Raw genomic sequence first — 41,759 nt, 5'->3', positions numbered from 1 at the left:
CCTCAGCGTCCACAGCCCCGAAGACCTCGAACACGTCGCCCAGGAACTCAACGGCCGTCCACGCAAGACGCTCGGCTGGAACACTCCAGCCGAGCGTCTACGTGATCTACTCACCACCTGAGAACCAAACGGTGTTGCAACGACCACTGGAACCCAAGGATCCGGTGCGGGGCCCTCTCGCGTGCGCGGCCGGGAGCCGGGGTCGGCTACTTGGCGGTCTTCATGGTGTCGCGGATCGCCCGGGTCTTCTCGGCGGCCTGGGCGGGGGTGAGGGCCGAGCCGCCGACGCCGGCCGCCGTGACACTGACCTTGGTGAAGGTCACCCGGGCGTAGGTCGACTTGTCCGCCCAGATGCAGACCGTGGACTGGGTCTTGCCGCCCAGCAGCGAGTAGACGCCGCAGGAGAGCCGGCCCGAGGAGGCGTGGTCGTCCTTGGCCGGGAAGTCGGCCAGCGGGGTGGTCCAGGTGACGCCGCCGCCGCCCTTCCCGGACTCCTCGACGATCTGGCCGGGGTCGTTGATGGTCCCGTAGAAGCCGGTCACCGAGAGGCTGTCCGTCGGGTCGCCGCCCTTGGCGTAACTGGCGATCACGACGGTGAGGCCGCTGCCGTACTTCTCGGCGTCCTTCGACTCGGGCTTGGTCGGGTCGACGGCCTCCTCCTTGGCCGACTTCTGGGTGTAGCCGTCCGGGAGGGTCTGCGGGGTGGAGATCCGGTAGCTGCCGCCCGAGTCGCTGCCGCCGAGGAACTTCCAGGCGGCGAAGCCGCCGCCGCCCAGCACCAGCGCGCCGATCACCAGCCCGATCACCAGGCCGCCCTTGCCCCTGGGCCGCGGAGGGGGCGGGTAGCCCGGCTGGCCGTACGGCGCCTGCGGCGGCGCGCCGTACGGCTGCTGGGGCGCGCCGTAGGGCTGCTGCGGCGGCTGGCCGTACTGGGGCTGACCTTGCTGGGGCTGGCCGTACTGGGGTTGCCCGTACTGCGGCTGGGGCGCCCCGTAGGGCTGCTGGGGTTGGCCGTACTGCGGCGGCGGGCCCCCGTGGGGCTGCTGCGGCTGTCCCTGCGGATACTGCTGTCCCTGGCCGTACATCTGCGTCCGTGCTCCCCCGCCGCACCCGCGGCCTGTGGTGTGTCGAGTCGTTCCGTGCCCGTCCGGTCCGCCGGACGAGTGCCCGGGCACGCTACCGCACGGTGCCCGGTGCGGGCCCGGCCGGGCGTGGCGGCGCCGCGGGCCGAAAGCCGTTCGTGACCCGGTCCTCCGGTTACGTAAACTGTGCGTCGTGACCGACACGACGAACCAGCGCCCCGTGAGCACCTTTGCCGGGGACGAAGCAGCAACCCTCCCGACGACCTACACCCCCGCGGACGTAGAGGGCGAGCTGTACGAGCGCTGGGTGGACCGTGGCTACTTCACGGCGGACGCGAAGAGCGACAAGCCCGCCTACACCATCGTCATCCCGCCGCCGAACGTCACCGGCGCCCTGCACCTGGGCCACGCCTTCCAGCACACGCTGATGGACGCGCTGACCCGCCGCAAGCGCATGCAGGGCTACGAGACGCTCTGGCTGCCGGGCATGGACCACGCCGGCATCGCCACCCAGAACAAGGTCGAGCAGCAGCTCGCCGAGTCCGGCCTGTCCCGGCACGACCTGGGCCGGGAGGCCTTCGTCGAGAAGGTCTGGGAGTGGAAGAAGAGCTACGGCGGCCGCATCCTCGGCCAGATGCGCCGCCTCGGCGACGGCGTGGACTGGTCCCGCGAGCGCTTCACCATGGACGAGGGCCTCTCCCAGTCCGTCCAGACCATCTTCAAGCGGCTCTTCGACGACGGCCTGATCTACCGCGCCGAGCGCATCATCAACTGGTGCCCGCGCTGCCTCACCGCGCTGTCCGACATCGAGGTGGAGCACGAGGAGACGCCGGGCGAGCTGGTCTCGATCCGTTACGGCGAGGGCGACGACTCGATCATCGTCGCCACCACCCGGGCCGAGACGATGCTGGGCGACACCGCGGTGGCCGTCCACCCGGAGGACGAGCGCTACCGCCACCTGGTCGGCCGCACCATCAAGCTGCCGCTGACCGACCGCGAGATCCCGGTCGTCGCGGACGAGCACGTCGACCCGGAGTTCGGCACCGGCGCCGTCAAGGTGACGCCCGCGCACGACCCGAACGACTTCGCCATCGGCCAGCGCCACGACCTGCCCAACCTGACCGTGATGGACGATCGCGGTGCGATCACCGTGCACGGCCCCTTCCTCGGCCTGGACCGGCTGGAGGCCCGCTCGGCCGTCGTCGGCGCGCTGCGCGAGCAGGGCCGGATCGTCGCCGAGAAGCGCCCGTACATGCACGCCGTGGGCCACTGCTCGCGCTGCCACACCGTGGTCGAGCCGCGGCTGTCGCTCCAGTGGTGGGTCAAGGTCGAGCCGCTGGCCAAGGCCGCCGGCGACGCCGTCCGCGACGGCAAGGTGGAGATCCACCCGAAGGAGCTGGAGCGCCGCTACTTCGACTGGGTCGACAACATGTACGACTGGTGCATCTCGCGCCAGCTCTGGTGGGGCCACCGGATCCCGGTCTGGTACGGCCCGGAGGGCGAGGTCGTCTGCGTCGGACCGGACGAGCAGCCGCCGACCGGCGAGGGCTGGGTCCAGGACCCGGACGTCCTGGACACCTGGTTCTCCTCCGGCCTGTGGCCGTTCTCCACGCTCGGCTGGCCGGAGAAGACCGCCGACCTGGAGAAGTTCTACCCGACCGACGTCCTGGTGACCGGCCACGACATCATCTTCTTCTGGGTCGCCCGGATGATGATGTTCGGCCTGTACGCGATGGACGGCGAGGCGCCGTTCAAGACCGTCGCCCTGACCGGTCTGGTGCGCGACGAGTTCGGCAAGAAGATGTCGAAGTCCTCCGGCACCGCGGTGGACCCGCTGGACTGGATGGACGCCTACGGCGCCGACGCCGTCCGCTTCACCCTGGCCGGCGGCGCCAACCCGGGCGCGGACGTGCCGATCGGCGAGGACTGGGTCAAGGGCTCGCGCAACTTCTGCAACAAGATCTGGAACGCGACCCGCTTCGCGCTGATGAACGGCGCCACCGCCGCGGGCCCGCTGCCCGCGCCGGAGGACATGACCGCGGTCGACCGCTGGATCCTGTCGCGGCTGAACGCCACCGTCGCCAAGGTGGACGCGCTGTACGACGACTTCCAGTTCGCCAAGGCCACGGACGCGCTCTACCACTTCGCCTGGGACGAGGTGTTCGACTGGTACGTCGAGCTCTCCAAGACCACCCTGGCCAAGGGCGGCCCGCAGGCGGACGCCTCGCGCCGGGTGCTCGGCGAGGTCCTGGACGTCACGCTGCGCCTGCTGCACCCGGTCGTCCCGTTCGTCACCGAGGCGCTGTGGACCACGCTCACCGGCGCCGAGTCGCTGGTCGTGGCCGAGTGGCCGAAGGACAGCGGCTACCGTGACGCGGCCGCCGAGTCGGAGATCGCCACGCTCCAGCAGGTGGTCACCGAGGTCCGCCGGTTCCGTTCGGACCAGGGCCTCCAGCCCGCGCAGCGCGTCCCGGCCCGGCTGGAGCTGGCCGGCACCGTGCTCGCCGTCCACGAGGACGCGATCCGGTCGCTGCTGCGGCTGACCACCCCGGAGGAGGGCTTCGCGGCCACCGCCTCGCTGCCGGTCGCCGGTGCCACCGTCTCGCTGGACCTCTCCGGCACCATCGACGTCGCGGCCGAGCGCAAGCGCCTGGCCAAGGACCTCGCGGCCGCCGAGAAGGAGAAGACCCAGACCACCGCCAAGCTCGGCAACGAGGCGTTCCTCGCCAAGGCGCCGGACGAGGTGGTCGCCAAGATCCGCGGCCGCCAGGAGGCCGCCGAGGCCGACATCGCCCGGATCACCGCCCAGCTCGCGGCGCTGCCGCAGGGCTGATCCGCCGGACCGACCTGAGGGGCCGTACGCCGCGACGCGCGGGGTGCGGCCCCTCGGCGTTTTCCGGCATCGCTTCCGGGCGCCGCTTCCGGGGGGCGCTTTCGCTACGCCTAATAGCCCAGCGACATTGCTCCCTTCCGGCGAATTATCATCCTGCGACCGGGTGAGGCCCTATTCCGAGCGAATTGATTCAGGTCTTGCCCGCGCGCGTTCGCGGAAGTTTTCAGGTCCGATGTGTACCGTGTGCACGGAGTTTCCGAATGGGCGTTTCCGCTGAGCGTTCCTGCTGAGCGACGGACGGGAGGGCATGGCGTGGTGGTGACCCAGGAGTTGGCCGACGAACTGCCTGCCGAGGCGGTCGGGGAGGCCAAGGCCAGGGCGGCGACCCTGCTGCTCGCCTTCCGGCACGGGAACCAGCTCGCGTTCGACCAGGAGCTGGACCTGCTGCTCACCGAGCACGCCGAGCGCGAGGTGACCACCCTGCTCACCTGGATCGCCGCCGAGGCCGTCCGCAAGGCGTACGCCCCCGACGTCGGCGACAAGGTGCTGCGGGCGATGGCCAGGCGGGCGCCGGACGACACCGGCGCGGTCGACGTGGACGAGGAGACCTCGAACGCCGCCCAGCTGATCGAGGCGGTCGCGGACGGCCGGGTGGCCGAGGTCCGCGGCCTGGTGGCGGCGACGCCGGACACCACCTTCCTGCTCGGCGGCCTGCTGCAGGGCGTCGCGATGATGCTGCCGCTGCTGCCCGAGGGCGAACTGGCCGAGATCACCGCCGAGTTGCGCCGTCGGCACGGCGGCGCCGCGCACGTGCCGGAGGCCCGGGCCGGGGTCTGAACCCGGCCCGGGCCTCCGACAGGCTGCCGGTGCCGGTTACGGCATGGCGTGCAGGTGCGAGCCGATGGTGTTGGCGACCGGACCGCCCGCCTGGGCGTCCCAGTTGGTCGACCAGGTCATCGCGCCGCCGATGCCGGGCCACTTGGTGTCCGGCTTGTAGCTGCCGCAGTTGGTGCCGGAGGCCAGGCAGTCCAGCGCGTTGTTGACGGTGGCGGCGGCGACGTACCCGCCGCCCGCGGCGCTGGTGGAGGCCGGCACCCCGAGGCCCACCTGGTCGGGCCGCAGCCCGCCCTTGAGCTGGATGCAGGCCAGCGCGGTGAGGAAGTTCTCGGTGCCCTGCGAGTAGACGTTCCCGTCGCAGCCGTTCATCGCGCCGGAGTTGTAGTACTGCATGTTGACGATGGTGAGGATGTCCTTCACGTTCAGCGCCAGCTTGAAGTACTCCATGCCGGTCGACTGCATGTCGATCGTCTGCGGCGCCATGGTGAGGATGAATCCGCTCCCCGCCTTGGCGGCGAGGGCGTGCAGCGCCTGCCCCATGTAGGTGGAGCTGATGCCGTTCTCCAGGTCGATGTCGATCCCGTCGAAGCCGTAGCTCTGCATCAGTGCCCAGGCGGTGCTGGTGAAGTTCGAGGCGGAGGAGGAGTCGCCCACCCAGACCGTGCCGTTCTGCCCGCCGATCGAGAGCACCACCCGCTTCCCGGCCGCCCGCTTGGCCGCGATGTCGGCCTTGAACTGGGCGTCGGTGTAGCCGCCGAGTCGGGAGGAGAGCTTGGGGTCGAGGGTGAAGCTCAGGCCGCCGCGGGTGGCGGTGGCGTCCGCGAAGGAGACCGCGATGATGTCGTAGGCGGCCGGGACGTCGCTGATCCGCTGGACGGTGGCGCCGTTGTCGAAGTTCTGCCAGTAGCCGGTGAGGATGTGCTTGGGCAGGCCGGGGGGCTTGGTCGGGGTCGCGGTCGGGGAGGAGCTGCCGGTGTCCGTGGCGGTGGCCGTCGGGCTCGGCGAGGCGGTGTCGGTGGGGGTGGGGGTCGGGCTCGGGGACGGCTGGCCGCCGGGCCCGAGCAGCGAGACGTCGTCGGCGGCGAAGGCCGGCTGCCCGTACCAGCCGTGCAGGTAGACGGTGACGCTGGTGGTGCCGGGGCCGGTGGTGAAGGTGGTGCTCAACTGGGACCAGGCGGTGCCGCCCGGGGTCCAGGTGCTCGGATCGGTGCCGCCGGTGCCGCGGGCGCCCAGGTAGACGTAGGAGCCCTGAACCCAGGCGCTCAGGGTGTACGAGGAGGAGGGCTTCACCGCGACGGTCTGGGTGCACTCGCCGGTGTCGCTCCCGGCCGGGGTGGACTGCAGGGCGCGGGTGCCGGAGTGGGTGGTGGTGCCCTGGACCGTGCCGTTCGAACAGGTCCAGCCGGACAGGGTCCCGGTCTCGAAGCCGCCGTTGGTGATCAGGTCGGTGTCGGCGGCGTGGGCGCCGGTGCCGCCGGCCAGGACGAGTCCGCCCAGGCCGATGACCAGGGCGCTCGCTCCGGCGAACAGCGAGTGGACGGCGCGCGGGCGCCGGTGTCGGGCAGGTGGCATGACGTCATCTCCAGTGGGGGGAGACCCGGCGGCGCCTCGTGGGGGAGGAACGCCGTCCGGGGTGTCGATGTGCACGTGCGGGAGCTACCGACAACTCAAGTCCCGGTCGGGAACGGAGACTTGCCTCACAAGGTGGAGTAGACCAATCCGACTGTCAAGAGCGCCTAGGCGGCCGGGGGCCCGGCCTGGGCCGACTCGGCGACGGCCGCGGTCAGCGCGGCGATCCGGGCCGAGGCCAGGCCGTCGCCGTACGGGCTCGGGGTGGCCGCCAGCCGGGCGAGCCGCTCGGGGGTGTCGGAGAGCCAGGCCGCGGCCAGGGCGCCCAGCTCCTCGCCGGGCCGCACCAGCGCGGCGAAGCCGGCCGCCACCGCCTCCGGGCGTTCGGTGGAGCGGCGCACCACCAGCAGCGGGCGGCCCAGCACGGTGCACTCCTCCTGCACGCCGCCGGAGTCGGAGACCAGCAGGGCGGCGTGGCCCGCCAGGCCCAGGAAGTCGCCGTAGCCGACCGGACCGGTGACGGCCAGGCGCTCCAGCAGGCCGTCCAGGCCGAAGCGCTCGACGGCGGCGCGGGTGCGCGGGTGCATCGGGAACAGCACCGGGGTGCCGGCCCGGGCGATCCGGTCCAGCTCCGCCAGCACCGCGCCGAGCGCCTCGGCGGTGTCGGTGTTCTCCGGGCGGTGCACGGTGGCCAGCACGTACCCGTCCGGGCGCAGCCCGTGCGCGGCGAGCAGCGCGGCGCGGGCGGCGCCGTCCGGCAGCTGACGGCGGACCACCTCGACGACGGTGTTGCCGGTGAGCTCGATCCGGGCCTCGGCCAGCGACTCGGCGCGCAGGTTGGCGACGTTGTCGCCGGTGGCGGCGCAGAGCAGATCGGAGACGTGGTCGACCATCACCCGGTTGTGCTCCTCGGGCATCGCCCGGTCGAAGCTGCGCAGCCCGGCCTCGACGTGGACCAGCGGGATCTCCCGGGCGTTGGCGGCCAGCGCCCCGGCCAGGGTGGCGTTGGTGTCGCCCTGGACGACCACGGCGACCGGGCGGTCCTCGGCGAAGGCGGCGTCCAGCTGGCCCAGCGACTGGGCGATCTGGCCGGCCCTGGGGCGGCCGCCGACGCCGGTGAGCAGCTCGGGCTCGGGCAGGTCGAGGTCGCGCAGGAAGCGGCCGGACATCGACTCGTCCCAGTGCTGCCCGGTGTGCACCAGCCGGGTGGCGTCGCCCAGTTCGTGGATCAGCGGGGCGAGCTTGACCAGTTCGGGGCGGGTGCCGAGGACGACGGCGACGCTGGACGGGGGCAGGCACATGCTCATGCGGGGGACTCCGTGGACCGGCGGGGGCGGAAGGGCGGGGAGGGAGGCGTGGGGGTGGGAGCGGTTCAGGACTCGAGCGCGGTGGGCGCGCCGATCGTGACCTTCTCGGCGTTGCGGCGGGTCTTGGCCCAGCCGTTGCGGCCGAGCAGCATCCGGACGGCGGCCCGGGTGGCGACCACGAACAGGTGGTAGGCGTAGAGCCAGACCAGGACGCCCCAGAGCAGGCCGGTCAGCCGGCTGCGGTCGGGGTGGACGAGGCTGCGGTAGGCGAAGCCCCAGAACACCATCGGCAGTGTGGCGAGCACGAGGACGAGCAGCATCCACGGGCCGAACCGGAGCTGGAACTCGGCGGTCTCCTCGGGGAAGAGCACCATCCCGGCGCCGGTGATCCCGAGCGAGAGCGGGAGGAGCAGCACCAGCAGCACGCAGACCACCGGCTGGAGGAAGGTGTACAGCACCTCGGCCTTGCCGGACGGCGGGTAGTGCGGCGAGCGCAGCACCCGGCCGGTGTAGCGCAGGCACTGCATGTTGCCCTGGGCCCAGCGGGTGCGCTGGGTGAGGAAGCGGCGCAGCGAGATCAGGCCCTCCTGGGAGACCTGGGCCTCGGTGACGTGGGTGAGCCGCCAGCCGGCCAGCCGCAGGTCGAGGCCGGACTCGTAGTCCTCCAGCAGGGCGCGCTCCGGCCACGGGCGGCCGGCCCGGCCCTCCTCGGCGGTCAGCGAGTCGAGGGCGGTGAGCCGGACGAACTGGCCGTTGCCGCCGAGGCCGACGCTGCCGGTGCGGCGGCGCAGCAGCTGCATGCCGGCGTTGTTGGCCTGGAACTCGACGTCCTGCATCCGCACCAGGGCGCGGGCCAGGGCGTTGGCGGCCCGGCCGCGGCCGGGCAGCGGCAGCTCGTCGTCGGCGTTGCGCATCCGGACGCCGATCTGGACGGCGCCGGTGTCGGGCCGGCCGAGTGCCTTGGCGTTGCAGACGTGGGCGAGGGTGCCGGGGTCGAGCTGGCCGTCGGCGTCGACCACGCCGATCACCACCAGGGAGCGGTCGGTGTCCTCGGGCAGCCAGGCGGAGATCTCCCGGTAGGCGGCGTTGAGGGCGGCACCCTTGCCGATCCGGGCGTGCGGGCGGCGGCGCTGGACCAGGTGGATCCGCGGGTCGCGGGCCGCGGCGGCGAGCACCAGCTCGCGGGTGGCGTCCTCGCTGTCGTCGTCGATGACCCACAGGTGGGCCTCGGGCGCGCTGGTCCGCAGGCCGTCCAGGGTCTGGGTGACCACGGACTCCTCGTCGCGGCAGGGGATCACCAGGTGCCACCGGAGCGCGGCGGGGTCGCCGGGCTCGGCGGGGCGGCTGTGCCGGAAGGCGTGGCGGGAGCCGGCCCAGTACACGAGGAAGCGTCCGAAGACCAGTGCCATGTAGGCGACGAGCGCCAGGGAGATCAGTCCGGCGATCCAGACGACGGCCTCCTGGCGCAGCACGATCCACTCGCGCAGGGCATCGGGCATGACGCAGCACTCCTCATGATCAAAGGCCGAAGGCTCCTATCGGTTGCGAATCGATGCTTCATTGCGGTTCAGATCGCTAAATCGATAGTAAAGGGAGGAAATCGGATGATCACGGCAAAGAAGACGCAAAGTGGTCGTTCTCACCCCGTGAGGAGGACCCGCCAGGGCTCCGTAGACTGTGGTCGTGAGCGACAAGGCCGACCCGAACCCGTACACCATCCGCCCCGCCGACGGCGGCACCGGCGACGCCCTGCGCGACGTCGAGGTGGAGCTCTCCAAGCGCTGGCCGGAGAACAAACTGGAGCCCTCGCTCGACCGGATCGAGGCGCTGATGGACATCCTGGGCCAGCCCCAGCGGTCCTTCCCCTCCATCCACATCACCGGCACCAACGGCAAGACCTCCACCGCCCGGATGATCGAGCAGCTGCTCAACGCCTTCGAGCTGCGCACCGGCCGCTACACCAGCCCGCACGTGGAGTCCGTCACCGAGCGGATCAGCCTGGACGGCGCCCCGATCACCCCGGAGCGCTTCGTCGAGGTCTACCGCGACATCGAGCCCTACGTGCAGATGGTCGACGCGGCGCAGCCGGTGCCGATGTCCTTCTTCGAGGTGCTGACCGGCATGGCCTACGCGGCCTTCGCCGACGCCCCGGTGGACGTCGCGGTGGTCGAGGTCGGCATGGGCGGCTCCTGGGACGCCACCAACGTCATCGACGCCCCCGTCGCCGTGATCACCCCGATCGGGCTGGACCACACCGACAAGCTCGGCGAGACCACCGGCGAGATCGCGGGCGAGAAGTCCGGGATCATCAAGTCCGGCTCCGTCGCGGTCGTCGCCCAGCAGCAGCTGGACGCCGCCCAGACCATCCTGCGGCGCGCCGTCGAGGTGGACGCCACGGTCGCCCGCGAGGGCATGGAGTTCGGCGTGATCCGCCGTGAACTCGCCGTCGGCGGCCAGCTGGTGACGCTGCGCGGACTCGGCGGCGAGGAGTACGAGGACGTCTTCATCCCGCTGCACGGCGAGTACCAGGCGCAGAACGCGGCCCTGGCGCTGGCCGCGGTCGAGGCCTTCTTCGGCGTCGGCGGCGCCCGCGGCGGGCAGCTCGACGTGGACAAGATCCGCCAGGCGTTCTCCGGCGTCTCCTCGCCGGGCCGCCTAGAGGTCGTCCGCCGCAGCCCCACGATCCTCCTGGACGCCGCGCACAACCCGCACGGCGCCCGCGCCACCGTCGCCGCCCTCACCGAGTCCTTCGGCTTCACCCGGCTCGTCGGCGTGATCGGCACCTCCGGGGACAAGGACGTGGCCGGGGTGCTGGAGGCCTTCGAGCCGATCCTGGCCGAGGTCGTCATCACCCAGAACTCCACCCACCGCGCGATGGACGTCGACGCGCTCGCCGCCCTGGCGGTCGAGGTCTTCGGTGAGGACCGCGTCCAGGTCGAGCCCCGGCTCGACGACGCCATCTCCGCCGCCGTCACCCTCGCCGAGGAGGAGGGCGACCTCAGCGGCGCCGGGGTGCTGGTCACCGGTTCGGTCATCACGGTGGGCGAGGCCCGCCTGCTGCTCGGGAGGAAGTGACATGAGGACGCTCTGCTCCTCGACGCTGATCGGCGAAGCGCTGCTGATCATGTTCGCGGCGCTGGTCGCGATGCGGCTCTCCGACGTCTCCAACGGGGAGATCTGGACGGTCAGCGGCATCGCGATGGCCCTGTGCATCCTGCTCTGCGGCATGATCAACCGCCCCGGCGCGGTGCAGGTCGGCTGGGCGCTGCAGATCGGCCTGATCGCCGCCGGCTTCGTCCTGCCGACCATGTTCGGCCTCGGCGTGGTCTTCGCCGGCCTGTGGTGGTGCTCCGTGCACTACGGCCGCAAGGTCGACGACTTCAAGGCCGCCAGGGCCGCCGCCGAGGCCGCCGCAGTACAGGTCTGAGGCCGGGACCGGCGCAACGACACGCCGTTTACGCAAGGTAACCTCTGCCTGGTCGGCACCGTCTGTCGACCCGACTGTCTGCCGAACCGAATCCCCAGGAGACGCACCGTGTCCCAGCGCACTCTCGTCCTGCTCAAGCCCGACGCCGTCCGCCGTGGCCTGGCCGGCGAGATCATCAGCCGCTTCGAGCGCAAGGCCGGCTGGCGGTTCGCCGCCATCGAGCTGCGCACCTTCGACCGGGCGACGCTGGAGCAGCACTACGCGGAGCACGTCGGCCGCCCGTTCTACGAGCCGCTGCTGGAGTTCATGACCTCCGGCCCGTCGATCGCGCTGATCGTCGAGGGCGAGGAGGTCGTGAAGGGCATCCGGATGCTGGCCGGCGCCACCAACCCGCTGGAGGCCGGGGCCGGCACCATCCGCGGCGACTACGCGACGATCACCCGCGAGAACCTGATCCACGCCTCCGACTCCCCGGAGTCCGCCGAGCGCGAGATCAAGATCTTCTTCCCGGCGCACGCCTGACCCCGACCGGGCGACACGCCCGGCGGGAACGGGGCGACACGCCCGGGGGACGTTCGTACCGCCCCGGTCGGGACCATTGGCCCGGCCGGGGCATTCTTATCGTGAAATAGGGAACTGGCGGCGCCGACACGGCGTCCCAATCCTCGGAGATGCGAGCACGCCCCGGACAATGGACGGTATGCCCCACGTCGACGTCCCCACCGCACGGCGTGACTACGATGGACGCGACTCAAGGGCCCGGTAAGGCAGCTCAGCTGGTCTCCGCCCAAGCGTGGGCGCGCATTCGTCCACCTCTCATGAAACTCCGAGCCCGGGAAGGCACCCACACCCCATGGCGAGCAACCTGTCGTTCATCGGCCGCGACTTGGCGATCGACCTCGGAACAGCCAATACGCTGGTGTACGTCAGGGGTAAGGGCATCGTCCTGAACGAGCCGTCCGTCGTCGCGGTGAACACCAACACCGGCGGCATCCTCGCGGTCGGCGCCGAGGCCAAGAAGATGATCGGCCGCACACCGGGCAACATCGTGGCCATCCGCCCGCTCAAGGACGGCGTGATCGCCGACTTCGAGATCACCGAGCGGATGCTGCGGTACTTCATCCTCAAGATCCACCGCCGCCGCTACCTGGCCCGCCCCCGCGTCGTGGTCTGCGTGCCCTCCGGCATCACCGGAGTCGAGCGCCGCGCCGTCATCGAGGCCTCCTCGCAGGCAGGCGCCCGCCAGGTGCACATCATCGAGGAGCCGATGGCCGCCGCGATCGGGGCCGGCCTGCCCGTCCACGAGGCGACCGGCAACATGGTCGTCGACATCGGCGGCGGCACCACCGAGGTCGCCGTGATCTCCCTCGGCGGCATCGTCACCGCCCAGTCCATCCGGGTGGCCGGCGACGAGCTGGACAACGCGATCGTCCAGCACATCAAGAAGGAGTACTCGCTGCTCCTGGGCGAGCGCAGCGCCGAGCAGATCAAGATGAGCATCGGCAGCGCCTTCGGCCTGGAGGGCGAGAAGGACGAGCACGCCGAGATCCGCGGCCGCGACCTGGTCAGCGGCCTGCCCAAGACCGTGGTCATCTCCGCCGCCGAGGTCCGCGAGGCGATCGACGAGCCGGTCAACTCGATCATCGACGCGGTCAAGACCACCCTCGACCAGTGCCCGCCCGAGCTGGCCGGCGACGTCATGGACCGGGGCATCGTGCTCACCGGCGGCGGCGCCCTGCTGCGCGGCCTGGACGAGCGGCTGCGCCGCGAGACCGGCATGCCGATCCACATCGCGGAGAACCCGCTCGACTCCGTCGCACTCGGCTCCGGCAAGTGCGTCGAGGAGTTCGAGGCGCTCCAGCAGGTACTCGACGCTTCGCCGCGTCGTTGACAGGCCGCCGCACCTCCGGCACCACGCGGCACATCCGACACTGACTGAACGGGCCGCCGCCCGGGCCCCACGGCCCCGGGCGGCGGCCAGGTACGAAGGGGCAGTACCAGCACCGTGAGGGACACACGAGAGAGCCGGCTGCTGCTGATCCTGCTGGTGGCCGTCGCCTTCGCGCTGATCACCGTGGACATCAAGGGCGGTGAGGACTCCCCGCTCGGCCCGGCCAGGCACGCCGCCGCCAGCGTCCTCGGACCGGTCGAGCGCGGCGCCGCCACCGTGGTGGACCCGGTCGCCGACACCGTCCGCGCCTTCCGGGACGCCGCCACCGACAGCGGCCGCACCGACCAGCTCGCCCGAGAGAACACCGAACTGCGGCAGAAGCTCGCCTCCTCCGACACGGCCACCGGGCGCACCAAACAGCTGGACGACCTGCTGCGCACCGCCGGCGCCGGCGGCTACACCGTCAAGGCCGCCCAGGTCATCGCGATCGGCCCGGCCCAGGGCTTCTCCTGGACCATCACCATCGACGCCGGCAGCGACGACGGCCTCACCCGCGACATGACCGTCGTCAACGGCCAGGGCCTGGTCGGCCGGATCACCACCGTCGCCCCGACCACCGCCACCGTGCTGCTCGCCTCCGACCCCGGCTTCTCGGCCGGCACCCGACTGGAGGGCACCGGCGAGATCGGCTTCGCCTCCGGCGGCGGCGACAGCCCGATGAAGGTCTCGCTGCTCAACGGCAAGGCCCAGGTCAAGGCCGGCGACCGGCTGGTCACCTTTGGCTCGCAGAGCGGCCGCCCGTTCGTCCCCGGCGTCCCCGTCGGCAAGGTGACCGAGGTCCAGGCCAACGCCGGGCAGCTGACCAAGACCGTCCTGGTCGAGCCCTTCGTCCAGTTCACCCGGCTGGACCTGGTCGGCGTGGTGGTCGTGCCGCCGCGCACCGACCCGCGCGACGCCGTGCTGCCGCCGGCCCCCGCCGCCGGCCAGCCGGCCGAGGCGCCCGCCCAGACCCCGGCCGCCGCGCCCGCCGCCCTGCCCGCCAAGCCCACTGGGGGGAACTGAGCCATGCGCCTCGCCCGCATCCCCGTCTCCGCCGGCCTCGTCCTGTTCGGCCTGATCCTCCAGGTCAGCGTCTTCGGCCGGCTCCAGCTCCCGGGAGCCACCCCGGACATACTGCTGCTCGTCGTGGTCGGCCTGGCCATGGTCTACGGGCCCACCGGCGGCTGCCTGGTCGGCTTCGGGGGCGGCCTGCTGGCCGACCTCGCGCCGCCCTCCGACCACGCCATCGGCCGCTATGCGCTGGTGCTCTGCCTGATGGGCTACGCCGCCGGGCTGCTGCGCCCGGACCACGGCCGCCAGCGCTCGGTCGCCGGCTCGCTGCTGGTGGTCGGCGTCGCGGCGATCGCCTCCACCCTGCTGTACGCGATGGTCGGCGCCCTGGTCGGCGACACCGCGGCCCGGCACGTCGGCCTCGGCGGCCTGGTGATCAGCGCCCTGCTCTACGACCTGCTGCTGGCACCCTTCGTGGTGCCGCTGGTGATGTACCTCGGCCGCCGCTTCGGGCGCGACCCGGTGGCCGCCGCCGACGACGACGAGGGCGGCTCCGGCCTGGGCACCCTCGCCCGCTACCGCACCACCCGCGAGGGCTCGATGGGTCCGTCGTACAAGAAGCGGCGCGTGCCCGGCTTCGCCCGCCGCCCGTAACCGGTCAGGCCCAGACCTCCCGACCTCCCCGCATCCTGGAGTGCACGAGACGTGAGCAACATCCCCGAGACCGGCCGCACCCGGCGGGTGACGATCCGTCTGGTGGTGTTGCAGATCCTGGTCCTGTCGCTGCTCGCCACCCTCGGCGGACGGCTGTGGTACCTGCAGATCCGCAACGCCAAGGAGTACACCGCCAAGGCGACCGGCAACCACATCCGCGAGGTGGTCGAGCCGGCCGTCCGCGGCGAGATCCTGGACGCCTCAGGGCGGGTGCTGGCCGGCAACGAGACCCGGCTGGTGGTGTCGGTCAGCCGCACCTCGCTGCTCCAGCAGAAGGACGGCGGCAAGGCGGTGCTGTCCCGGCTGGCCGAGGTGCTGGGGATCCCGGCCAAGGACGTGCAGGAGAAGGTGCGGCTCTGCGACGCCAAGACCTCGCAGCCCTGCTGGAACGGTTCGCCGTACCAGCCGATCCCGGTCACCAAGGAGGCGACCACCCAGCAGGCGATGCAGATAATGGAGCGCCGCGAGGACTTCCCCGGGGTCACCGCGCAGCCCACCGCCGTGCGCCGCTACACCGGCGCCGAGGGCGCCAACCTGGCCCAGGTGCTCGGCTACCTCTCGCCGGTCACCGACGAGGAGGTCGGCAAGACCGCCGACAAGACCGGCCTGGACCGCTACCTGCCGGCCGACCAGATCGGCCGGGCCGGCCTGGAGTCGGTGTACGACCGCGACCTGCGCGGCACCGCGGGCATCACCAAGCTGGAGGTGGACAACCTCGGCCGGGTGATCGGCACCGCTGGCACCGTCGCCCCGCAGACCGGCGCCAACCTGGTCACCAGCATCGACGCCCGGGTGCAGAAGGTGGTCGAGGACAACCTGGCGCAGGCCATGGCCGACGCCAGGAAGACGTACGACAAGGTCACCAGCCGCAACTACGAGGCCGACTCCGGCGCCGCCGTGGTGATGGACGTGCACACCGGGCGGATCGTCGCGATGGCGAGCGCCCCGACCTACGACCCGAACCTCTGGGTGGGCGGCATCAGCGGCAAGGACTACCAGTCGCTGACCAGCAAGGAGTCCAACTTCCCGCTGCTGAACCGGGCCATACAGGGTCAGTCCGCCCCCGGCTCGACCTTCAAGGTCATCTCCACCACCGCCGCCGTGCAGGCCGGCTACTCGCTGGACGGCCACTACGACTGCCCGAAGAGCATGACCATCGGCGGCCGCGAGTTCAAGAACTTCGAGAGCGAGAACTTCGGCCAGATCTCCCTGGAGAAGGCGCTGGAGGTCTCCTGCGACACCGTCTTCTACGGCCTCGCGTACGACCAGTGGCTGAAGGACGGCGGCATCAAGCCGAAGAAGGACCCGGGCGACTGGTTCACCAAGACCGCCCACCAGTTCGGCCTCGGCGCGAAGACCGGCATCGACCTGCCGTCCGAGGTGCCGGGACGGGTGCCGGACCGGCAGTGGAAGCAGAGCTTCTACGACAACAACAAGGACGCCTGGTGCGCGCAGGCGCAGAAGGGCGGCACCAGCTTCTCCGACCAGATCGCCAAGGAGAACTGCGTCGACGGCTACCAGATGCGCGCCGGTGACGCCGTCAACTTCGCGATCGGTCAGGGAGACACGCTCGTCACCCCGGTCCAGATGGCCCGGATCTACTCGGCGCTGGCCAACGGCGGCACCTTCTACCGGCCGACCGTCGCCAAGGCCGTGATAAGCCCGGGCGGGGACCTCGTCCACGAGATCGCCCCGCACGAGGACGCCAAGTTCCCCGGCGACGAGAAGCTGCTCAGCTACATCAACCAGGCCACCGAGGGCGTCGTCAAGACCGGTACCGCGGCCTGGAAGTTCAACGGCTGGCCGCAGGACAAGATCGCGCTGCACGCCAAGACCGGCACCGCCGAGGTCGAGGGCAAGCAGACCACCTCCTGGCTGACCACGTACAGCAAGGACTACGCGGTCGTCATGACGATCAGCCAGGGCGGCACCGGCTCCGGCGGTTCCGGTGACGCCATCCGCCGGATCTACCAGGCGCTGTACGGCGTGGACGACAAGGGCACCATCGACAACGGCAAGGCGCTGCTGCCCGCCCCGCAGACCGAGCTGCCGAAGTTCAACCCGGACGGCACCGCGATCATCAAGCCGGTCTCGTACGGCGCCGGCCAGGCGGCGGGCACCCAGGGCGCGGCCGTCGCGCCGGCCCCGGTGCCGCTCACCATGGCCCCGGCCCAGGCGGCCCCCGCGGCGGCGGCCTTCCTCGACCGGATGCCGCCGGCCGACCAGCCGGCGTCGCACACCGCGGCCGACGCCGCGCTCGAACCGACGCGCGGACCGGGAAGGGGACGGGCATGACCTCCTACGGCTCGTACCGGCAGCTGCGGCTGGCCCCGCAGCGCAACGGGGTCTCCAAGGCCCTGGCCAAGGACTCCCCGCTGTGGCGGCTGGACTGGATACTGCTGCTGGCCGCGCTGGCCCTCTCGACCGGCAGCTCGCTGCTGGTCTGGTCGGCCACCCGCGGGCGCGACTCGCTGACCCACGGGGACCCGCAGTACTTCCTGTACCGGCACCTGACCAACTTCGTGGTCGGGCTGGTGCTGTGCGCCGTGGTGATAGCGATAGGGAGCCGGCGCTTCCGCACCATCGTGCCGTTCCTGTACGTCGGCGTGATCGTGCTGCTGATGGCGACGCTCAGCCCGCTGGGCTCGACGATCAACGGCGCGCACTCGTGGATCCAGCTCGGCGGCGGCTTCTCGATCCAGCCGGCCGAGTTCGCGAAGCTCGCGATCGTGCTGGCGATGGCGGTCGTGCTGTCGGACCAGGTGGACGCGGGGGAGCGGGAGTTCCCCTCGCACCGGGCGGTGTTCCGGGGCCTGCTCTGGGCCGGGCTGCCGATGGCCATAGTGATGCTGATGCCGGACGCCGGCTCGGTGATGGTGATGGCCGCGATCGTGCTGGGCATCCTGCTCGGCTCGGGCGCGGCGAACCGCTGGGTGCTCGGCCTGCTGGTCGCGGGCACCGCCGGGTGCGTGGCGATCTGGAAGTTCGGGCTGCTGAGCCAGTACCAGATCGACCGCTTCGCGGCCTTCGCCAACCCGCAGCTGGACCCGAACGGCGTCGGCTACAACACCGCGCAGGCCCGGATCGCGATCGGTTCGGGCGGGCTGACCGGCAAGGGGCTGTTCCACGGCACCCAGACCGTCGGGCAGTTCGTGCCGGAACAGCAGACCGACTTCGTGTTCACCGTGGCGGGCGAGGAGCTCGGCTTCATCGGGGCGCTGGCGATCATCGCGCTGGTCGGCGTGATCCTGTGGCGGGCCTGCCGGATCGCCCGGCAGGCGACCGACCTGTACGGGACGATCGTGTCGGCCGGGATCATCGCCTGGCTGTCCTTCCAGGCCTTCGAGAACATAGGGATGTGCCTGGGCATCATGCCGGTCGCGGGCATCCCGCTGCCGTTCGTCTCGTACGGCGGCTCCTCGATGTTCGCGAACTGGCTGGCGATCGGGCTGCTCCAGGCGGTGCGGAGCCAGCGGCCGATAGCGGCCTGAGCGTGCGGTGCGGCGGGGCCGGTCCGGGACTTCCCGGGCCGGCCCCGCCGCCGTGTCCGGGGTGCCCCCGGCGGCCGTGGCGGGCGGGTCAGACCGTCCGGAAGCCGATCCTGGCGAGCACGCCCCAGCGGCCGGAGCGCCGGGTGAGCACGTACACCGAGTCGAAGGAGCCGGTGTGCTCCCCGGCCGCGTCGTACCGGGCGAAGCGGACCAGGGCGTGCACCTGGTCGGGGGAGGACTGGCTCAGCTCGACGCTCTCCCAGCCGCTGCGGGCCCAGCCGGAGCCGACCAGCTGCTCCAGTTCGGGGGCGGAGCGTTCGACGTAGCCGTCCCGGTCCTCCCAGACCGTCACCTCGCCCTCGTGCACCCGGACGTGGGGGTAGTGCAGGGTCTCGGCCCAGGCCGCGAGGTCGCGGCTGTTGAGGGCGTCGAGGAAGCCGTCGAGGGCGGCGCGGGCGGCGGTCTCGTGGGCACGGGTTTCGACGGGCACGGCGGCCTCCGGTACGGGCTGTGGGCGGCGGGGACGCCTCAGCCTGGGCCATCGGCGCGCGCGGTGGGGCCGGGCGGGGCCGATTCAGGTCCAAAGGCCGGGGCACAGACCGGTCGTACGGCCGAAGAGCGGCCCCGGGAGTGTCGGGAAGAATCAGTGGGCGTCGTCGGGCTCATGGGCCGCGGCGTGCAGCACGGCGTCCAGCAGGCCGGGGAAGCGCAGGTCGAGGTCGTCCCGGCGCAGCGACATCAGCCGCCGGGTGCCCTCGACCCGGGTGGTGGTGACGCCGGCCTCGCGCAGCACCTTGAGGTGGTGCGAGAGGGTCGACTTGGAGAGGGGGACGTCCAGGTCGCTGCAACACCGCTCCTCGACCTCGGACAGGCCGGCCACGATGGAGAGGCGGGCCGGGTCGCTGAGGGCGTGGAAGACGCCGGTGAGCTGGATGGAGTCGGTGGCCGGGTGGCTCGGGGTCCGCATGGCGGCTCCTTGGTCGTCCTGGTCGCTGATGGATTGTTCGAACTTTTGCGTACTATCCAATCTTAGGCAATGGGGCCGGCCCGCACCGCCGTTCCCGCGGAAGGACACCCGATGAGCGAACGCCGCGAGCGAACCGCCGGGAGGTGCCCGTGGGCCGCTACGGCCTGACGCTCCCGCTGCGCGGGGTCCCGCTGCACCGGCACCGCGCACTGGTCGAGGAGCTGCCCGACCTGGGCTACACCGACGTGTGGACCGGCGAGGCCGCGGGCTACGACGGGTTCACCCCGCTCGCACTCGCCGCGGCCTGGGCACCGGCGCTGCGGCTGGGCACCGGCGTGGTGCCGGTGCAGACCCGGGGCCCCGCGCTGCTCGCCATGACGGTCGCCTCGCTGGCCGAGGCCGCGCCCGGCCGGGTGGTGGTGGGCGTCGGCTCCTCGGGGCCGCCGTTCGTCACCCGGATCAACGGCATCCCGTTCGAGCACCCGTACCGCCGGGTCCGCGACACCGTGCGGTTCCTGAAGCAGGCCCTGGCCGGACGGACGGTGCAGGGCGGGTTCGACTCCTTCGCCATCGAGCGGTACACCCCGGCGCTGCGGCCCGACCCGGTGCCGCCGGTGATGATGGGCGCGCTCGGCCCGCAGATGCTGCGGCTGGCCGGGCGGGAGGCGGACGGGCTGGTGACCAACTTCCTGGCGGCCGCGGACGTGCCGCGGGTGCGGGCCGCGATGGGGGAGGCGGGCCGCGCCAAGGAGGTGGTGGCCCGGCTGTTCGTCTGCCCGACCAGGGACCGCGACCACGCCCGCTGGCAGGGACGGCAGTTGCTCGGGCCGATCCTCAACGCCCGGACGTACGGCGGCTTCCACGACTGGCTGGGGCGCGGCGAGGAGCTGGCCGCCTCGCACGCCGCGTGGGCGGCGGGCGACTACCACGGCGCCTGCGCGGCGGTGCCCGGGCACCTGGTCGACGCGCTGCTGATCCACGGCTCCCCTGGGGAGTGCCGGGAGCGGGTGGCGGAGTTCGTCGCGGCGGGCGTGGACACGCCGCTGCTGGCGGTGATTCCGGTGCCGGAGTTCGGCGCCGGACCGGAGGGGATGCGCGACACGCTGCGGGCCCTGGCCCCGCAGACGTGACGCCGCGCCGGCGGCCGGCGGCTCAGCCGGCCGCCCGCTGCCCGGACCGGGCGTAGACCATCGCCTGGGCCCGGCTGCGCACGCGCAGCTTGCCGAGCACGTTGGAGACGTGGAACTTGACGGTCTTCTCGCTGAGGTGGAGTTCGGTGGCCATCTCGGCGTTGGACAGCCCGCCCGCGATCAGGGTGAGCACCTCCTGCTCGCGCGGGGTGAGCAGGCGCAGCAGCGGCGGGGTGTGCAGTGGCGGCCCCGGCAGCCGGCGGGCCATCTCGGTGACCACCTCGGCGGTGATCGGCGGGGAGATCAGCGCGTTCCCGGCGGCGACCGCCCGGACCGCGTGCACCATGTCGGACTCGGGGCCGTCCCGCAGGACCAGGCCGCGGGCGCCGGCTCTGAGGTAGTCGAGCATCCGGTCCGGGTCGCCGGGGCGGACCAGCAGGATGGTGCCCGGCTGCCCGGTCTCCCGGTCGGTGGTGAGCTTCTTGACCTCGCAGGCCTCCATGCCGGGCATGTCGGCGTCGATGACCACCACGTCCGGCCGTTTGGCGGCGCAGGCCTGGGCGATCCTCGCGGTGGTGGACAGTTCGGTCAGCGGTTGCAGCCCGGGTGAGCGTTGCAGGATGGTGCGCAGCCCGGTGCGCAGCAGGGGTGAGGCGGCGCAGATGAGCACCCGGACGGTGGGGCCGGCCGGGCTGGTGGGATCGGCGGACCGGTAGAGGGACAGGCTCATGTTCGTTCTCCTTGCCGTCGAGATTCCGGCACTCCGGGCAGCCGGGACCGGCGGGGTGCGTGGGGACACCGGCCGCGGGGCGGAACCGTGATGATGAGAGGAGATCCCGCTCCGGCGTCGGATCGGTGCGCGGAAGCGGGAGGAGGGTTCAGGGGCGACAGCGGCAGCGGTGCGTCGCGCAGTCGGAAGTCACCTCGGCGGCAAGGCCGTTGACTCGACGTTCCCGGAACATGGCAGCCATCCTAAAGATCGGCCTGATCGGTGGTCAAGGATCCTCCGGGGTCCGGAACCACCGGAGGGGTGTCCGTGCGGGGCCGGGGCCGGGGCCTACCAGGCGTCCCAGTGGGCGATCTGCTCGGTGCCGACCCGGGGGCCGGGGCGGAAGTCGGTGCCGATGGTGTGGGCCAGCGGGATCAGCGCGGCCTGGAGGACGGTCTCGTAGGGGATGCCGAGGATCTGGGCGGCCTCGCGCTCGTAGTGCAGGTGCGGGGTGGTCCAGGCGGTGCCGAGGCCGCGGGAGCGGGCGGCGAGCATGAACTGCCAGGTGGCCGGGATGATCGAGCCCCAGGTGTTGGCCTGGCCGACGAAGGAGTCGACCTCGTGCCGGCCCTCGATCCGGACGCACGGGATCACCAGCACCGGGACCTCGTGGAGGTGGTCGAAGAGGTGCTGGGCGCTCTCGGCCAGGCGAAGCCGGCGCAGCTGGTCGCCGGTGGTGCGGTCCACGCCGGTGCCGACCACCTGCTGGCGGGGGCGGACCAGGCCGAGCCGGTAGAGGTCGGCAATGGCGGCGCGCTTGGACGGGTCGGTGACGATCATGAAGTCCCAGCGCTGGCGGTTGCGGCCGGTGGGGGCCTGGGTGGCCAGGGCCAGGCACTCCTCGATCAGTTCGCGCTCCACCGGGCGGGTGAGGTCCAGTCGCTTGCGCACCGCCCGGGTGGTGGTGAGGAGTTCGTCGATGGAAAGCGCGAGGGGCGGCATGTGCTCCAGCTCCGGTCGGGTCGGAAGAGGGGGGCGAATCCTTCCGGATCCTATTTATGGTTCGAAACTTGCGCAACATTCGAAGTCCAGTGGGTGGACCTCACGGGATCTCAAGTTCCGCTCTTGTGTGCGGAGTTGATTGTTCCTATGCTTCCACTATCTTCGAACATTCGAAACATGACGAGATCGCTCGACCGCGAGAGGACGCCATGTCGCAGATCAAAGTCGACGTCGAACCGGCCGAGGCGGGCCTGGATCCCGCACGGCTGCGCCGGATCGACGAGTACCTCAGGGCCTACGTGGACGACGGCCGGCTGCCCGGCTGGCAGCTCGCCGTGACCCGTGGCGGCAGGGTCGCCCACCTCGCCGGGTACGGGCACCGCGACGTCGAGAAGGGCCTGCCGCAGACCCCGGACACCATCTACCGGTCCTGGTCGATGACCAAGCCCGTCACCTCGGTGGCCGCACTGGTGCTGCTGGAGGAGGGCGCGATCGGCCTCCAGGACCCGGTCTCCCGCTACCTGCCGGAGTTCGCCGACGTCCGGGTGTACCAGCGCGGGCCGGCCTCCAGGCCGGTCACCGTCCCGGCCGCCGAGCCGATCCGGATCGTGCACCTGCTCACCCACACCTCCGGCCTGACCTACGGCTTCCACCGGGCGCACCCGGTGGACGAGATCTACACCGCCAACGGCTTCGAGTGGACCACCGCGCCCGGCCTCGACCTCGCCGCGTGCGTGGCGAAGTGGGCCTCCTTCCCGCTGCTCTTCGAGCCCGGCACCGCGTGGAACTACGGCGCCTCCAGCGACGTGCTCGGGCGGGTGATCGAGGTCGCCTCCGGCCGGCGGCTCGACGAGTTCCTGGCCGAGCGGGTGCTCGGCCCGCTCGGCATGGCCGACACCGGCTTCCACGTCCCGGCCGACAAGGCCGACCGGCTGGCCGCCTTCTACGTCGTCGACCCGGCGAGCGGGAAGGCCGTGCGCAACGACGCCTTCGGCGGCGACGTGCTGCGCGAGCCGGACTGCCTGTCCGGCAGCTCCGGGCTGGTCACCACGCTCGCCGACTACCACCGGTTCAGCCAGATGCTGCTCGGCGAGGGCGAGTACCAGGGCGTACGGGTGCTCGGCCGGCACACGCTGCGGCACGCGCTGCGCAACCACCTGCCCGGCGGCGGGGACCTGAAGAGCGTCGGGCGGCCGGTGTTCTCCGAGATGCCCACCGCCGGGGTCGGCTTCGGGCTCGGCTTCGCGGTGGTGCAGGACCCGGCCGCCGCCGGGGTGCCGGCCAGCGCGGGGGAGTACGGCTGGCACAGTGCCGCGTCCACCATCTTCTGGGTGGACCCGGTGGAGCGGCTGACGGTGCTGTTCCTGACCCAGCTGATGCCCTCCAGCGCGCACCAACTGCACGGACGCCTGCGGCAGTTGGTCAACCAGGCGCTGGTCGGCTAAGCGGTTCACCCGCCCGGCTGGACGGTGAGGAGCTTGCGGGTCAGCCGGATCAGCGTCTCGCGCTCCTCGGCGGTGAGCGCGGCGAACACCCGGTCCATCATCGGGGCGATGCCCGCCTCCGCCTCGGCCAGGGCCCGCGACCCGGCCTCGGTCATGGTGACGGCGTAGGCGCGGCGGTCGCGGGGGTGGCGTTCACGGACCACCAGCCCCGAGCTCTCCAGGCCGTCGATGCAGCCGACCATGACGCTGCGGTCGATCCGCAGCTGCTCGCTCAACTCCTGCTGGGAGCAGGCCCCGACCGCGTCCAGCATCTTCAGCACCAGGTGCTGGGCCACCGTCAGCCGGGCGCCGGTCAGCTCCTCGTCGATCGCCCGGGCGACCACGGTGGTGGCCCGGCAGAGCGCGATGTCGGGGCGTTCCCGGGTGAGGGTCGCGAAGTACTGGCGGCGCTCGCCCCCGTCCTCCGTCCGGCTGGGCGAGGCGAGGCGGGGCGTCCGCGGGACGGTGGCCATCGGAACTCCTTCTGCGGGCGGGGCCACCAGCATAACGCGTTCAGGAGATTGTTTTTCCATAGATGTTCTCCAGGAAGGGGAATGCCATGTGCTCACCGGAGACGGTGGCGGGTGCCACCGGCCACGCCGCCACCGGTCCTGCCACCGGTCCCGCCGGCGCCGATCCCGCTGCCGCCGGGCCCGCCGAGGTCTCGGCGCCGCTGCGGGCCAGGGACCCGATCAGCCTGCCGCGCGGCGCCGTCCGGGACCTCACCCACGTGGTCGGCCCGGACTGGCCGGTCTTCGAGCTGTACGTCAGACCGATGGAGATCAAGCGGCTCGCCAACCTCGCCGAGCACGAGTACAACGCCTTCGAGCTCACCTACAACGAGCACATCGGCACCCACCTCGACGCGCCCTCGCACTTCGACGACGACGGCCTGGCCACCCACCAGATCCCGGCCGACACCCTGGTCGCGCCGCTGGCCGTGGTCCGGATCGGCGAGCGCGCCGCCCGTGACCACGTCACCGAACTGACCGTCGACGACCTGCTCGGGTGGGAGAGCCGGCACGGCCGCATCCCCGACGGCGCGCTGCTCGCCGTCGACAACGACTGGGCGCACCGGATCGACACCCCCGGCGCCTTCCTCAACCTCGACCCGGCCGAGGGGCTCTACCGCTTCCCCGGGATCTCGGTGGAGGCCGCGCAGTTCCTGGTCACCGAGCGTTCGGTGGTCGGCGTCGGCACCGACTCGATCAGCCTCGACCCGGGCACCCGCCCGGCCGACCCGGACACCCACCGGGTGCTGCTGCCGGCCGGCAAGTACGCCATCGAGTGCCTCGCCGGGCTCGACACCGTGCCCGACCTCGGCGCCGTCGCCGTGGTCGGCGCGCCCAAGCACCTCGGCGGGACCGGCGGCCCGGTCCGCGTCCTCGCCTTCGTCTGAAACCGACGGCCTCCGCCCGGCGGACAGCCGCCGTCCGGACCGACGGCCGCCGTCCGCACCGACCGACCCGCGAGCACAGGAGAAGCCCATGACCGTACAGACCGGCTCGGAATCCGTCTTCGCCGGGGCCACCGGCGAACGCTGGCAGTGGAACGAGGAGCGCTACCGCGACGGGGTGTTCAGCCACGCCGTCGGCACCGAACTGCACCGGCTGCGGCTGCTGGAGTCCGTCCTGGACGCGCACACCCGCGACCGCTTCCTGGCGCTCGGCCTGCACGCCGGGCACCGGGTGCTGGAGGTCGGCGGGGGCGGCGGCTCGGTCGCCCGCTGGCTGGCCGGCCAGGGCGCCGAGGTGACCGTCACCGACCTCGACACCACCTTCCTGGACGAACTCGCCGCCGACGGCGTGCGGGTGCTGCGCCACGACGTCTACACCGACGACTTCCCGCCCGGCTCCTTCGACTTCATCCACGCCCGGTACGTGGTGATCCACCTGCCCGACCCGGAGAAGGCGGTGGAGCGGCTCGTCGAGTGGCTGGCCCCGGGCGGGACGCTGGTGCTGGAGGAGCCCGCCTTCTTCCCGATCAAGGACTCGCCGCACCTCGGCTACCGGACCGTGCTGCGGGCCTTCCGCCGCCACCTGGAGACCGCGGTGGGCACCGACACCGAGTGGGCGCGCAGCCTGCCGGTGCCGCTGGAGGGCAAGGGGCTGAGCGGCCTCGGCCTCGACGCGCGCTTCCAGCCGGTCGCCGGCGGGGACGACGAGGCCGAGTGGTGGCGGCTCACCCTGGAGCAGACCCGCCCCGCCGTGCTGGCCGCCGGGCTCGCCACCGACGAGGACTTCGAGGCGGCCTACCGGGAGCTGGCCGACCCGGAGTTCAGGGACCTCTCCCTCGCGGTCTTCACCGCCTGGGGGAAGCGGGTCTGACGCCCCCGCACCCGCCGGCGGGCCGGTCACCCCTTCCGGGGCGGCCGGCCCGCCGGCGTTCTCCCGCGGTGCGGCCGGGGGAAACGGCGGCGCCGCCCGTACCCCGGTGGAACCAGGGGTACGGGCGGCGCCGCCGCGTGCGGTCGGAGGGTCAGAGCACCACGCGGACTCCGTACGTCCGCAGCCAGGCGTCCAGCAGCAGGGCGCGCGGCAGCCAGGGCGGCGGGGTGAAGGTGCCGGTGTGCCAGTCGCCGCCGTCCACCTGGGCGCGCAGCGCGTCGGCGTTCAGCAGCGGCAGCGCGGGCGAGTCCCGGTCGGCGAGCAGGGCGCGGGCGGCCTCGCGGACCGCCGCCAGGTACTCCGGGCTCTGCCCGAACGGGAAGCCGCTCTTCTGCCGCCGCACCACCTCGGCGGGCAGCAGGTCGGCGACCGCCTCGCGCAGCAGGCCCTTCTCCTGGCCGCCGACCCGTTTGAGCGCCCACGGGACGTTCCCCACGTACTCGACCAGTCGGTGGTCGGCGAACGGCAGCCGGACCAGCAGGCCGGCCGCGAAGCTCATCCGGTCCTTGCGGTCCAGCAGGAACGGCAGGAAGCGGGTCAGCTGGAGGTGGAAGGCCTCGCGCAGCCGGAGGTCCGCGCCCGACTCGCCCGCCAGCCGCGGGACCTCGGCGATCGCCTCGGCGTAGCGGGCGGCCACCGCGGCGTCCACGTCCAGGTGGCGGCGCAGGTCGGCGGAGAGCATCCCGCTGCGGTCGGAGATCCCGGCCGACCAGGGGAAGTTGGCGGTCGGGTTCGCGGCCTCGGCGGCGAACCAGGGGAAGCCGCCGAAGACGTCGTCCGCGCCCTCGCCGGAGAGCACCACCTCGGCGTGGCCGCGCACCTCGCGGAAGAGCAGGTGCAGCGAGACGTCGAGGTCGCCGACGCCGGGCAGGTCGCGGGCGCGCAGGGTGGCGCCCAGGTGGTCGAGCAGCGAAGGGGCGTCCAGCAGGAAATCGGTGTGCCTGGTGCCCACGTGGTCGACCACCGCGCGCACGTACGGGGCGTCCCGGCTGACGTGCAGGGCGTCCGCCTTGAAGTCGGTCTCGCTGCCGGCGAAGTCGACCGAGTAGGTGGAGACCTTGTCGCCGCCGGCCGCGGCCAGGGCGACGATGGCGCTGGAGTCCAGTCCGCCGGAGAGCAGGGCGCCGGGCTTGACGCCGGTGTCGGCGGACTGCCGGCGCACGGTGTCGGCGAGCAGCTCGCGCACCCGGCGGACGGTGGTCCGCTCGTCGTCGGTGTGCTCGGCGGCCTCCGGTGCCCAGTAGCGCCGGTGGCGCACGCCGTTCGGCCCCGCCACCAGCAGCCATCCGGGGCGGACCTCGTGCAGGCCGCGGTAGACGGCGTCACCGGGGCGCTTGAGCGCGACGGTGAGGACGTCCACCAGGCCGTCCGCGTCCACCTCGGCGGGCAGCCCGGCGGCCAGCAGGGCCTTCGGCTCGGAGCCGAACGCGAGGGAACCGTCCGGGAGTTCGGCCCAGTAGAGCGGTTCGACGCCGAGCCGGTCGCGGATCAGCACCAGCTCCTCGGTGCGGGTGTCCCAGATCGCCACCGCGTAGCCGCCGATCAGCCGCTCGGCGGCGTCGGCGCCCCACTCCAGGTAGGCGCGCAGGGCGAGTTCGGCGTCCGAGCCGTTGCGGATGCGGTGGCCGCGGGCGGTCAGCGCGGTGTGCAGCGGGCCCGGGTTGAGCAGTTCGCCGGAGAAGGCGATGACGGCCGGCGTTGGGTCCAGCTCGGGCGGGAACCAGGGCTGCGGCACGTCGTTGCGGGGCCCGGTGTGGAACCGGCGGTGGCCGAGGCCGACGTGCCCGGCCAGCCAGGTGTCGCCGCCGCGCGGGCCGCGGTGGGTCAGGGTGTCGGTCGACTCCCGTACGAGATCGGCCTGTTCGCGCACATCCCCGGTGCGCGACACCAGCCCGGCGAGACCGCTCATGCGCCCACCTCGCTACGCTCGGCGAGCGCTTCGCGGCACGCGCACCTCTCGATGACGAGCTCGCTCCGCGCGCTCATGCCTTCCCTCCCGTGGCTTCGGCGACCTGCGCCAGCGACTCGCGCACCAGCGAGGTGAGCGGGGCGGGCAGCCGGCCCCAGTTGGCCTCCTCGTTGAGGTCGAGGACCCGGGAGAGCTTCCAGCCCAGGTACTGGCCGAGCGAGGCCAGCGGGGGCAGCTTCTCCACCGGGTGGACGGTCACCGTGTACTCCTCGAACAGCGGGGCGAGGCGCTGTTCCAGCACCCGCGACCAGGAGCCGTCCGGGCTGCCGTCGGTGGTGACCAGGCAGACGAGGCTCCTGCCGCGCAGCACCAGCATGTAGTTGAACACCGAGGCGCCCGGCAGGGCCTCGGCCCACAGCGCCTCCTCCAGGTCGTCCTGGCGGATGTTGTTCTCGGCGAGCAGCAGGACGTCCTGGGCCCGGCCGAGGGTGCGCAGGACGGGCAGCCGGATGCCGCAGTCGCACGGGTCGGTCTCGATCCCGACCAGGTCGCCGGTGCGGTAGCGCAGCAGCGGCCGGGACGGGATGTCCAGGGTGGTGACGACCAGTTCGCCCTGCACCGGGTCGCCCTCCGGGTCGAGCACGGTGGTGCGCTCGCCGTCGTCGATCTCCAGCAGGTAGCTCTGCAACTGGAGGTGCAGTCTGCGGTGTTCGCAGGTGACGGCGAGGGTGCCGGTCTCCGAGGAGCCGTACGAGCCGACGTACGCGGTGCCGCCGGTGAGGCGTTCGAGGTGGCGCACGAAACTGGGGCCGGTCTGTTCGGCCATCAGCAGCAGCCGGTCGAAGCGGGGCAGCGGCAGGCCGTTGCGCTGGGAGAACTGGGCCAGCTCCAGCAGCCGGGAGGGCGGTCCGACGTAGACGTTGGCGCCGAGTTCGGAGATCAGCCGCAGCACCCGGGTGTAGTCGCCGGTGATGTTGTCCACCCAGGGGCGGAAGGACATCACCCCGAGGTACTCCAGCACCTTCTCGAACTGGTAGGCGGCGGGCGCGAACGGGGCGTTGATGAGGATCAGGGCGACGTCGGCGGGCCGCAGCAGCCGGCCCCACATCTCGCCGATGTTGAGGGTGTTGATCAGCAGGTCGTCCACCGCCTTGGGGGCGGGGGCCGGGTCACCGGTGGTGCCGGAGGACTCGTAGTAGTGCAGGAACTCGGACAGCGGGCGGGTGAAGGCGCCGGCGCCGTGGCCGCCGAGTTCCTTCTTGCCGAGGAAGGGCAGCGCGGCGAAGGCCTCCAGGGCCTCGCCGGCGGTCAGCGGGGTGTCCGAGCGCAGCCGCTCGCCGAGTTCGCCGTCGAGGGTGCCGGCGTACATCGGGGAGCGCACCGCGGCGGCCAGGGTGGCGGCGAGCTTGGCGCCGTAGCGGTCGGCCGGGTCCTGGCCCTGCCAGGTGCGGTGGATCAGGGCGGTGTGGGAGTCCAGGCGCTCGGCGGCGTCCTGGCGCAGTGCGCGGTCGCGCAGTAGCAACATCTTCGATTGCTCCTCGGGTTGTGGGGAGTCACGGTCGGGGACGTGCCGGTGCGGGGGGCTGGAAGCGGGACGGGATGCGGGGACGTGCGGGGGAGCAGGCCGGGGGACGGGGCTCAGCGTGCGGCGAAGGGCTCGGGGAGCCCGGCGGCGCGGCGCAGCGAGCCGTCCAGGACCAGGCCGGCCACGGCGGCGATGTCGCCGTCCATCCGCCGGTCGCGGTCGGTGAAGGGGGCGTGCTCGCGGATCAGGCCGTGCACCTTCTGGAGGGTGGGCGAGGCCTTGGGCAGGCCGCGCAGTTCGACCGCCTGGGCGACGGCGAGCAGGTGGATCGCGGTGACGTCGCGGGCGAGCTCGACGACCGTACGGGCGTCGCGGGCGGCGATCGTGCCCATGCTCACCTTGTCCTGGTTGTGCGCCTCGGTGGAGCGGGAGAACAGCGACGCGGGGGCGGCGGTCTTGAGCGCCTCCGCGGTGATCGCGGAGGCGGCGATCTGCATGCCCTTGAAGCCGTGGTGCAGCCCGGCGTGGGTGTCGGTGTCGGCGGCGGGAGCGGTCAGGTTGGGCGGCAGGCCGCGGCTGAACCTGGGGTCGACCACCAGGGCGAGCTGACGGTCGAGCAGGTCGGCGATGTTGGCGACGGCGGTCTTGAGGCTGTCCATGGCCTGGCCGACGTGGCCGGCGTAGAAGTTGCCGCCGTGGTGCAGCAGTCCCTCCTCGGTGTCGAACAGCGGGTTGTCGGTGGAGGAGTTGACCTCGGTCTCCAGCCAGGGCCGCACCCAGTCCAGGGTGTCCCGCAGCACGCCGGTGACGTGCGGGGCGCAGCGCAGCGAGTACGGGTCCTGGATGCGGTGCTCGTGGGTGAGGAAGCCGCGGTCGCCCAGGCGCTCCTGGCGGTCGAGGATGCCCTGGTAGTCGGTGGCGAGTTCGGAGCCGTCGAGCAGGGCGCGGATCGTGGCGGCGGAGGTGAGCTGGCCGGCGTGCGGCTTCTGGCGGTGCGGGAACGGGTGGAAGTGCGAGGCGTTGCCGTGCAGCGCCTCCACGGCGAGGGCGGTGGCGATGTCGGCGGCGGCGGCGAGTTCGGCCGCGTCGTGCGCGGCCAGGACGGCGAAGGCGGAGGTGAAGGCGGTGCCGTTGATCAGTGCCAGCCCCTCCTTGGCGGTGAGCACGACCGGCTCGATGCCCTCCTCGGCGAGTGCCTCGGCGGCCGGGCGGACGCGGCCGCGGTGCAGCACCTCGCCCTCGCCGAGCAGGGCGTGCGCCAGGTAGCAGAGCGGGACGAGGTCGCCGCTGGCGCCGAGCGAGCCGCGTTCGGGGATGAGCGGCAGGAGGTCGGCGGCCAGGTGGCGCAGCAGGGTGTCGACGACGGCGGGGCGGATCGCGGAGGGGCCGCGGCCCAGGCAGTTGGCGCGGATCAGCTGGGCGGCGCGGGCGACTTCGGGCGCGGCGGTCGGGCCGGTGCCGTTGAGGTGGTAGGTGACCAGGTTCCGCTGGAGCGCGGCGGCCCGGTCGGCGGAGATCTGGTGCGCGACCGAGTCGCCGAAGCCGGTGGTGATGCCGTAGAGCGGGATGCCGCGCGCCAGCCAGTCCTCCTTGAGGGCGACGGAGGCGGTCATCCGCCCGGTGGCGGCGGGGGCGAGGACCGGTCCGGGGGCGCCGGGGCGGGCCCGGGCGACGGAGACGATGTCGGTGAGGGTCAGGTCGTGGCCGGTCAGGGCCAGGGCGGGCGTGGCGGGCATGGGGTCCTCGTTCCTGGGCGGAGCGGGCGGTCCGGTCGGTCCGGTCGGTGCGGGACGGTGTACCGGCTGGCCCCAAGTCTCGGGATCGCACGGGTGTTCCGTCTTCGGGCCTCCGTACGGACCGGAGCCCGTCCCAACGGCCGGGCGGCGACCGGGGACCCGGCCCAACGGACGGGCCGCCGGGCCGGGTCGTGGGTGCCGGACGCGGTCACCACTCGACGGGCAGCGCCTTCGGACGCAGCGTCAGCAGACCGCCGAGCCACTCGACCTCGTCGGCCGGCACCGCGAGCCGCAGCGAGGGCAGCCGGCGGGCCAGGGTGCCGAAGGCCACCTGGAGCTCCATCCGGGCGACGCCCGCGCCGGGGCAGTAGTGGGCGCCGTGGCCGAAGGCGACGTGCCTGGGGTCGGTGCGGGTCAGGTCGAGCCGCTCCGGGTCGTCCACCCGGCGGACGTCGCGGCCGGCCGCGTGCATCACCGGGATGACGCCCTCGCCCCTGGCGACCGGGGTGCCGGCCAGCTCCAGGTCCTCGGTGGCGATCCGCATGAAGCCGATCTCGGACGGCGGGGCGTAGCGCAGCAGTTCCTCGGTCGCGTTCTCCAGCAGCTCGGGGCGCTCGGTGAGCAGCCGCCACTGGTCGGGGTGGCGCAGCAGCTGGTAGAGCGCCCTGGAGACCGCGCTGACGGTGGTGTCGTGCCCGGCGACCAGCAGGTTGATGCCGAGCCAGACCAGTTCTCGCTCGTCGAGGCGGTCCTCGTCGTCGCGGGCCGAGATGAGGGTGGAGAGCAGGTCGTCGCCGGGGTTCGCGCGGCGTTCGGCGACCAGCCCGGCCACGTACGCGGCGGACTCCTGGCGGGCGGCGAGCCGCTCCTCGGGGGTGTGGGCGGTGATGGAGACCAGCCGGTCGGTCCACTGCTGGAGCAGCGGGCGGTCCTCGACCGGGGCTCCGACCATCTCGCAGATCACCCAGACCGGCAGCACGGCGGCGAAGTCGTGGTGCAGGTCGGCCGGCCGGGGACCTTCGAGCAGGCGGTCGATCAGCTCGTCGGCGATCTCGACCACCCGGGAGCGCCAGCGCTCGGCCTTGCGCGGGGTGAAGGCGGGGGAGATCAGCCGGCGCAGCCTGGCGTGGTCGGGGCCCTCCTGGTTGAGCAGGTTGTACGGGTTGTCGGAGAAGTCCTCGCCGGAGACGGTGCGTACCGCGCCCGGCTCGCGCAGCGCGGCCCGGGAGAGCCGCTGGTCGGAGAGCGCGGAGACGACCTCGTCGTAGCCGGTGACCAGCCAGGCCTGGTCGCCGCTGGGCAGCCGGACCCGGCTGACCGGGCACTGGGCGCGCAGCTCGGCGAACTCGGCGGGCGGCTCGCCGTAGGGGGAGAGCGGGAGGGGGTAGGCGGTGAGGTCCTGATCGGTCATCGGTCTGCCTCTCGGTCTGTTCGGGTCGTGGTCGCAGTGGTCGTGCTCGTGGTGGTCGTGGTCGTGGTCGCGGTCGCGGTCGGGGGCGGCTCAGGTGGTGGCGGCCAGGTCGGATGAGGGCGAGGGCGCGGGCTCGGGTGCCGGGTCCGCGGCGGGGCCAGGGGGTGTGGGGTCGCCGGGGCGCTGCCGCCGGGGCGTGCCGAGCAGCCGTACCGCAGGGAGTTCGACGTACCGGTGCAGCAGCCCGGCGAGCAGCCAGGCGGCGGTGAACGCGCCGAGCAGCAGCGCGGCGGCGACCGGGGTGGTGAAGGCTCGTCCGGCGCCGAGGGCGCGGTGGCCGTGGTCCAGGATCAGCCGGTGGACCAGGTAGAAGGCGAAGGTCCAGCTGCCGAGGGTGACCATCGGCCGGGAGGTCAGGAAGGAGCGGCGGCCGGCCACGTCCCGGGCGGCGAGCGCGGGCAGCAGCAGGGCGATCGGGAGGATCGCTGGGGTGGTCAGGCCCCACAGGAACGGCAGCTGCTTGGCGAGGAGTTGGGCCGGTACGAGGAGCAGCGCGGCGGGCAGCGCACCGATCGGCAGCCGTTGGCCGGTGAGGACGATCCGGGCGAGCAGGATGCCCAGCACGAACTCCAGCAGCCGCACCGGCGGGAACACGTAGACGAACCAGAACTGCCACACCGAGCCGGAGCCGAAGGGCAGCGGCGGGTGGTCCGGCAGCAGGGCGGCGGCGGCCGGGACGAGCAGGACCGCGGCGATCACCCCGGCCGCCCAGGCCCAGAGCCGCTCGGGGCGGATCCGCCGGATCCAGCGCACCAGCAGCGGGAACGCGGCGTAGAAGAAGATCTCGCAGGAGATCGACCAGCTGACGTCGTCGAGGCTGGAGAAGACCTCGCGGTCCGGGTTCCAGGTGTGCACCAGGAACAGGTTGGGAACGGCCTGGCGGGCGGTGGCGGCCGTGCCCGCGGCGGCGAGCAGCACCAGTGCGGCGGCCCAGGTGAGCACGTGCAGCGGGTAGATCTTCGCGGCCCGGCGGCGCCAGAAGCCGCGGGCGCCGTGGCCGGGGCGGGAGCCCCAGGTGATCACGAAGCCGCTGAGGACGAAGAAGCAGCTGATCGCGGTCCAGGCGCCGTTGCCGACGAGCCAGGCGTAGGCGTCGGCGACCCCCGCGTCGCCGAACGGCTTCTCCATGTCGGCGTGGAAGGCGAAGACCGGGACCACGATCAGGAACCTGACGCCGGTGAGGGAGGGCAGGCGGGGCCGTCTGACGGATTCGGGCATGGGTGGGCAACTCCCCCGTACGAAGGGCCGAAATTTCTAAGGTTCGGCAATTATCAAACAATAGGAAGTCAACTCCACGCGATGCAAGGGGTGTTGGTGTTCGTGTGGTGTCGAGATTGTTTGACGCTAGATGATTTGGCTGCTACTTTCGGTCCACTTGATTGAGATGCAGACGATTGTCTGCCAGACGGATAGGGAGAGGGCCGATGCCGGACACGGCGCCCCGCACCCTCGGCGCGCACAAGGGGTTGGCACTCCTGGTGCTGTGCGCCCAGCTCTTCCTCGACTCGATGGACGTCTCCCTGATGGGTGTCGCCCTCCCGGAGATCAGGCAGGACCTCGGCCTCGGGCCGCAGACACTGCAATGGATCATCTCCGGCTACGCCGTCGCCTACGGCGGCTTCCTGCTGCTCGGCGGACGCGCCGCCGACCTCTTCGGCCGCCGCCGGCTGTTCTTCTGGGCCACCGCCGTGTTCGCCCTGGCCAGCCTCGGCGGCGGGCTCGTCTCCGACGGCACCCTGCTGGTCGTCAGCCGCGTCATCAAGGGCGTCGCGGCGGCCTTCATCGCCCCCGCCGCGATGTCGATCATCACCACCACGTTCAAGGAGGGCCCCGAGCGCACCCGCGCGATGGGCATCTTCTCCCTCACCGGCGCCAGCGGCTACGCGGCCGGCCTGGTGTTCTCCGGCGTCCTGACCGAACTGCACTGGCGGCTCGTCTTCTTCGTCCCCTTCGTGGTCGCCGCACTCGTCCTCGCCGTCACCAACCGCGCCGTCGCCCCCGACCGGCCGCGCACCGGCGAGCGGCCGGGCTTCGACGCGGCCGGCGCGCTCACCGCCACCGCCGGCGTCCTGCTGCTCGTCCTCGGACTCGTCCGCGCCCCCGAGGTCGGCTGGGGCTCCACCGCCACCCTCGGCTCACTGATCGCCGCCGTCGTCCTGCTGGCCGCCTTCGTGGTCATCCAGCAGCGCCGCACCGACCCGCTGCTGCCACTGCGGATCTTCCGCTCCCGCACCCTGTCCACCGCCAACACCGTCGGACTGGTCTGGGCCTGCGCCACCATCGGCTGGCAGTTCATCGCCCTGCTCTACCTCCAGCAGGTGCGCGGCTACAGCGCCCTCCAGGCGGGCCTGGCGATCGTCCCGATGGCCGCCGCGATCCTGCTCGCCGTCAACCTCGCGCCCAAGCTGATCAACCGCTCCGGGCTGCGCACGGCGGCCGTCCTCGGCCTGCTCCTCCAGGGCGGCGGCATCCTGCTGTTCCTGCGCACCGGCACCGACAGCAGCTACCCGGCCGTCCTGCTGCCCGCGCTGATCGTGCACGGGCTCGGCAACGGCACCAGCTTCCTCGCCTTCAACATCGCCGCCGTCAGCGGCGTGAAGAACGAGGACCAGGGCCTGGCCACCGCGCTGGTCACCGCGGCCCTCCAGCTCGGCGGCGGCATCGGCGTCGCGGTCGGCGCGGCCGTGCTCACCGGCGTCGGCGGCGCCTCGCCGTCGCTCTCCGCCTACCACTGGGCCTTCCTGGTGGCCGCGGTCTTCTCGGCCGTCGGACTGGTCGCCGCCGCCCTCGGGCTCGGTGCGCCGAAGGGCGGGGCGGACGTGGTGGCAGCGGACGAGGCGGCAGTTGACGGGGCGGCAGCGGATGGCGCCGCGGCGGGCGACAGCGCCGCGGACACGGCGCCCGCCGAAGCGCAGACCCTGGCCGCGAACCTCCGGGAGGGCCGGGCGTGACCACCACCAGGCCCGCCGCCACCGCCGTCGAACGGCTCACCCCGGACGACCCCAGGATCTCCTGGGACGGCATCAGCGGCCTGGCCCGCCACGAGGACCGCTGGATCCCGCTGCGCCTGCCGCTGGACCGGGTGGCGACCACGCTCTCCGCCGACTTCGCCCGGCTCGCCCGACTCCCGGCCGGCGCCCGCTTCGGCCTGCGCACCGACGCCGTCGAACTGGTCCTGGAACTGGACGCCGAATCCGGCAGCGCACCGCTGGACGTGGTGGTGGACGGCGTCGTCGCCCACCGCTGGCACCCGGTGTCCGGGCGCCACCGGCTGGCCCTGCCACTGCCCGCGGGAGCGGACGGCCCGGCCGAGGTGGAGGTCTGGCTGCCGCACCTCAGCCGCACCCGGATCGGCCGGCTCTCGCTGCGCGGACACCGGGTGCTGGAGCCCGTCGAACGCCCGGGGCCGCGCTGGATCGCCTACGGCAGCTCGCTCACCCAGGCGATGTTCCCGCACGGCCCGTCCGAGAGCTGGGTCTCCCTGGTGGCCGTCCGGCACGGCTGGCGGCTGCGCAACCTCGGCTTCGCCGGGGAGGCGTACCTGGACCCGCTGGTCGCCCGGGTGCTCAGGGACAGCCCGGCCGAGCTGATCACCCTGGAGATCGGCACCAACGCGTACATCCGCAGCGTGTTCACCGCGCGCAGCTGGGGCTCGGCGGTGTGCGGGTTCGTCGAGACCGTCCGTGACGGCCACCCGGACACCCCGATCGCGGTGATCACCGCGCTGCCCTCGGTGGAGCGGGAGAAGGCGGTCAACGCCGCCGGACTCACCCTGGAGGGCATCCGCGAGCTGACCGGGGAGGCGGTCCGGGTGCTCCAGGGGCTCGGCGACCGGCGGCTGCACCTGATCGACGGCCGGGACGTGCTGCCCGTCGCCGAGGCCGACCGGGTGTACGCGGACGGCCTGCACCCGACCCCGGACGGCGAGCACGACCTGGCCGACCGGGCCGCGCCGATCCTGCGGCGGCTGCTGCCCGGCTGAACCCCGGGCGTACGGCGGTGCCCCGACGGGACGTTCCCGTCGGGGCACCGCCGTGTGCCGGCGGCCGTCAGGCCGCCGCGGCCCGCGCGGGCAGCCGGGGCACCGCCGCCAGCAGCTGCCGGGTGTACGGGTGCCCGGGCGACCGGAACACCCGTTCGACCGGGCCGTACTCGACGGCCCTGCCGTCCTTCATCACCAGCACCCGGTCACTGACCTGACGCACCACCGCGAGGTCGTGCGAGATGAACAGCATCGCCAGGCCCAGCTCGTCCCGCAGCCGGGCCAGCAGCTCCAGCACCTGCGCCTGCACCGAGACGTCCAGCGCGGACACCGGCTCGTCGCAGACCAGCAGCCGCGGCCCGGTGGCCAGCGCCCGGGCGATCGCCACCCGCTGGCGCTGCCCGCCGGACAGCCCGTGCGGCCGCCGCTCCAGGTGCTGCTCGCCGAGGCCCACCTGGGTCAGCAGTCCGACCGCCCGCTCCCGCCTGGCCGCGCCGCGGGGCACCCCGGCGACCGCCAGCGCCTCGGCCAGGATCCGCCGGACGGTGAAGCGCGGATCGAAGGAGGCCAGCGGGTCCTGGTGGACCAGCTGCACCGCGGGCCTGGCCGGTCGGCGCTCGCGCTCGGGCAGCGCGCTCCACGGCCGGCCGTCCAGCAGCACCTCGCCGGCGTCCGGGGCCAGCATGCCCATCACCAGCCGGGCGGTGGTGCTCTTGCCGGATCCCGACTCGCCGACGATGCCCAGGGTCTCGCCGGGCGCGAGCCCGAACGACACCTCGGCGACCGCCTCCCGCAGGCCGCCGTCCGGGGTGCGGTAGCGCTTCACCAGGCCGCGGACGGTGAGGAGTTCGTCCTTCGTGACGGTGGCGGTGACGGTGGCGGCGACATCGGCGGGGGAGCGGGCGGGGGAGGGGACCGGGGCCGGGCGGTCCGGATCGGGGGCGGCGGCCAGCAGCATCCGGGTGTACGGGTGCTCCGGCGCGCCCAGCACCCGCCCGGCCGGACCGCTCTCCACGATCCGGCCGTCTTTCATCACCGCGATCCGGTCCGCCAGCCTGGCCACCACCGCCAGGTCGTGGCTGATCAGCAGCAGCGCCGTCCCCTCGGCCTTCAACCGGCCCAGCAGGTCCAGCACCTGGGCCTGCACGGTGACGTCCAGCGCGGTGGTCGGCTCGTCCGCGACTAGCACCCGCGGACCGGCCGCCAGCGCGGAGGCGATCAGCGCGCGCTGGCGCAGCCCGCCGGACAGCTGGTGCGGGTACTGCCGGGCCCGCTCGGCCGGCTCCGGCACCCCGACGGCGGCCAGCAACTCCTCGACCCGGCCGGGCACGTCGGCCTTCGGCAGGACGCGGTGGGCGAGCAGCGGCTCACCCACCTCGGCGCCCACCCGGCGCAGCGGGTCCAGCGCGGACAGCGCGTCCTGGAGCACCAGCCCGACCGTCCGGCCGCGCACCCGGCGCCAGTCCCGCTCACCGAAGGCCGCGGCGTCCCGGCCCTCGACCAGGAACCGCTCGGCCCGTACGGCGGCACCGGGCGCGGTCAGCCCGACCAGCGTCCTGGCCGTGACGCTCTTGCCCGAGCCGGACTCGCCGACCAGCGCCAGGCACTCGCCCGCCGACAGTGTCAGCGACACCCCGGCCACCACCGTGGTGCGCCGTCTGCCGTGGCCGAACTCGACGTTCAGGCCCTCCAGTTCGACGATCGGGCTCATGGCGTCCGTCCTTCCAGGCGGCGGTGCAACTGTCGGCCGAGCACGGTGATCGCGACCACCACGGCGGTGATGGCGGCCCCCGGGAACACCGCGATCCACCAGGCGGTGGACAGGAAGTCGCGGCCCTGCGAGAGCATCGCCCCCCACTCCGGGGCGGGCGCCCTGGGGCCGAGCCCGAGGAAGCTGAGCGCCGAGCCCGACACCACGGCGCTGCCGACGGCCAGCGTGGCGGGCACGGTCAGCGGCCCCAGCGTGTTCGGCAGCACGTGCCGCAGCACCACGGCCGTCCTGGGCACCCCGAGCGCCGTCGCGGCACGCACGTACTCCGAACCGCGCACCACCATCGCCCGCCCCCGCACCAGCCGGGCGAAGCCGGGAGTGGCCGCGATCGCGATGGCCAGCAGCGCGTTGCCGGTGCCCGGGCCCACCACGGCGATCACCAGCAGCGCGAGCAGCAGTTCCGGCAGGGCCAGCAGGACGTCCACCGCGCGCATCGAGACCTGGTCGCCGATCCGGCCGGACAGCGCGGCCGACAGCCCGACCAGCAGGCCGGCCAGCACCGACAGCGCGGTCGCGCCGAGCCCGATCAGTAGCGAGTAGCGGGCGCCGTGCACCACCCTGGCGTACACGTCCCGGCCCAACTGGTCGGTGCCCAGCCAGTGTTCGGAGCCGGGCGGGGTGAGCGCGGCGACCGGCTCGGCCGCCGTCGGGTCGGCGTGCGCGAGCAGCCCCGGCCAGGCGCAGGCGAGCACCGCCGCCGCCAGGACCAGGGCGGCGAGCAGCACCCCGGGGCGCACCCGGGCCGCCCGCCGGCCGGCCGAGCGGACCTTCCGGGCGGCCGGCCCGGCGGCGGGCACGACGGAGCCGGTCATGCCGCCACCTCCCGCACCGCACCGGCACCGCGCAGCCGGGGATCGATCAGCAGGTAGAGCGCGTCCACCGCGGTGTTCACCACCAGGTAGACCGCCGCGGACAGCAGGATCAGCCCGGTCACCACCGGCAGGTCGTGCCCGGTGACCGCGTCCAGCGCCACCCGGCCCAGACCCGGCCGGGCGAACACCGTCTCCACCAGAACCGTCCCGCCCAGCAGCCCGCCCACCAGCCAGCCGCCCAGCGTGACCGCAGGCACCAGCGCGTGCCGCAGCGCGTGCCGGCCGCGCAGCGCCAGCGGACCGATCCCGCGCGAACGGGCGGTCAGCGCGAACGGCTCGTGCAGCGCCGACTCCAGCCCCTCCCGCAGCACCTGCGAGAGCAGCGAGCCGAACGGCACCGCCAGGGTGACCGCCGGCAGCACCAGCGACTCCCAGCCCTCCGCCCCGGCGACCGGGAACAGCCGCAGGTGGAAGGAGAACAGCGTGAGCAGCAGGACACCCAGCCAGAACGGCGGGGTGGAGACCGCCAGCAGCTCCGCCCCGGAGGCGGCGCCGCGCACCGACCGCCCCCGCCCGGCCGTGGTCACCGCGGATACCAGGGCGAACAGCAGGATCAGCCCGAACGCCGTCAGCGCCAGCGCCGCGGTGGGGCCGAGCTGCTCGCCGATGATCCGGCTCACCGGTTGCTGCTGCTGGTAGGAGCGGCCGAGGTCGCCGCCCAGCAGCCGGCCGAGGAAGGTCAGGTACTGCGAGAACAACGGGCGGTCCAGCCCGAACTCCCGGGTGATCTCGGCCCGGACGGCCGCCGAGCCGGTGGTCACCGAGCCGCCGAGCAGGGTCGACACCGGGTCGCCGGGCACCAGGTGCAGCGCCACGAACCCCAGGGTGGCGGCGCCCCAGAGCACCAGGACCGCTCCCCCCAGGCGGTTCAGCACCGCGCGCGCGACCCGTGTCACCTGGTCTTCCAGACGCCGGCGAACTGCGGCCACGCGTTCGCGTCGAACGCCAGGCCCCGGACGGCCTGGGTGTGCCCGATCAGATTGGTGGTCACGTACAGCGGCAGCACCGTGCCGTGCTCCACCGCCCACCGCTCGGCCTTGGTGTAGTTCGCCTTGCGGGCCGCCGGATCGGTGGTCGCCGCGCCCGCCGTCAGCCAGCCGTCCAGCGTCGGGTCGTTGCTCAGCGAGACGTTCTGGCCGCCCGCGGCCGGGGTGCTGGAGGAGAGGTAGAAGCCCGCCAGGATCGCCGGGTCGGCCCGCACCCAGGAGTTGTCCCACAGGTCGTAGTCGCCGCTCGCGTAGATCCTGAAGTAGGTGCCGTTGTCGATGGAGTCGCGCACCAGCTCGATCCCGGCCTTCTTCAGGTCGGCCTGGATGCCCGCCGCCAGGGTGTCGCGCTGGTCCCGCACCAGCGAGGCGATGTACGGCCAGTGCAGGGTGAGCCGCTTGCCGTCCTTCACCCGGTAGCCGTCGCCGTCCCTGGCGCTCCAGCCCGCCTCGTCCAGCAGCCGGCCGGCCGCCGCGGCGTCGTGCGGGAGCGCGTCCTTCAGCCCGGCCTCGTACGACGCCGGGGTGGTCGGGCTGAGCGGGCTCCAGGCACGCTCGTACTCGCCGAAGTAGATGCTCCTGACCAGCGCCTCCACGTCCACCGCCCGCTGGACGGCCTGGCGCACCCGCTCGTCCCGCAGCGCGCCGCGGGTCGAGTTCAGGAACAGCGAGTAGACCACGCCCGGGTTCTGGGTGCGGCTCACCTCGATGCCGTCGGCCGCCCGGGCGGTGCGCACCGCCGTGACCGGCAGCGTGGCCGCGTCCACCTGGCGGCTGGTCAGCGCGCCGGCCCGGACCGAGTCCTCGGGCAGGAAGCGGATCGTCAGACCGTCCAGGTACGGCGCGCCCTGGTTCGCGGCGCCCTCCGGCGCCCAGGCGTAGGCGTCGTTGCGCCGGAACTCGACGTGGTCGTTCTTGACGTACTCGGTCTCCTTGAACGGCCCGGTGCCCACCGAGTCCGCGCCGCCCGCGCACAGCCGGTCCGCCTTCTCCACCAGCGACCTGGGCGAGGCGATGCCCAGGTACGGGGTGGCGGCCGCCTGGAGGAACGGCACGTACGGATCCGCGAAGGAGACCCGGACGGTGAGCGGCTCCACCACCTCGGCGCCGGTGTACGGACCGAGCAGGCTGGCCGCGTACAGCGACTTGGTCTTCGGGTCCTTGACGTGGTCCAGATTGGCCTTCACCGCGGCGGCGTCGAAGGCGGTGCCGTCGTGGAAGGTGACGCCCTCGCGCAGCCGGAAGGTGTACGTCCTGGCGTCCGGCGAGATCTCCCAGGACTTCGCCAGCCACGGGTGGAAGGCGCCCTTGTCGTCCAGGTACACCAGCGAGTCGAAGACGTTGCGCTGGATCACCGCCGTCACGTCGCCCGGGCTGACGTGCGGGTCCAGGCAGGACGTGCCGACCGCCACCGCGTACTTCAGGGTGCCGCCGCGCACCGGAACCCCTTCGGCGCCCGCCCCCGACCCGGCCGGGCCGGCGGAGGAGCAGCCCGCGAGCAGCACCGCCGCCAGTCCGGCGGCGGGCAGGGCGGTCGGGACGGCGAATCGACGGGGGGTGCGGCGGGCGGTGCGGCGGCGGGGGGTGGGACGGGCGGCGGGCACGGGTCTGCTGGGCATGCGTGAAC

At 73.0% G+C, this 41,759-nt stretch carries 34 protein-coding genes and 1 pseudogene; 17 read left to right on the top strand and 18 right to left on the bottom strand.

Translation table 11 applies throughout. The annotated features are described in order from the left end of the window. Positions 1-121 (top strand): annotated as a pseudogene (locus BU198_RS36785) (IS30 family transposase); the annotation flags it as partial. Positions 122-206: 85 nt separating this feature from the next. Here BU198_RS36785 and BU198_RS36780 read toward each other — a convergent pair. After that, positions 207-1,085, bottom strand: coding sequence for a hypothetical protein (locus BU198_RS36780; protein ID WP_188301150.1), 879 nt, complete (start codon positions 1,083-1,085; stop codon positions 207-209). A gap of 190 nt (positions 1,086-1,275) precedes the next feature. On the opposite strand from BU198_RS36780, the gene BU198_RS36775 reads away from it, so the two are divergent. Beyond that, the gene (locus BU198_RS36775) at positions 1,276-3,915 is read left to right on the top strand and encodes a valine--tRNA ligase (RefSeq protein ID WP_188301149.1); all 2,640 of its coding nucleotides are present in this window, start codon (positions 1,276-1,278) and stop codon (positions 3,913-3,915) included. A gap of 312 nt (positions 3,916-4,227) precedes the next feature. Beyond that, positions 4,228-4,752 carry a hypothetical protein gene (locus BU198_RS36770; RefSeq protein WP_188301148.1) on the top strand — a complete coding sequence of 175 codons (525 nt, stop codon included), beginning with the start codon at positions 4,228-4,230 and terminating at the stop codon, positions 4,750-4,752. 36 nt (positions 4,753-4,788) lie between these two features. On the opposite strand, the gene BU198_RS36765 is transcribed toward BU198_RS36770, so the two are convergent. The 3 genes from BU198_RS36765 to BU198_RS36755 form a co-directional block, all read right to left on the bottom strand. Next, the gene (locus BU198_RS36765; RefSeq protein ID WP_188301147.1) at positions 4,789-6,324 is read right to left on the bottom strand and encodes a chitinase; all 1,536 of its coding nucleotides are present in this window, start codon (positions 6,322-6,324) and stop codon (positions 4,789-4,791) included. Positions 6,325-6,488: 164 nt separating this feature from the next. Then, positions 6,489-7,622 carry a non-hydrolyzing UDP-N-acetylglucosamine 2-epimerase gene (wecB, locus tag BU198_RS36760; RefSeq protein ID WP_188301153.1) on the bottom strand — a complete coding sequence of 378 codons (1,134 nt, stop codon included), beginning with the start codon at positions 7,620-7,622 and terminating at the stop codon, positions 6,489-6,491. A 71-nt stretch (positions 7,623-7,693) separates the two neighbouring features. After that, on the bottom strand, positions 7,694-9,127 hold the full coding sequence (locus tag BU198_RS36755; RefSeq protein WP_223245432.1) for a glycosyltransferase family 2 protein: 1,434 nt from the start codon (positions 9,125-9,127) through the stop codon (positions 7,694-7,696). 184 nt (positions 9,128-9,311) lie between these two features. Between BU198_RS36755 and folC the strand changes: the two genes are divergently transcribed. The 8 genes from folC (at position 9,312) to rodA (ending at position 18,201) form a co-directional block, all read left to right on the top strand. Beyond that, the gene (folC, locus tag BU198_RS36750; protein ID WP_188301146.1) at positions 9,312-10,703 is read left to right on the top strand and encodes a bifunctional tetrahydrofolate synthase/dihydrofolate synthase; all 1,392 of its coding nucleotides are present in this window, start codon (positions 9,312-9,314) and stop codon (positions 10,701-10,703) included. 1 nt (position 10,704) lies between these two features. After that, positions 10,705-11,055 (top strand): DUF4233 domain-containing protein, encoded by a 351-nt coding sequence (locus BU198_RS36745; RefSeq protein WP_188301145.1) that lies wholly within the window; start codon positions 10,705-10,707, stop codon positions 11,053-11,055. A gap of 108 nt (positions 11,056-11,163) precedes the next feature. Further along, the gene (gene ndk / locus BU198_RS36740; protein WP_188301144.1) at positions 11,164-11,577 is read left to right on the top strand and encodes a nucleoside-diphosphate kinase; all 414 of its coding nucleotides are present in this window, start codon (positions 11,164-11,166) and stop codon (positions 11,575-11,577) included. A 343-nt stretch (positions 11,578-11,920) separates the two neighbouring features. Beyond that, entirely contained in the window at positions 11,921-12,946 is a 1,026-nt protein-coding gene (locus BU198_RS36735) for a rod shape-determining protein (protein ID WP_031076009.1), read from the top strand. A gap of 114 nt (positions 12,947-13,060) precedes the next feature. Further along, entirely contained in the window at positions 13,061-14,008 is a 948-nt protein-coding gene (mreC, locus tag BU198_RS36730; protein ID WP_188301142.1) for a rod shape-determining protein MreC, read from the top strand. 3 nt (positions 14,009-14,011) lie between these two features. Beyond that, complete coding sequence (mreD, locus tag BU198_RS36725) at positions 14,012-14,650, top strand: rod shape-determining protein MreD (RefSeq protein WP_188301141.1); 639 nt, start codon at positions 14,012-14,014, stop codon at positions 14,648-14,650. A 51-nt stretch (positions 14,651-14,701) separates the two neighbouring features. Beyond that, complete coding sequence (gene mrdA / locus BU198_RS36720) at positions 14,702-17,005, top strand: penicillin-binding protein 2 (RefSeq protein WP_188301140.1); 2,304 nt, start codon at positions 14,702-14,704, stop codon at positions 17,003-17,005. Further along, positions 17,002-18,201 carry a rod shape-determining protein RodA gene (gene rodA / locus BU198_RS36715; RefSeq protein WP_188301139.1) on the top strand — a complete coding sequence of 400 codons (1,200 nt, stop codon included), beginning with the start codon at positions 17,002-17,004 and terminating at the stop codon, positions 18,199-18,201. Before mrdA ends, rodA begins: the two co-directional genes overlap by 4 nt. Before the next feature lie 88 nt (positions 18,202-18,289). Here rodA and BU198_RS36710 read toward each other — a convergent pair whose 3' ends face one another. Then, the gene (locus BU198_RS36710) at positions 18,290-18,691 is read right to left on the bottom strand and encodes a hypothetical protein (protein WP_188301138.1); all 402 of its coding nucleotides are present in this window, start codon (positions 18,689-18,691) and stop codon (positions 18,290-18,292) included. A 153-nt stretch (positions 18,692-18,844) separates the two neighbouring features. Next, a complete protein-coding gene (locus tag BU198_RS36705; protein WP_188301137.1) occupies positions 18,845-19,168 on the bottom strand; it encodes an ArsR/SmtB family transcription factor in 324 nt (107 codons plus the stop codon). A 149-nt stretch (positions 19,169-19,317) separates the two neighbouring features. Between BU198_RS36705 and BU198_RS36700 the strand changes: the two genes are divergently transcribed. Next, positions 19,318-20,298, top strand: a complete 981-nt coding sequence (locus tag BU198_RS36700) for an LLM class F420-dependent oxidoreductase (protein WP_188301136.1) — start codon at positions 19,318-19,320, stop codon at positions 20,296-20,298. 22 nt (positions 20,299-20,320) lie between these two features. Here the strand turns inward: BU198_RS36700 and BU198_RS36695 are convergent, their stop codons facing one another. Beyond that, complete coding sequence (locus BU198_RS36695) at positions 20,321-21,028, bottom strand: LuxR C-terminal-related transcriptional regulator (protein ID WP_188301135.1); 708 nt, start codon at positions 21,026-21,028, stop codon at positions 20,321-20,323. A gap of 327 nt (positions 21,029-21,355) precedes the next feature. Continuing rightward, complete coding sequence (locus tag BU198_RS36690) at positions 21,356-22,009, bottom strand: nitroreductase family protein (protein WP_188301134.1); 654 nt, start codon at positions 22,007-22,009, stop codon at positions 21,356-21,358. Positions 22,010-22,218: 209 nt separating this feature from the next. Here BU198_RS36690 and BU198_RS36685 point away from each other — a divergent pair, with 209 nt between their 5' ends. Continuing rightward, the gene (locus BU198_RS36685) at positions 22,219-23,454 is read left to right on the top strand and encodes a serine hydrolase domain-containing protein (protein WP_188301133.1); all 1,236 of its coding nucleotides are present in this window, start codon (positions 22,219-22,221) and stop codon (positions 23,452-23,454) included. A 5-nt stretch (positions 23,455-23,459) separates the two neighbouring features. On the opposite strand, the gene BU198_RS36680 is transcribed toward BU198_RS36685, so the two are convergent. Next, positions 23,460-23,966, bottom strand: a complete 507-nt coding sequence (locus BU198_RS36680) for a MarR family winged helix-turn-helix transcriptional regulator (protein ID WP_188301132.1) — start codon at positions 23,964-23,966, stop codon at positions 23,460-23,462. Between the two features lie 86 nt (positions 23,967-24,052). On the opposite strand from BU198_RS36680, the gene BU198_RS36675 reads away from it, so the two are divergent. Further along, positions 24,053-24,892, top strand: a complete 840-nt coding sequence (locus BU198_RS36675; protein ID WP_188301131.1) for a cyclase family protein — start codon at positions 24,053-24,055, stop codon at positions 24,890-24,892. An 88-nt stretch (positions 24,893-24,980) separates the two neighbouring features. Further along, complete coding sequence (locus BU198_RS36670; RefSeq protein ID WP_188301130.1) at positions 24,981-25,820, top strand: class I SAM-dependent methyltransferase; 840 nt, start codon at positions 24,981-24,983, stop codon at positions 25,818-25,820. 151 nt (positions 25,821-25,971) lie between these two features. Here the strand turns inward: BU198_RS36670 and asnB are convergent, their stop codons facing one another. From asnB to BU198_RS36645, 5 genes are all read right to left on the bottom strand, one after another. Further along, the gene (gene asnB / locus BU198_RS36665; protein WP_188301129.1) at positions 25,972-27,789 is read right to left on the bottom strand and encodes an asparagine synthase (glutamine-hydrolyzing); all 1,818 of its coding nucleotides are present in this window, start codon (positions 27,787-27,789) and stop codon (positions 25,972-25,974) included. A 73-nt stretch (positions 27,790-27,862) separates the two neighbouring features. Beyond that, positions 27,863-29,314: a phenylacetate--CoA ligase family protein gene (locus tag BU198_RS36660; protein ID WP_188301128.1), complete on the bottom strand. Its 1,452-nt coding sequence runs from the start codon at positions 29,312-29,314 to the stop codon at positions 27,863-27,865. Positions 29,315-29,427: 113 nt separating this feature from the next. Beyond that, positions 29,428-31,050: an aromatic amino acid ammonia-lyase gene (locus BU198_RS36655; RefSeq protein WP_188301127.1), complete on the bottom strand. Its 1,623-nt coding sequence runs from the start codon at positions 31,048-31,050 to the stop codon at positions 29,428-29,430. A gap of 208 nt (positions 31,051-31,258) precedes the next feature. Next, entirely contained in the window at positions 31,259-32,461 is a 1,203-nt protein-coding gene (locus BU198_RS36650) for a cytochrome P450 (RefSeq protein WP_188301126.1), read from the bottom strand. A 90-nt stretch (positions 32,462-32,551) separates the two neighbouring features. After that, complete coding sequence (locus BU198_RS36645; protein ID WP_188301125.1) at positions 32,552-33,739, bottom strand: acyltransferase family protein; 1,188 nt, start codon at positions 33,737-33,739, stop codon at positions 32,552-32,554. Positions 33,740-33,945: 206 nt separating this feature from the next. Here BU198_RS36645 and BU198_RS36640 point away from each other — a divergent pair, with 206 nt between their 5' ends. Then, complete coding sequence (locus BU198_RS36640; protein WP_188301124.1) at positions 33,946-35,472, top strand: MFS transporter; 1,527 nt, start codon at positions 33,946-33,948, stop codon at positions 35,470-35,472. Next, entirely contained in the window at positions 35,469-36,503 is a 1,035-nt protein-coding gene (locus tag BU198_RS44070; protein ID WP_188301123.1) for an SGNH/GDSL hydrolase family protein, read from the top strand. The genes BU198_RS36640 and BU198_RS44070 overlap by 4 nt, the downstream gene beginning before the upstream one ends. A gap of 67 nt (positions 36,504-36,570) precedes the next feature. Here BU198_RS44070 and BU198_RS36630 read toward each other — a convergent pair whose 3' ends face one another. The 4 genes from BU198_RS36630 to BU198_RS36615 form a co-directional block, all read right to left on the bottom strand. Next, positions 36,571-38,214 carry a dipeptide ABC transporter ATP-binding protein gene (locus BU198_RS36630; RefSeq protein ID WP_188301122.1) on the bottom strand — a complete coding sequence of 548 codons (1,644 nt, stop codon included), beginning with the start codon at positions 38,212-38,214 and terminating at the stop codon, positions 36,571-36,573. Then, the gene (locus BU198_RS36625) at positions 38,211-39,086 is read right to left on the bottom strand and encodes an ABC transporter permease (RefSeq protein WP_188301121.1); all 876 of its coding nucleotides are present in this window, start codon (positions 39,084-39,086) and stop codon (positions 38,211-38,213) included. Before BU198_RS36625 ends, BU198_RS36630 begins: the two co-directional genes overlap by 4 nt. Beyond that, positions 39,083-40,042 (bottom strand): ABC transporter permease, encoded by a 960-nt coding sequence (locus BU198_RS36620; RefSeq protein ID WP_317620478.1) that lies wholly within the window; start codon positions 40,040-40,042, stop codon positions 39,083-39,085. Before BU198_RS36620 ends, BU198_RS36625 begins: the two co-directional genes overlap by 4 nt. Continuing rightward, positions 40,039-41,759 (bottom strand): ABC transporter substrate-binding protein (locus BU198_RS36615; RefSeq protein WP_223245431.1); only part of this gene is annotated, 1,721 nt, incomplete at its 5' end. The genes BU198_RS36620 and BU198_RS36615, both read right to left, overlap by 4 nt.

Origin of the sequence: Streptomyces sp. CBMA156 (assembly GCF_014596515.1) — a bacterium.
In the GTDB taxonomy this organism is placed as follows: Bacteria; Actinomycetota; Actinomycetes; order Streptomycetales; family Streptomycetaceae; genus Kitasatospora.
Note: the sequence above shows the minus strand (reverse complement) of the source record. Positions and strands in the feature narration are given on the sequence as shown.

Excerpts from the sequence above, each read along its gene's own strand:
- BU198_RS36780 (WP_188301150.1), bottom strand. The coding sequence starts at position 1,085 with ATGTACGGCCAGGGACAGCAGTATCCGCAGGGACAGCCGCAGCAGCCC.
- BU198_RS36765 (WP_188301147.1), bottom strand. The coding sequence starts at position 6,324 with ATGCCACCTGCCCGACACCGGCGCCCGCGCGCCGTCCACTCGCTGTTC.
- wecB (WP_188301153.1), bottom strand. The coding sequence starts at position 7,622 with ATGTGCCTGCCCCCGTCCAGCGTCGCCGTCGTCCTCGGCACCCGCCCC.
- BU198_RS36755 (WP_223245432.1), bottom strand. The coding sequence starts at position 9,127 with ATGCCCGATGCCCTGCGCGAGTGGATCGTGCTGCGCCAGGAGGCCGTC.
- BU198_RS36745 (WP_188301145.1), top strand. The coding sequence starts at position 10,705 with ATGAGGACGCTCTGCTCCTCGACGCTGATCGGCGAAGCGCTGCTGATC.
- mreD (WP_188301141.1), top strand. The coding sequence starts at position 14,012 with ATGCGCCTCGCCCGCATCCCCGTCTCCGCCGGCCTCGTCCTGTTCGGC.
- rodA (WP_188301139.1), top strand. The coding sequence starts at position 17,002 with ATGACCTCCTACGGCTCGTACCGGCAGCTGCGGCTGGCCCCGCAGCGC.
- BU198_RS36705 (WP_188301137.1), bottom strand. The coding sequence starts at position 19,168 with ATGCGGACCCCGAGCCACCCGGCCACCGACTCCATCCAGCTCACCGGC.
- BU198_RS36695 (WP_188301135.1), bottom strand. The coding sequence starts at position 21,028 with ATGAGCCTGTCCCTCTACCGGTCCGCCGATCCCACCAGCCCGGCCGGC.
- BU198_RS36690 (WP_188301134.1), bottom strand. The coding sequence starts at position 22,009 with ATGCCGCCCCTCGCGCTTTCCATCGACGAACTCCTCACCACCACCCGG.
- BU198_RS36685 (WP_188301133.1), top strand. The coding sequence starts at position 22,219 with ATGTCGCAGATCAAAGTCGACGTCGAACCGGCCGAGGCGGGCCTGGAT.
- BU198_RS36680 (WP_188301132.1), bottom strand. The coding sequence starts at position 23,966 with ATGGCCACCGTCCCGCGGACGCCCCGCCTCGCCTCGCCCAGCCGGACG.
- BU198_RS36675 (WP_188301131.1), top strand. The coding sequence starts at position 24,053 with ATGTGCTCACCGGAGACGGTGGCGGGTGCCACCGGCCACGCCGCCACC.
- BU198_RS36670 (WP_188301130.1), top strand. The coding sequence starts at position 24,981 with ATGACCGTACAGACCGGCTCGGAATCCGTCTTCGCCGGGGCCACCGGC.
- asnB (WP_188301129.1), bottom strand. The coding sequence starts at position 27,789 with ATGAGCGGTCTCGCCGGGCTGGTGTCGCGCACCGGGGATGTGCGCGAA.
- BU198_RS36660 (WP_188301128.1), bottom strand. The coding sequence starts at position 29,314 with ATGTTGCTACTGCGCGACCGCGCACTGCGCCAGGACGCCGCCGAGCGC.
- BU198_RS36655 (WP_188301127.1), bottom strand. The coding sequence starts at position 31,050 with ATGCCCGCCACGCCCGCCCTGGCCCTGACCGGCCACGACCTGACCCTC.
- BU198_RS36650 (WP_188301126.1), bottom strand. The coding sequence starts at position 32,461 with ATGACCGATCAGGACCTCACCGCCTACCCCCTCCCGCTCTCCCCCTAC.
- BU198_RS36645 (WP_188301125.1), bottom strand. The coding sequence starts at position 33,739 with ATGCCCGAATCCGTCAGACGGCCCCGCCTGCCCTCCCTCACCGGCGTC.
- BU198_RS36640 (WP_188301124.1), top strand. The coding sequence starts at position 33,946 with ATGCCGGACACGGCGCCCCGCACCCTCGGCGCGCACAAGGGGTTGGCA.
- BU198_RS36630 (WP_188301122.1), bottom strand. The coding sequence starts at position 38,214 with ATGAGCCCGATCGTCGAACTGGAGGGCCTGAACGTCGAGTTCGGCCAC.
- BU198_RS36625 (WP_188301121.1), bottom strand. The coding sequence starts at position 39,086 with ATGACCGGCTCCGTCGTGCCCGCCGCCGGGCCGGCCGCCCGGAAGGTC.